Genomic DNA, 57,671 nt, shown 5'->3' with positions numbered 1-57,671 from the left:
TGGAAGGTTTGATCGGGATGTTCGTCAATACCCAGGCGCTGCGGGTGGATTTATCCGGCCAGCCGGATACCGCATCGTTGCTGTCTCAGGTCCGGGCGACTTCATTAGCTGCACAGGCGAATCAGGATTTACCGTTTGAGCAGGTGGTGGAAGCCGTTGCACCGGGACGCAGCCTCAATCACAGTCCGGTTTTTCAGGTGATGTTTGCCCTGCAAAATATGCCGGAAGAAATGCTGGAAGCCGACGGGCTCACTTTCTCTTCTTTACCTGCCGAAATGAATACGGCACAGGTGGATCTCAGCCTGCTGATGTATGAAACAGCAAACGGTCTGGAAGGCATGCTGAATTTTGCCACCGCTCTGTTTGACGAAAAGACGGTGCAGCGTTATCTCGGTTACTGGCAACAGTTACTGGCGGGCATGGTGGCGAATCCGGATGCACCGGTCAGCACTTTGTCGCTGATGGATGAAGCGGAATATCAACAGGTGACTGAGCTTTTCAATCAGACGCAGGCAGATTATCCGTCTGATACTGGCGTACATTCACTGTATACCCGTCTGGCACAGCAACAGCCGGACGCACCGGCCATTATTTATCCGGATTTGGTTACCACTCAGACACAGGCCGCAGAAGAGGTTTGCTGGCGCTATGCGGCGCTGGAAGCTGCCGCGAATGCACTGGCTGGCCGGTTACTGGCATCCGGGGTGAATCCGGGACAGTGTGTGGCAACGTTATTACCACGTTCACCGCAATTGATTGTCGCTGAGCTGGCGATTCTGAAATGTGGTGCCGTCTATGTGCCGTTAGACCCGTCTACACCACCGGACCGGCGTGATTATGTGCTCAGCGATTGTGGTGCTGAGCTGATACTGACGGAGGAAGGGTGTCATGTGGATGTTTCGGCTCAGTTACTGACAGTGACTGAAGAGATGCTCAGCCAGTCCGGAGCCCCCGTTGTTGATACACAAGTTCGTGGTGATGCACCGGCGTATGTCATGTATACCTCGGGGTCAACGGGTCAACCTAAAGGGGTGGTGGTTCCTCACCGGGCGATTGTCCGGCTGGTGATTGATAACGGTTATATGGATGTCAGCCCGTCCGATCGCGTGGCCTTTGCGGCAAACCCGGCATTTGATGCCACCACGATGGAAGTCTGGGCTCCGCTGCTCAACGGCGCTTCTGTTGTGGTCGTTCGTCAGGAAACACTTCTCAATGTTGATGCACTAGCAACCACACTGACTGACCATCAGGTCAATATCCTTTGGCTGACCGTCGGATTGTTTAACCAGTACGCAGACGGGCTTGGTCAGGCACTGAGCCGGTTGAAATATCTGCTGGTTGGCGGGGACGCGCTGGATCCGAAAGTGATTCGTCAGGTGCTCACGGACAACCCGCCGGAGAAACTGCTCAATGGCTACGGTCCGACGGAAACGACGACCTTTGCTTTGACGCATGAGATTGATTCAGTCAGCAAGGATGCGGTCAGTATTCCGCTCGGACGGCCCATTGCGAATACTCAAATTTATCTTCTGGATAGTCACCGGCAGCCTGTGCCTCGTGGAGTTATCGGTGAAATTTATATCGGCGGCGATGGTGTGGCGCTGGGATATCTTGGGCAACCTGAACTGACGCAAAACAGCTTCATGCCGGATCCGTTTTCGGCCAGCCCGGATGCCCGGATGTATAAAAGTGGTGACACCGGCTACTGGCGCGCTGACGGCACATTAGAATTTGCAGGGCGAAACGATTTTCAGGTCAAGATCCGTGGTTTCCGGATCGAGCCCGGTGAGATTGAAGCCGCGCTTCAGGCATGCGATGGCGTGCAAAAAGCACTGGTGATCGCCCGGACACAAGCTTCCGGTGAAAAACAGCTGGTTGCGTATGTCACCGGGACGGATCTGACAGCCGCTTCACTGAAAGCCCGGCTGGGAGAAAGCCTGCCGGCTTACATGATTCCTGCCGCATATGTTGTGCTTGACCAGATGCCGCTGACCAGTAATGGCAAGATCGACCGCCGGGCATTGCCCGCACCGGATGAATCCGCATTTGTGACCCGCACTTATGAGGCCCCTGAAGGCGCAATGGAAATCCGGCTGGCTGCGATCTGGGAACAGTTGCTCGGTGTCAAACAGGTCGGCCGACAGGACGATTTCTTTGAACTGGGCGGCCACTCTCTGCTGGCGGTACAGCTTATTGCTGAAGTGCGTCATCAGCTCAATCTGGAAGTGACGATTACACAACTCTTTGAAAATGCTTCGTTATCTGCATTCGCAGCAAAACTGGCTTATATCAAACTTTCTGCATTTTCTTCGCAAGATATTGAGAAGGTCATGCAACGTTTATCAAAAGGAAAAATGAATGACTGATACACGCTTTTCTCTCGATCAGTTATCCCCGGAAGAACTGATGGCCGTCCTGGAACAGTTAGAGCAGGACGACGTAAAACCAGTCCAGAGTGAACCTCTGGTACCTGAGATGATCGTTGCAGATCCGGAGCGGCGCGAATTCCCGCTGTCTCTGGCACAGAGACGCTTATGGGTGATGTCTCAAATGGAAGCAGAGACCACCGCCGCGTATGTGATCGCTGGCGGATTACGGTTGTGCGGCCAGCTGGATATGGATGCACTGACCCGTGCACTGGACCGGGTGGTTGCCCGGCACAGTGCGCTGCGGACACGCATTGAAATACGTGATGGTGAGCCGGTTCAGGTGATCTCATCACAAGACGACGGCTTTCCGCTCGAAGAAATCAACCACTCTCAGGTGACACCGGAAAACCAGCCATTTGAGCCGGAATTTGATTTGGTGAATGGTCCGCTGGTCTGTGGGCAACTGATTCATCAAAGTGAGCAGGAGCATATTCTTAAAATCGCTATGCACCACATCATTGCGGATGGCTGGTCGATGGGGATTTTTACCGCTGAACTGAGCGCACTCTACGCTGCCTTTGTTCAGGGGCTGCCGGATCCGCTGCCTGAACTGCCAATCCGGTTCGGTGATTATGCCTGCTGGCAGCAGTCTTATCTTCAGGGTGAGGTGCTGGAGAAGCAACGGGAATTCTGGGTGTCCCATCTCAGGGGTGCGCCGGAACTTTTGACGTTGCCGACAGACCGGCCACGACCGGAACTGCGTGACTATGTGGGTGATAATATTGCTGTCACGCTGGATGCTGAACTGACCGCCGGGCTGAAAGCGCTGAGTCAGCGCCATGGTTGCACGTTATATATGACATTACTGGCCGCATGGGCGGCTTTGATGAGCCGTTTGTCCGGACAGGAAGAGGTCGTGATTGGCTCGCCGGTAGCATGCCGGACCCGCAAAGAAGCCGAAGGACTGATCGGAATGTTTGTCAATACGCAGGCGCTGCGGGTTGATCTATCCGGAGATCCTGATACTGCGGCGCTGCTGGCACAGGTGAAATCGACGGCGCTGGCCGCTCAGTCTCATCAGGACATGCCGTTTGAAGATATTGTTAAAGCCGTAGCTCCCGTGCGTCATCTGTCTTATTCGCCGGTGTTCCAGGCGGTGTTTGCGTTACAAAATCTGCCCAAAAGCGAACTGTCTTTGTCGGGGATGAGCCTGTCTTCTGTTGATGTGCCGGATAAATCAGCCAAGGTCGATCTGGCGCTGATTCTGAATGAAAGCGAAGCAGAGATTACCGGAGGGCTCAATTATGCCACCGCACTGTTTGATAAGGAAACGATGGAGCGTTATGCCGGTTATTGGGTCAGGTTACTCAAAGGCATGATAGCCCAGAGTCATCAGCCGGTGCAGTCACTCCCTGTGCTTGCTGAAGCGGAACGACTTTATTTGCTGGATGGACTGAATCAGACCCGGATGGATTTTCCGGAACATGCCTGTATTCATGAAATATTCGAACAAATGGTGGCTGCGAATCCACAGGCTGTGGCATTGGTCACGGATTGTGAGTCGCTGACTTATGCGGCGTTAAATCAACGTGCCAATCAGCTCGCGCACTGGCTGATTGAGGACGGTGTGCAGCCGGACAGCCGGGTCGCAGTCGCCATTCCCCGTAGTGCTGACTTACTGGTTGCGATGCTGGCAATCATGAAAGCCGGTGGTTGCTATGTACCGATGGATCCGAATTATCCCGATGCGCGCTTGCAGTACATGCTGGCAGACAGCGATCCGGAAGTGCTGATCACCCATGCGGAGATGCTGGCTCGTTTAGGTCAGACAAATGATCGCTGTACGGTGATTGATATCCGGCGTGACCTGCATTTATGGCAGGATTATCCGGCTTCTGATCCGGATAAATTTGCGCTGCAACTGACGTCTCAGCATCTGGCTTACATCATCTACACATCCGGCTCGACCGGTCAGCCGAAAGGGGTGATGATTCCGCATCAGGGCGTGTGTAATGTCTCTGCGGCGCAGCGCCGGATGTTTTCCGTAGGGCCGGGCGACCGCGTGCTGCAATATGCCTCGATCAGCTTTGATGCCAGTATGTTTGATATCATTATGGGGATCTGTTCCGGTGCAGCGCTGCACTTTGCCGGGCCGGGACAACCGTTGGGTGAATCTCTGTATGCGGTGATGAAATCCCGCCGGATCACCCATGCGACACTGCCTCCGGCAGCCATATCCAGTATGCGTCATGATGTCGATTTGCCGGATCTGACCTTTTTGCTGACGGCCGGGGAAGCGATTACCCGCAGCGTGATTGAGCCATGGATTCAGCCAGGGCGCGATGTCTACAATGGCTACGGCCCGACGGAAACCACGATTTGGGGGACAACCTGCGCGCTGCATCAGGCTTTTGAGGGGCAGCCGCCGATCGGGTTGCCCCGGCCGAACAGCAAAGTTTACATTCTTGACCCGTCGGGTGAGCCGGTGCCGCTGGGTGTGACGGGGGAAATTTATCTCGGTGGGGTTGGTGTTGCCCGAGGCTACCTGAACCGGCCGGATTTAACACAGGCGGCTTTTCTGCCGGATCCGTTTTTTGCTGATGAGCCTTTCACCGATGACGTCTTGACCGGAGAACCGGGCCAGCGCATGTACCGCACCGGTGATTTAGGCTGCTGGGGCGCGGATGGACTGATCCATTATCAGGGGCGCTGCGACAATCAGGTGAAGATCCGTGGTTACCGGATTGAGCTGGGTGAAATTGAAACGGCTTTGCAGCAGTGTCCGGGAGTTGAAGAAGCTGTTGTGGAAGCACAGCAAAGCGCTGCTGGTCATCCGCAGCTGGTGGCTTATTATATTGCTGCATCCGGTGGTATAACTATATCTGATGGTATGACTATCTCAGGTGATGGTGAATCCGCTGTCGACGTGTCGGCCCTGAAATCTCAGCTGAGTGAAACATTGCCGGATTATATGGTCCCGGCCGCTTATGTCAGGCTGGATGAAATGCCGCTGACACCGAACGGAAAAGTGGACCGCAAAGCGCTGCCGGTCGCGGATGAATCGGCATTTGCCCGGCAGGCCTATGAAGCGCCGCAGGGAGAAACCGAACAGTTACTGGCACAGCTCTGGTGTGAACTGTTAGGGCTTTCCCGTGCCGGACGGCAGGATCATTTCTTTGAGCTGGGCGGGCACTCACTGCTGGCTGTGCAGTTGATTGAAAAACTGCGTCAGCACGGCAGACATCTCGATGCCCGCTCACTGTTTAATCATCCGACGATTGCTTCGCTGGCTGGTGTGTTATCCGCAGACCCGGCGGGTGGGATTCAGATTCCGGAGAATCTGATCCCGGCGCAGTGTGCCGCGATTACACCGGAGATGTTGCCTTTGACCACCTTGTCACAGGCAGAGATTGACTGCATTACAGCGACTGTCCCCGGTGGGGCTGCCAATGTTCAGGATATTTATCCGCTGGCCCCGTTGCAGGAAGGCATTTTGTTCCATCATCTGCTGCAACCTGACAACGATCCTTATGTGACACCCGCGATTCTGGGCTTTGACAGTAAGCCGCGTCTGGACGAATTTCTGACCGCAATGCAGGCGGTGATTCGGCGTCACGATATTTTGCGGACCGCCGTGGTGTGGGACGGGCTGAATGAAGCACAGCAGGTGGTGTGGCGGGATGCGCCGCTGCAGGTGACGGAAATCACAGCCGATGCGTTGTTGTTTGACGATGTGGATGCGGTGGATATTGCTGACGCATTGCAGCGCCGGTTTGCACCGTCAAAAGTGCGGGTTGAGATCACACGTGCGCCGATGATTGCTGCCTGGCAGGTGGCAGAACCTGCGGGTCAACGCTGGTTCCTGTGTTTGCAAATGCACCACCTGAGTATGGATCACACGACACTGGAGCTGGTACTGGCGGAAATTCAGGCGTATCTGACCGGGCAGGAGGCCTCTTTACCGGCACCGGTACCGTTCCGGAATTTTGTTGCGCAAGCCTCTCAGGAGATGGATCGTGACGCTTATCTGAGTTATTTCCGTCAACAGTTATCGGATATTGATACGCCCTGTGCACCGTTTAATCTGCTGAATACACAAAGTCACGGGCAGCAGATTGATTCCGCGCGTTATCCGCTGGATGACGCACTGGCACGACAGCTGCGTGAACAGGCCCGTGAGTTGGGTGTGAGTGCTGCCAGTCTGTTCCATCTGGCCTGGGGCATGGTTGTCCGGGCGGCAACCGGCCGGGATGATGTGGTATTCGGCACCGTATTATTTGGCCGGATGGCGGGCGGCGATGGGGCTGACCGGGCGTTGGGCATGTTCCTCAATACGCTGCCACTGCGCTTATCGCTGGGTGACATGACGGTGGCTGGTGCGGTGCAGGAAACACATACCCGGCTGGCTGAACTGCTGAATTACGAACACGCGCCCTTGTCGATGGTACAGCAGTGCAGCGGCGTGGCGGCACAAATGCCTTTATTTACGTCGTTGTTGAATTATCGTTATCAGGGCAGCCATACACCGGCATCATCCGAACAGGCCGAAACCGTCTGGCAGGGCGTGGAGATGTTATCCGGCGAAGAACGGACCAATTATCCGGTTGGCCTCTCGGTGGATGATATCGCCGGACAGGGATTCTGTCTTGACCTGAAAATTGATGCGCAGATTGGCTGTGAGCGGGTCGCGATGATGATGACTCAGGCACTGGAAGCGCTGGTTGCAGCGTTGGTACAACCGCAGCAGGGCACCTTGATCAGCCAGCTGAATCTCCTGCCTGAAAGCGAGCGCTTTCAGGTGCTGGCAGGCTTTAACCAGACGCAGACACCATTCCCTGAGCAGCAGTGTATTCACCAGCTGTTCGAACAAACCGTGGCTGCGCAGCCGCACGCCACCGCCGTGGTCTGTGAGCAGCAGTCACTGACGTATCACCAGCTCAATCAGCAGGCTAACCAGCTTGCCCGCTGGCTGGTCGCGCAGGGTGTCTGTCCCGACAGTCGTGTTGCCGTCTCGCTGGAGCGCAGCTGCGATCTGGTCGTCGCCCTGATGGCGACGCTCAAAGCCGGAGGCGCGTATGTGCCGCTGGATCCGGGTTATCCGCAGGAGCGGCTGGCGTACATGCTGGCCGACAGTCAACCGGTGGTGGTGGTGACCACGGCTGAATTACAGCCACGGCTGGGTGATATCCCTTCAGCGACCACGGTGGTTGATATCACGGCAGAGCGTCCGTGGCTGACTGAAGAGACACACAACCTGAACCGGACCGGTCTGACGCCGCGCCATCTGGCGTACATCATTTACACCTCCGGCTCGACCGGCAACCCGAAAGGCGTGATGAACGAGCACCGGGGCGTGGTCAACCGCCTGAGCTGGATGAAAGAGGATTACGGCTTCGGCCCGGCCGATGTGGTGTTGCAGAAAACACCGTTCAGCTTTGATGTGTCGGTGTGGGAATTCTTCTGTAGCTTGTGGGCCGGTTCAACGCTGGTGATGGCGAAGCCGGAAGGCCACAAAGATCCACATTATCTGAAAGCACTGATTGAGCAGCGTCAGGTGACGATTCTGCACTTTGTGCCGCCGATGCTGCAAACCTTCCTGGAAGTGACAGAGGCCGGTGACTGCCACAGCCTGCGGCTGGTGTTCTGTAGTGGCGAAGCGTTGCCTGCGGCGGCGGTGAGAAAAACCACGCAACAACTGCCGGATGTGGCGCTGCATAATTTATACGGCCCGACGGAAGCGGCGGTCGATGTGACGGCCTGGGCGTGTCCGCGGGACCTTGAAGGAGACCGGATGTCGATTGGTGCGCCGGTGGCGAACACCCGGATGTACGTGCTGGATGCACAGGGTCAGCCGGTGCCGGTCGGTGTTGCGGGTGAGTTATATATCGGTGGCGTGCAGGTGGCGCGGGGCTATCTCAACCGCCCGGAACTGACGGCAGAGAAATTTATGGCCGACCCGTTTGCCGACGATGCGGATGCGATGATGTACCGCACCGGCGATGTGGGCTGCTGGCTGGCGGATGGGACGATTGACTATCAGGGCCGCAATGATGATCAGGTCAAAATCCGCGGATTCCGGGTTGAGCTGGGTGAAATCAGCTCGGCGTTGCAAGACTGCCGGGGCGTTCAGGAAGCCGTGGTGATTGCCCGTGGCACTGGTGCGGCGAAGCAGCTGGTGGGTTATTACACCAGTGATGAGGCCGTTGGTGCGGAAGCCGTGAAAGCGGAACTGTCAGCGCGTTTACCAGAATATATGGTGCCGTCGGCCTACGTGGCGCTGGAGAGCCTGCCGCTGACGCCGAATGGTAAAGTGAACCGTAAAGCACTGCCCGAACCGGATGACAGTGCGTTAATCCGCCATGCATATGAAGCGCCGCAGGGTGAAACGGAACTGAAGCTGGCGGCGATCTGGCAGCAGTTGCTGGGTGTGGCGCAGGTGAGTCGTCACGATCACTTCTTCGAACTGGGCGGGCATTCGCTGCTGGCGATTCGTCTGGTGAGTGAAGTGCAGAAGCAGGGTTTCCGGCTGGATCTGGCGACCTTATTCACTGCGCCGGTTTTATCGTCACTGGCGAGCGTGATCACTGCCTCTTCCGCTGCATCATTGGCGGCCGATCCGGTGATTCCGTTCCGGACGACCGGGTCTCAGACACCGTTGTTTATTGTGCCGGAATTCAGTGGTGAACTGTTATACGGCCCGGCTTTAACAGCCGTCATTGACGCGGATATCCCGGTGTATGGACTGTCCGCACCAGACAGAATGCAGCCTTCCCTGAAAACCTATCAGCACATGGCAACCCGCTATGTTCAGATGATTCGCCGGACACAGCCGGAAGGTCCGTATCGTTTGCTGGGCTGGTCAACCGGTGGTGTGGTGGCGTATGAAATTGCGGCTCAGCTGCTTGGACTTGATCAGACCGTTGAATTCCTTGGCATGCTGGACAGCTGGAAGCCGGGATTGATTCAGCGACCAGCGCTGTCCGGACAGGCGATGATGCGTGAACTGAGCCGGGGTATGGTGAACTACCTGATGCAGCAAAGCGGACAGACGGTTGATCTGCCGCAAAGCGGTGACTGGCAGGATGATTACCGGATTGCCAAAGCCACCGGATGTTTGCCTGCCAGCTGGAGTGAAACCTATTTCCATAACATGCTGATTCATCAGAAAGACTTCCTCAATGCGGAGTATCACGCCCTGCCTTTACCGGTTGAGATTGATTTGTTCGCAGCGCAGGATAATCCATCTGCACTGGGTGAGTTGTATCTGGGCTGGGATCAGGTGCTGGATACGGCACAGATTCATGTGGAAAGTGTACCGGGTGAGCACTTTGAGCTGGTCACCGGGGCTTGTTTGCCTCATGTGGGACAGGCGATTTCGGCAGCGGTGGCCCGTCGCCGGAAGGCCGCTTCATCAGGCTTGTTATCCGGTCAGCAAACGGGTCAGCCTTATGAGCCGGTGGTCACGTTGCAGGCCGGGGTGCCAGGACAACCGGTGTGCATCTGTATTCCGGGCGCGGGCGATAATGTGCTGAGCTTTGTCGATCTGGTTCAGTCAATGCCGAAAACACAGACGATGCTGGCGTTGCAACCCCGTGGATTATGGGGCAATGGGGTGCCGCATGCCAGTGTTGAAGCGGCGGCGGCATTTTATCTGCAGGCATTAACACCAAGACTGCAACAGCGGGAAATCCATGTACTGGGACACTCTTTTGGTGGCTGGGTGGCGATGGCGCTGGTCAAACAGATGGAAGATAAGGGGATTCAGGTCGCTTCATTGACGATGGCAGATTCGCGTGCGCCGGTGACGCCACGTCAGGAGGAATATACCAATCTTGAAACCATGATGTGGCTGATTCGTTTGTTTGAGATGCGCGGCAAATCGCTGGGTCTGACTGAAGCCATGCTGGCACCGATGGCACCGGAAGCACGGCTTCAGCGCTTGCATCTGGCCCTGACTGAAAGTGGCCTGATGCATGCGAGAACCACACTCAAAGAAGTGACAGCGATTTACCGGTCATTTTCGGCTAATGTCCGGACCCGTTACCTGCCGGAGACGTTACCGAAGACACCCGCCCGGTTGTTACTGGCGCATGATGTGCCGGATACGCGGCAACCGGAGTGGCAGTCTTTCATGCCATCGGTGCAGATTTTCCATAGTCCGGGGAATCATGTCACATTGCTGAAATCGCCGGATGTGACGCTGTTGGCTGAGATAATTCTGGGCCAGGCGGCCATTTAACGATGATGTTCTTGCGTGTTGCCGGAAACGGCAGCGGAAGATAAATGAGGAATGAAGATGTTTAAATCTATTTTGATCCGCTTTAAATGGTCGATTGTTGGCGCGACACTGTTGAGTGTGGTCGGGGCGCTGGCCGGGATTGTGATGCTGAAAATTATTACGATGCAGGTCAGTCAGCTCGGTGCAGGCGGGTCGCCCGGACCGTATGCTTTCCCGATCTTTGTCGGCGCGGTGTCAGCGGTATTGCTGTTTAGTCTGTTGTCCCGTTATCTGCTGGCAAAACTGAGTGCGCGGATTGTCTATGAGTTTCGTGATTCACTGGCAAAGCGTCTGCTCGCAACCAGTTATGCCAGTATTGAAAAGATCGGCGGACACCGGATCATGGCAGCAATGAAAACGGATGCGTCGAAGCTGTCTGATGGGTTGCTGCTGTTGCCCGGCTTCATTTACAGCTTTGTGACGGTGCTGTTGTGTCTGGGATATATGGTGTACACCTCATGGCAGCTGTTTACCGTGGTGTTTGTACTGATCGCGCTGATTATGTTTGTCTCTAAACTGATTCTGAACCGCGGCCTGCATCATTATCTGCGGTTGAGAGAGTACGAAGATGATATGTTCAGCGGCATGAAAACCCTGGTCGATGGTGTGAAAGAGTTGACGATTAACGCCCGTCGCCGCCGGTTTACTTATGATGAAATTCTGGAGCCGAACTTCGCGGTGATTCGTGACCGTAGTGTGAAGGTGTCGCTGATTTTCACCATGCTGGGCAGTATGGCCTCAACGCTGGTCTTTTTTGTGATTGGTGTGATTGTGTTCGGCAGTCAAGTTTATTTTCCGCAGGTGCCACTGGGTGTGGTGGTGACGTTTGTGCTGACGATTCTGTATATGGTGACCCCGCTGCAAAGTGTGGTGGATTCCATGAACCGTTTCAGTGATTGTTCGGCGTCTTACCGCAATATCGAAGGGCTGGAACTGGGTGAACCGGATGAGTTCGAACGGCGGACGGATCTGACCCGTCAGGTGGATGATTCGGTGGCTGACTGGTCGACACTGGCGGTCCGTGATCTAGTGTTTGAGTATCAATCTGATCTTGAGGATGAATACACGTTTCATGTCGGCCCGGTGAATACAACGTTCCGGCGCGGCGAAGCGGTCTTTCTCACCGGCGGGAACGGCAGCGGCAAGTCAACCTTTGCCAAGTTGCTGGTTGGCTTATATCAGCCGGATCAGGGCAGTATTCAGCTGGATGATCAGGCGGTGTATGATGCGGTGGATATCAGCGATTATCAGCAGATGTTTTCCACCATTTTCTCAGACTTCCACCTGTTCGAGCATGTACTGAATGCGGCAGGAGAGCTGGAAAGTGATGAGGTGATCGGCCGGTATCTGACGGAATTGGAGCTGGGGCATAAAGTCACGTCAAAAGACGGGAAATTCTCTTCTGTGGCGATGTCGCAGGGGCAGAAGAAACGCCTGGCACTGCTGATGTCTTATATTGAGAACACGCCGGTGTGCCTGTACGACGAATGGGCCGCGGATCAGGATCCCCGTTTCCGGGAAATCTTCTACACGCAGATTATTCCGCAGCTGAAGCGTCAGAATAAACTGGTGGTGGTGATCAGCCATGATGACAGGTACTTCCATCTGGCGGATCAGCTGGTGAAGTTTGAAAACGGACAGATCGTGGTGGATGAGCGGCAGGCTCAGCCGCAGCAATATCATGTTTCTGAACAGGCTGAACTGGTGATGGCTTAAGGCGGTGAAAGAAAAACACGCCTGATGATTGTGATAAAGAAGGCCGGTTTTGACCGGCCTTTTGCATGTTGGCAGCATCAGGCCTGAGCAGTATAACTGGCAGCCGAAGCAACGCGTAGGCTGTCCAGCCCGAAGGGCCTGGTTGATTGGTTATGTTTTAAAAAACGATTAAGTGTGTTTCTCATCAAAAATAGCTCGTGCGTGTTCTAAATCAGACTTGTGCTGCTTACACCACTCCGCCAGTGATGCAACCTGATTCGAAAATGAATGTCCGAGAGCGGATAGTTCATAAGTTACGCTTGGAGGAATCGTGGGTTCAACATGTCGAAGAACATAACCATCACGTTCTAATCTTCGTAGTGTCAGTGTCATCATCCTCTGCGATATGCCAACTAATGCCTTTTCAATTTCCCGATAACGTTTCGGGCCACTGGAAAGTTCTGCCAATGTCATCACAGTCCACTGCTCGCCTAAGCGATCAAGAATCATACGCAAGCCACAATCCTCATGCTCATTGGAGCCACAGGGAGTCAAGGGTGTTGCTGTAGGACGAACATTTATGTGCGTATCAGACAAAATTGTGCCTCCTTACAAAGAAACTGGAATTTCTCTACAGTAGAGAAAACTAACAATGGAGGAAATACTATGATTCTCATAACTGGAGCTTCAGGACAACTATCATCACTTATTATTGCCAAAGCAAAAGAGCTGGGTTTAGATTTTATAACAGCGAGCCGAGCACTTAATGCTGATAGGCAGATGGACTTTGATCATATTGAAACATTAGATTTTACAGGTGTCGACACTATTTTCCTGACTTCCGCTGGTTATGCCGAAGATGATATTGTTATCCGCCGGCACAATAACGTTATTACTGCAGCCAGTACGCAAGGAGTAAAGCATATTGTTTATACAAGCCTTTCTTGTGCAAGTGATCATCTGGGTTTTGCCTTAGCTCACCGTTGGACGGAAAGAAGGTTACAAGAAAGCGGTATGGCATGGACAATATTGCGTAATGGTCTTTACGCTGGATTAATTGGCAGTCTTACTAGTTCCTGTGAAGGTCGAATAACCGCACCTTTTGGTAGCGAAGAAATTTCAGCCGTTTCACGAGAAGACCTTGCAGATGCAGCGGTGACAGTGCTCAAAGATACAGCAGCGCACAATAATAAGGTATATGAGCTATCTGGGGTAAAGTCATTTTCAGTGCCCGATATTGCCCGACGTCTTTCTGTTCATTACGAACCAACTGACTTAAGCACAGAAAGAAGTAGACTGGATACTTTACAACTACTTCCCTTTCAGGTTCCTATGCTGATGTCTATATATGCTTCGTCAATGGCAGGTTTCCTAAAAACTGACTCTAGTGATCTAACAAAACTAGTACCTAAGCCCAGAGATGCACTTGCAATCGCTTGTTCGGTGGTAACGAACGCTTAGTTGTGCCTGTCCTGCTTAGTTATATGGGCTGTGTGCAATGGGCTGCATTTACTGAGCTTAAATAAAGGTTGATTTTATGTTTTATGAAGATTTGAGTAATTATTGTTATTACTTAAAAACACCTGTTTCAACGGTGAGAAATGTTGGTTGGCTAGAGAAAGATCAGCCCTATAAGACAGGCAAAGTGTTGGATGGTTTTCTATCAAAGTTGTCCAATATTATTTTGGGAAATGACTCTGTTGATGCACAAGTAAACCGTATACGTTCAATGCATCCTTGTTCTTTATATGATTGCGGCATGTTAGAAATAGAAGTTAACGGGAAAAAATCTTCTTTAGGGACTGCGGAAATATGGGTTCCATCAAAAGATGGAAGTGTTTTTTTTGCTGCACCAACAATGGTTTATCACTATGTTGAAAAGCATAGCTATTTACCACCTGAAAAATTTGTTTCTGCGGTAATGAACTTTGACTTATCTATGCCTTACAAAGCTCAAGATATTTACTTAAAAGAAATTAAAGGGCATTTTTAGTTTTAGTGAACTTTCATAGAGAGGATCTTAGGGATAACTTTATATATTATATAGAGACTGTCCAATACACACAGCCGCCCGGAAATCCGGGCGGCAGCGCCAATAAACTCACTCCCCAATCCGGGCCAAACACACCCGTTCCACCAGTCCTTTCAGCTTCAAAACTTCGCCAGCCAGATAATCTAATTCATCTTCGGTAATTTGATAATGCTCTGAATAACGGGCCTCGATATAAGCGCGTTGCAAGCGGCGAAAGCTGCGGCGGTGAAACTTGCTGTCCAGCGGCAGAATGGTTTTAAATTCCGGGTCGATTTGTGCGCAGAGCTTGCCAAGTTTTTCAATATTGTGGGATTTTGGCAGGTAATTGGTGCAGGTGAGCAGGGTACAGGCGTAAAATTTTTCTGTCACTTGATGAAGTTGAAATGCCGCTGTTTTGTAATGGCCATTTTTGACCATCAGTTCGAAATAAATAAAAAATTCATTGGCGCTGGTAAACCACTGATCATAATGTTTTTTTGCAATGACTTTTTTTTCTTCGGGAGTTAAGCCTCCCGGCTGCGCTAACTCTTTCGGTATGGCTGAGAAAACCTCAATGCCTTCTTCGCGGATATCTTTAAAAAAATAATGACCTTGCTGGAGTCGTTCGTTGACATCATGGAGCGAATGCACAATCAGGCCAAGGGGCGCAGACGTCACTTTTCGGTCAATCTCTTCTCTTGCCCGCTGCCAGATAATGTCTTCTTCCACGGCATCATCATGATTCACCACCACCAGAATATCGTAATCCGACACATAGCCATTGTCCGGGTCATTAACCTGAGTGCCTTTGGCGTGGCTGCCAAACAGAATGATTTTTAAAATCCGGAATTCCCGCTTACTCCCTTGTTTATGTTTCACGAACTCATCCATGGTATTGCGAAAAATCACAGACATCGTCCGGAGTTCGTGCTGTTTGAGGTCGGGGAGGTGTTCAAGGCTTTTCTTCATGATACGGGTGACGGATGTATAAACAGATAATTGAGTCAGTGTGGCCGGTTATGGGGGAAATGTCTATAGGTTTCAGGGTGATTGGGGATTCAATTCGTGGTTCAGCAGGGTGATGTTGTGCCTGTCCTGTTTATTTGAGTGTTTCCGGCCATGAAGTGAATTTGTTGGCCTCAACCGATCACAGCCAGAGTTCAAGCCAGACCAAATCCGGTCATCTCGGTGCCTCGATGACGGTCTATGGGGCAACGGGTGGTGGTATCAATGTAAATGCCAGTTACAGCCGTAATGAAAACAGCGACCGCTCAGAAACCCATACTAACAGCACGCTGAATGCGGACAACATTCAGATCACTTCCGTGGGCGATACCAATGCGCAGGGCACGACGGTTCGGGCTGAAGATGAGCTGGAGATGCATGTTGGCGGCGATTTGAATGTCGCATCGGTGCAGGATCATCATTCATCCAGCAGCCACGGGAACAGCATCAGCGGCGGAGTCAGCCTGACAGGCGGGCAGGCTGCAAAAGGCAGCCATGTGATGTCTGATACCAGCAGCGCAGGGACGCTGACTGGTGTCAATGGCGGGTTCAATGTCTCCAATGGCCGCGAGCGAAGCCGTGACACTGTGTTGACCAGCCTGACCTCCGGCGGCACAGCTCATATCACGGTCGGCGGCAATACCGATATCAAAGGCGCGACGATTGCCACCACAGATGAAGACGGCAAAGACACCGGCCAGCTGACGCTGCAAACCGGGACGCTGACCTACAGTGACCTGAGTAATACCAGCTACAGCAGCAGTATGAGCGCCGGTCTGAATACCGGTGTTGGGATTGGTCAGGCGGTCAATGAAGACACCGGAGAAACCGAAACCACGGTCAGCGCGGGCTACAACACCAGCTCGGCGCAACTGAGCAATACCTCGAATTATCACAAGGGTAAAACACTGGCCACCATTGGTCAGGGCAACCTGATCATCGGTGATGAAGCAGGCAGTGACGACACCACGGCACTGAACCGGGATGTGGAGAACTCAGATACCGACCTGTTTACGGTAGAGCGCCAGCAGGGGAATTTTAATGTATCAATCGACCACCGGTTGTATAGCGAAGAAGGATGGAATTCGATTGCGGAGGATGCTTACCGGACGATGCTGGCCGGTAGCTCAGTGGCCGATGTGTTCACACAGGAATCCGTTGCTGCATCTGATACAGCAGAACATATGGATGTGGTGCAAAAAGAGCTGGATGTTGAATTGCTGGTCGCGAAGGAACATGGTGATTCGACAGTCAGTATCAACAATCTGGATACAGCAACCGCAGCACAGAAACAAAAAGCAATCAATGATTATGCCGCAGCTTATGCGCAGGTATTCGGGATCAGTATCGATAGTGCGCTGGTGATTGCCGTCAATAAAGCGATGGGCGGTGCGCATTATTCATCCGGGTCTGGTGGCAGCAACATTGTTATTAATGACGCTGCTCTGAAAAATGCGAAAGAGTACATGACCACACTGGCGCATGAAGTGACACATGGTCTGGAGTCTCAGGGGGTGATTGGCTCAAAAGGTGATCAGAGTGAAAATTATGCAGAGCTGATAGGTTCCTATGGGGCAGAAAACTATGCATTTGCACTGGAGCACGCCGGGCTGGGCAGCCTGAATACCGGCAATGTGAATCAGCATATCGGGAATAACTCCGCGTTAATTCAGAATAACTGGAACACAGTGAAAGATGTACCGGTCAGCCAGCTGGACTTTGAAATGGTTCAGGATGGCGGTTACAAGCGTTTTGCTCAGTTAGTTTCCACTGAACCCGCTTTATCTGATGTCACATTAGGTCAAATGAATCAGATTCTGGATGATGCTGTTTATCTGATGACTTATGGTGCGATGGCAAATGCGCCATCTTCATCTGATAACAAGATGGCGTATGTTGTTGATCGGTTGAAAGAGCAGGGCGTATCTCAAAATGTTTTGACATTCCTGTATAACAACCGATATCAGTTGGCAGATTATGTGATTGAAGCCGATGAGGGACAAAAAGAGGCATATAACCGGGCACTGACAAATGTGATGTCGATGGGGATTGCCGATCTGGTGCGTGATCCTTCAGGTAGTGAGCGGGTGAATGCCATTCAGGAAACATGGGATAACGCTTTCACTGCGGCTGGAGTGCCTTCAGGGGCGATGGGTTTAGCTGAGCTTGGAACGGATATAGCCAAGCTGCTGGTTCAAAAAGGCGTTCCATCTTTAAGTAAAACCGAGTTGATTGCAGCGGTGAAATCCTGGGGGATTGATATTACTCAGGCATCGAAGCAGGAAATGGACAACCTGTATCAGAATTATGTGCAGGGGAGCTCTGCTGCTCAAATAGTGAAATCTGAGCCATTGCCGAATTACACTGGTGGAAATGGGTCGTTTATTGCTGAAGGTGTGACAGCGCTGGATAGCCCAGCATATACATCTACATCAATGGTTGACTCGTTGTCTGACAATCAATTGGGACTTAGTATTGATGTTGGGGATGCGGGCAGGCTTGTTGATAATTTTGCTGATGATGCAGATTTCTCTGATGTTGGTGCCGGGACGGTGTTGGCGGAAAAATGGTCTGGGTCTGGTCTGGAGGCAGGTGTGCTTGGTGCAAACTCATTATCAAGTTCAACTCAAGCCATACAGAATTATTATCCTAAAGAAGGTAGCATTGAATTTATATTTGATACCAAATCAGAAACGTTTTTAGTTGGTAAACCTAAAAGCGGAATTGCCGGTTTATCTCCACATCAACAGTTAGCTCATACAATAGATGCTAATTCGTCTGATGTTGTTGGGGGAATGTTTAGAAGAGGAGCTAATGGTGAGATTATAACTAACGAGTTTAGTGGTCATTTTTGGGAAAATTGGAACCAAGAGAAAAGGCAGCAGTTTCAGCAAACGCTTAAAGCTCATGGAATCGTAGTCCAGCATAATGAAGGAATGTAGCTATGACAGAAGAATATGTTTCATTTTTTAAAGAATTGGGAAAATCGGCTATGATCCAGTTCTCGGCTATGAGTGGTACTGAGCAGTTAGTTGGCTGGTTTCCCGTGATACCTTTAAATGAAGAGAATTCTATTTGGTTGGGTATAAGTGACTCTGGGATATGGGTCATTAAAAAAGAGCTAAAATTAATGGCTCTAGATAACGAGGATAGATATAAATATCTGATTGTTCTTCTTGAGTATTCTTTTGATGATATAAAAGATAAAATTGATGAACTTGATTTGAATGAATTCTTAAAAGAAAAAATAATATTTTATTTTCCATTTAAAAACATTATTCAAGTTGCCTTTAAATATGGTTCTAATTATTGGATTGAATTGGCTCTGAATTGGTATGTGAATATGGATATTAAGGATAGGATTGTTTTTTTTGACTCTCTGAATGAAGTTGTTTTAAATAAATCGATTTCACAACGTACTCGTCATTATGTGTTAAGTGAGATAAAGAAAATGTCTCTATTAAAAAAGAACAAAAATGACATGGACATGTATTGAAGTACTAACAAGGACAAGCTCCCTAACAAAGGTCACACAAAAATTTCTTTACCATAGAGAAGTATGATTCGGGAACTACCTTGGATATATTATTGCAGCCTAACAAGGTGATGTTGTGCCTGTTCTGTTTATTTCATGGCGTATTTACAAGCCGGAAATAGTTCCTGAGTATATTAATTCATTTGAACCTGAAGTTAGAATTCCACAATTGCAGAAGGGAAGTTTCTAAAATGAGAGTTAGAGAATACAGTGATGAAAATACAGCGAGAAGAATTTTTCGTCAGGTAATTGGAAAGGTGTTTCGGGTTGGTTGGTATAGGGCCGACCCCAGGGCAAGATCGCGAACGTTTTTTGAACTATTAGAACGATCAGGTTGACGATCATATTTACCTGTGATCATATATGCTCCTTTGATGAAAGAGCGCTTCCTATTATGCACATTGACGAGTTTAAAGAATATTTCCATGCGGTAACAGATGAACGCCAATCTGCAAAGGTAACCTATTGCCTATTTGAGGTATTGTTTGGCTCTTTATGTGCCGTTATTGCCGGAGCAAAAGGGTGGTTTGACATTCGCGAATACATTCTTGGTCATCATGATTGGTTTAAGCGTAATGATATGTTTATTAAAGACATTCCTGCCGATGATACGATAGCCCGTATCATCTCCAGAATTGACCCAGAGTCGTTTCACGTCTGCTTTATTGACTGGATGTCAGCGGTGCATTCATTGACTGATGGTCTCAAGTCGTTGCTATCGATGGAAAGACGCTTCGAGGCTCATACAACAGAGATGATCGCGCCAGCACTATTCACATGATTAGTGCTTATGCCTCTTCAAACAAGTTGGTGCTTGGACAGCTTAAAACAGAAGAGAAAAGCAATGAAATCACAGCAATACCTGAGCTGATTAAACTTCTCGATATCAAGGGTGCTTTGGTCACTATCGATGCAATGGCGTGTCAAACCGAAATAGCGAAAACGATCGTCGACCAAGGTGCCGATTACTTACTTGCAGTCAAAAACAATCAGGGCAAATTACGTCAGGCAGTCGAAGCAGTTTTTGCGACGCAACGGGCAACGACGCCAGAACGTATCAGGGTTGAGCAAGGTCATGGTCGTATTGAATCCCGTCAGGCATACGTATTAAGCAGTGAAGCTCTCGACGGTGATTTCTCGCGTTGGAAAGGACTTAAGTCCATTGTTATGGTAGAAAATTTCCGCTATCAAAAAGGCAAAGAGGCAGAGCTCGAGTATCGTTACTACATCAGCTCAAAGCAGTTGAATGCAGAGCAAGTAGCAAGCGCAGTTAGAGAGCATTGGGGCATAGAGTCAATGCACTGGGTTTTAGATGTCACCATGGCCGAAGATGCTTGCCAGATTTACAAGGGTCACGGAGCAGAAAACCTCTCTTGCTTACGTCATATTGGTCTAAATATGTTGCGTTCAGAGCCAACCAAACTGAGCATTGTTGGAAAGCAAAAACGCTGCATGATGAATACATCCATGTTGGAAGCCGTCCTTAATGCTGGTTTGAACTCGATGAATAAAAGTTAAACACTCATGCGGTCACCCTAGGGCCGGCCCTATTCTTGAAGGTAGACATTATGACTTTTTACTTTATGTTTTTTTTCATGTACATCCAGAAGATGCAGATAGACTAAATAACTGTTCCTAAATGTAGATCACCGGAGAATAAAAAGGAAAGGAACTCGGTAGCGTTTGCGCGATCTGATTAGTCGCCAAACCCACAAATCAACAATCACTACCGAGAGCCATGATTTTAACATTACCTGACCGTGCAGAGCGACGCCGAATTATCAAAAAAATGCATAAGACAAAGGATAAAGACCATTATCGTCATTTGAATGCCATATTACTTCTGGCTGACGGACAGACTGTCACAAAAGTTTCTCTGCTACTTGCTGCCGCCCGTTCATCAGTCAACCGATGGATTCACTGGTACACCGAATATGGACTCAAAGGGTTAGAAAGTCTCAGCCGTGGCAGGACGAGCGTATTACCTTTTGTTCAGATAGCTGCCATCTTGAAGACATTGATTGAAATAAACCCACAGCACCTTGGCTACCAGCGCTCCCGCTGGAGTACAGAGTTGATGGCCATGGAAGTGAACCGAATTTTTGACCTGAAGGTCCATGCATCAACGATTCGTCGCTGGTTGCCAAAACTTGGGATCGTCTGGCGCAGAGCCGTGCCAACACTTCATATCAAAGACCCGGAGAAAGAAGCAAAACTGGCTCGTATCAAACAGGCTTTAGAACAATGTGATATTGACCATCCGGTCTTTTACGAAGATGAAGTCGATATTCATCTGAACCCGAAAATCGGTGCAGACTGGATGCATCAGGGAAAAGGTCAGCAAAAGAAAGTGGTTACGCCGGGGCAAAATGCCAAACATTATCTGGCTGGGGCGCTGCATGCGACAACAGGGAAAGTCACGTATGTTGCCAGCGCCAGTAAGAGTTCAGAGTTGTTTATTGCGATGCTGGAATGCTTGAAACGCCAATATCGGCGGGCAAAAACAATCACGTTGATTGTCGATAATTACATCATTCATAAAAGTAAAAAGATCCAGAGCTGGTTGAAGAAAAATCCAAAATTTATTCTTCTGTTTCAGCCTGTTTATTCTCCGTGGGTGAATAAAATAGAGAAGCTTTGGCACGCTTTACATGAGACGGTGACCCGGAATCATCAGTGTAAAACGATGTGGCAATTATTGCAGCGGGTGCGTTACTTTCTGGATAACGTTTCACCATTCCCCGGTGGGGGTCATGGCTCGATGAAAGTGGAGCGTAATTAGGAACAGTTATTTAGAAAAAATACTACAGGATTATATAAATAATAATAATTTTTGGATTATGGAAAGGAAAAATGTAAATCATTTTTCCTTATGCTCAAAAAAATTAAAAAAATACACTCAGGTGGACTTCATCAAACTCAGGAGTATGCTTTAGAAATAATTAATAATCATGTGGAGATTGGCATAGAAACTACAGATGAGTTACTCCTTTTGTCTGATTATCTTTATGATTTATATTTAAAAAATAATAATGATATACAGAAATAAAAGATATGTTTCAATGTTATTGATAATTGTGTTATCATTGGCATTCTATTTAAAATAATCGCCGGAATAATATATATTTGTCATTCATTGGAATAACGGAAGAATGATGGCATATTTTCAGGGCAAAAATAAACTGGCTGGTTCTGTTTTTACTCGCATAATTTAAGAGGTATGTATGCAACGTTTTTTATTGGTGTTAATTAGTGTTTTGTTTTTTTCTGGATGCGCTGGTCACAAATATTATTATTACATGGAACCAACTCCTTTGAAGAAAGAAGTGACAAAGTATTCATTAGGTGAAGTGAAAGTTAATTTAATCTTAGGTCATGGTGCAATTCCTGGGGATAATAAATTTGCTTCCGAATCTGTCTTGAATCAGGAATTTTATGATTTTATTAAAAAAAATATGGAAGAAAAAGGAATTTTAGCGTCTGAAAAAGGGGAGAATACTCCAGAAGTCAATATTGTGGTTAATTATATAAGGAAATTTAACTATGGTGGAAAAGCGTTAAATAAACCTGATGTATCACACGATGTAACTGTTTTTCAGAATGGCAATAAGTTAGCAAGATTTGGAAAAGATCACTACACAACAGCGTATGGATTCCTTGAAGATACAGCTGTAACTTTAGAAATCGCAGCATTCACATGGGATGAAGAAGATGAACCCAGAGATGTTGCTTTGATCTCCAGTTTGATTGTCAAAGATCTGGCGGGATTGGGTCAGTAGTGATTAATTTTGTTGGGGATGAACGGTCGCCCAATCCATACAACCGCCCGGAAATCCGGGCGCTAGCCGATAATAAATTCACTCCCCAATCCGGGCCAAACACACCCGTTCCACCAATATTTTCAGCTTCAAAACTTCGCCAGCCAGATAATCTAATTCATCTTCGGTAATTTGATAATGTTCTGAATAACGGGCCTCGATATAAGCACGTTGCAGGCGGCGGAAGCTGCGGCGGTGAAACTTGCTGTCCAGCGGCAGAATGGTTTTAAATTCCGGGTCGATTTGTGCGCAGAGCTTACCAAGTTTTTCAATATTGTGGGATTTGGGCAGGTAATTGGTGCAGGTGAGAAGGGCACAGGCGTATAAATGCTCCGTTGCCTGATGAAGCTCAAAAGCTGATTTTTTTAATCTTGATCGTTCTCTTGCATAAGTATAAATGTCAAAATCGTCTGCAAAATTTTCCGACCATTGCTGATAATATTTTGTTGCAATGGCTTTTTTCTCTTCTTCAGTCAGTTTTCCCGGCAGGGAGAGTTCTTTCGGTATCGCTGAGAAAACTTCAATGCCTTCTTCGCGGATATCTTTAAAAAAATAGTGACCTTGCTGGAGTCGCTCGTTGACATCATGGAGCGAATGCACAATCAGGCCAAGGGGCGCAGACGTCACTTTTCGGTCAATCTCCTCCCTTGCCCGCTGCCAGATAATATCTTCTTCCACGGCATCATCATGATTCACCACCACCAGAATATCGTAATCCGACACATAGCCATTCTCCGGGTCATTGACCTGCGTACCTTTGGCGTGGCTGCCAAAAAGGATGATTTTTAAGATCCGGAACTCCCGCTTACTCCCTTGTTTATGTTTCACGAACTCATCCATGGTATTGCGAAAAATCACAGACATCGTCCGGAGTTCGTGCTGTTTGAGTTCAGGGAGGTGTTCAAGGCTTTTCTTCATGATACGGGTGACAGATGTATAAACAGACAATTGAGTCAGTGTGGCCGGTTATGAGGAAAATGTCTATAGGTTTCAAGGTGATTGGGGTTGCAATTCGTGGTTCAGCAAGGTGATGTTGTGCCTGTCCTGTTTATTACGTTGCTGCATCTGATACAGCAGAACATATGGATGTGGTGCAAAAGAGCTGGATGTTGAATTGCAATTCTGAGGACATTTTAATCCCCCTGAAAGAGACAGACTTTTCCCGGCAACCGGCCACACTAAAGCTAACCTGCGGACATAAAAAATGGCGCGATTATCGCGCCATTCATCAAGTTTCATTTGCTTGGCAAATCAGAATTTGTAAGTGACGTCAAAGTAGTGTGATACGCCAGATGATCTAAAGCCTGAAGAATCTTTAATGCCGTAAACATCATCAAACACTTTCAGACCGTAACCGACTGCATAGCGGTTGCTGTGCCAATAGATACCGTTAAACCAAGCCAGGCCGTGATCAGATGTTGCGCCGGCTTTTTCTTGCAGGTCGAATTCGTAATCCAGGTAACCCTGATAGGCGATAAATGAACCGTTGTCAAAGTTAACAAAAGGCTTGAACCATACTGTCGAGAACTGGTAACCATTCCACTCGTTGTTTTTGATGTTGTAAGATTTGTAAAGGTTAAATTGCACTTTACCAAACCATGGTACCATGACGTCGGCACCGATACCGTTTTTGGTCGCGTAACCGCCATCGTTATTGCCATCAATCGTGGTGTAGTTAGCAACATACCATTCTTTAATTGGGCCAACAGATAAATCGGTGTTGAACAAACCATCGATAGACATACGTGGTGCAAATTTAGCGAACGTTTTAGCATTGTTGCCTTTGTTTGCGGATTTATCACTGTCATCATCGTCCGTCAGGTTGAACACATCAAGGTAACCATACAGATCAAAAATTCCTGAACGACCGCCAAACTCCATTTCGAAGTATGTGTGGTTATTGTTACCAGGCTTTTCATTAAGTACATGCATCAGGTTAAATTGCATCCACTTATAATCGTTTTTATGAGTGTTACCATCAGTGTAATCAGCGGCCAGGGCAGGAGTGGAAACTGCAGCAGCCAGACTTAGTGCTAAAAGTGATTTGCGCATTGCTGTGATTCTCTACATTGTGATTTTCAGTTTATATAATCGATTGCGTTGACGTCATCGGTTACTAATGCCGAAGATGATAGCGATTTATCTCTCAATTAAAAGTAGAAAACCAAGAAACAGTGAATATTTATTGTGATGCGAGTCACATAAATGTGTTTATTATGGAACTAAATAAAATAACAGGGACATGCACCTTAACAAAGGTCACACAACAACTGCCTTTACCACACGGAAATACAATGTTGCATTAAAAAAGGATGAGCTTTTTAGTCTTTTTCGCTAAGAAAACAGCACGTTTGAGGTAATTCAGATAAGGAAAGCTGGTTGTTGATTCATTCAGGATGCAGCGAAACCCGGATTAACAATAAATCCCGTGAATTCGCTGTTTGTTGAAAAAGGTTTTCACTATCCGGAGCTGCTCAGGTGGTCCAATCCACCCACATCGGTTTTGTTCCAGATGAGTACAGAGCTTGAGGCATTCAGTCTGGTTCAGGGAAAGACGCAAGACAATGGCAGGCTGATGCGCATCGATATAGCCCGGCTTATCTTGCCGGATTTGCCGCCCGACAAAATCAACCCATTCGAGATAATCCATGAGCCGAAACGGAATGCCTGCGGGGTTTTCCTGATGTTCATAACCTGTAAAAGGGTGCAGGCCAGCAGGCGTTGGCTGGTGATTTTCGAGACTATCCAGCCGCTTTTTCACGGAAGTATGCTGTGAGGTTTCCGGGGTGGGGCTGACCTTTGCCCGAATGGGGTTCAGGTCAACATACGTCATGGCTGCCAGTAAGGCTTTCTCATCCAGCAGTGCCTGAGATTTGAAACGGCCTTCCCAGAAATGACCCGTGCAGTGATCTTCCTGATTGGCTTGTTTGGCTATCTCCTCATTGAGTTCTTTCATCAGCCAGCTCAGAGACCAGAGGCGCTGGCGCCATGCTTCGATAATGACTTCACATTGTCTGTTTTCAGCGGGTGTTAATGGGAGATGTAAATAGCGCTGAATGATCGTCGGCAGTTGATGCTCAACAGACCAGCGTTCAATCACTTCAGCATTTGTCAGCTGTGCTGCCTTTTCCTGATTGATATGCACCACAAGGTGATAATGGTTATGCATCACCGCATACGCACAGATATCAATACAATAAACCTGAGCAAGCGCAAGAATCCGGTTTTCAACCCACAGGCGACGGTGCTCATAAGACTTGCCTGAGAACTGATCTTCCCCGCACAGAAAAGAATGCCGGACACAGCGGGAGACGCAGTGGTAATAAGGCGTGATATCAAGAGAAACTTTCTGTGCTCTGGGTGTGGTCATAACTTCGTCAGGTTGATTGTGCTTGAGTCAATCATACCGGTTGAATGACATGGTTGAAAATGCAGTAACAGGAGATGCGATGGACTTTGCGTTGTGAATGAAATCGTATGTGATATCAGTATGATGTCTTGAGTTTTGACCTACAGGTTTCTGGTGCGTGTCCCCGATAACTTCTGGTGCGTGTCCCCGATCATGGTTTCTGGTGCCTGTCCCCGATAACTCGCCGATAACTGCGCCTATAACTTGTCAGCTCTTATAAATATTCATGATATGCAGATATTTATTAAGATGATGATAAATAAATAACAGATGTATTATTAGATATGAGCCATATTTTGTTAAATATTAAACATAATATTCCCTTTTGTGATATGTCGTTTACGCTATATTTATTAAATATACAGGCTTGTTAGTATAATATTCTTTCTATTTTTGTTAATTAAGTGTTAATCGATGCGATTTGTATAAAAAATCACCACAAAAAGGTTTGTTATTCTGGATTTATTTAAAATAAAAAATATACAACTGGTTTGATAAGTTATTATCATATCTTATTCTGAGTTATGGTTTATCTGTATGCTTGATAAACTTATATACAGGTTAGTGTTTTTTGTATCATTTATATTAAATGCTAAAAATAATTAAATTATAATACTTTGTTGTATTTTTAATGATGATAGTGTTCTTTGTGTCTTTTTAACTATCTGTTTTTCTTTGTGTTTAATATATTTTATATATATTTTAAAAATATTTTAATGATATGTTTTATTGGGTTTTCCTTTGTTTTTTTGTTTATTTTGTCATTTTTTAATGATGAGATAGTTATTTGATTGAACTGTTTTGTTAAACAATTATTTAATATTTGATTCACTTGAGTATAAAAAGCTTTTTGTTATATTCGGTTTTATATGTTCGTTATGAATTAGTTGTTGTGCGTTACATAAATTGTTGTTTATTCATGATGTTTATATTTAAAAAATTATAAAAATGGGACGGATTCATCTCTATTTTACTGGCCTCAGTATTTGACGGATGACAGGCTTATTACGTCCTGAAATAAAAATATGATTAACCGTTAATAATATGGAAGTTGGTGTTATATGAATTATCAAAGTAATAACCTCTCTGAAAAAAAAAGGTCTGAAGAGCTTTTGCTGCCGCTCTCCACCGCACAATGGGGCATCTGGTTTGCTCAGGAAATTAACCAAAAAGCAAATCCCAAAGTTTATAAGGTCACTGAGTGTCTGGAAATTTTCGGCCCGGTCCGGACCGACCTTTTTGAAACAGCAGCACGTCAAACGATTGGTGAGACTGAATCTTGCCATCTGGTTTTTGAACGAACGCCGGACGGGCCACGGCAACGGCTGATTTCATTGCCATTCTGGCCATTTCCGGTACTTGATATGAGTGGTGAAGATGATCCGGATGCAGCTGCCCGTGAATGGATGACATCTGATATGGAGAGGCCTTTTGACTTACAGCAAGGGCCTCTTTTTTCATTGGCGTTACTTCGCGTTGCGCCGGAACGTTTCCTGTTTTATCTCAGCGGTCATCACATCATGATGGATGGCTTTGGCGGAGTGCTTTTTTCTTCCCGTCTGGCACAAATATACTCTGCACTGATTGCCGGAGAAACGCCGCCAGCCTGTCCGTTTTCCCGTTTATCTGATGTTATGCTGGCGGATCAAAATTATGAAGCATCCAAACAGTTTCAACGTGATCGTCAGTATTGGGGCGACCTGATGGAAAACCGGCCAGAGCCATTGAGTCTGGCCGGGAAGGAAATGGCTTGTGCTGATGTATTGCGCCGTCAGGTCTATTTACCTGATGCAACCAACCAGTCGCTGCGACAATTTGCTGTGACATGCGGGACGACGCTGCCACAACTTCTCACTGCCCTGATCGCGCTCTACTTTTACCGGGTCACGGGAGAAGAAGACTTGGTGCTTGGCTTTCCTGTGATGGCCCGAAACAGCCGGATGCTGCGGGCTTTTCCGGGGATGATGACCAATGTGTTGCCACTGCGGTTGTCACTGAACCCGGATATCCGGTTACGGGAATGCCTGGAGCAGGTGAAGCGTCAGGTCACGGCTGTTGTCCGGCATCAGCGTTACCGCGGGGAAACATTGCGTTCTGACCTGAACCTCAGCACCGAAAGTGGTACGCTTTATTCAACTTCCATCAATATCATGCCATTTGAATATGATATCCGCTTCGGAGCGTACCCGGTTGCGGTGCATAATCTTTGCCTTGGTCCTACCGATGACTTGTCGGTGAATATTTATGATCGTGGTGCTGAAAACGGGCTGGAACTGTGTATCGATGCAAACACAGCCTTGTATGATGAAGCCTGTATCGAATCCCATTTCCGCCGTCTGGTTCACTTTTTCTCCATTGCCTCTTCACAAAATCCAGATTTACCCGTCACACAGTATGATTGGCTTCTGCCTGAAGAGCGGACGCAGATTCTGGCACAGTGGAACAATACACAGGTGCCATATCCGGCTGAGTTCTGTGCGCATGAGCTATTTGAACACTATGCGGCATCCGCACCGGATTCTCTCGCCGTTGTCTGTCATCACCATCGTATGACGTATGGTGAGCTGAATGCACAGGCGAACCAGCTGGCCCGTTATCTGCGCAAATTGGGGGTTGGCCCTGAAAAACGGGTCGCTCTTTGTTTTGACCGGGGCAGTGGCTTGATTGTTGCTATGCTGGCGACGCTCAAAGCCGGCGCGGGCTATGTACCGCTGGACCCGAATTACCCACAGGAAAGGATTCAGTATATTCTCGAAGACAGCACACCGGATGCTTTGCTGACCGATGGCATTTTATCCGGTGAAGTGTGGGCCGGAGTGTTTCCGGATGAGGACATGGGCCGGTCGAAAATGCATCATATCAACTTTCGTACGGATGCTTATCTGTGGGTTGATTACTCAGAAGAAAATCTACCGCGCGGCAATCTGACACCGGATAATCTTGCTTATATCATCTATACCTCTGGCTCGACCGGAAAACCCAAAGGTGTGATGGTTGAACACAAAACGCTGACCAACCTGATCCACTGGCATCGCCAGTCATTTGATTTGCAGACAGGAGACTGTTCTTCCAGTGTTGCCGGAATGGGATTTGACGCCGCAGTGTGGGAAATCTGGCCGCCACTATGTGCCGGTGCTTATCTGGTTCTGCCGCCGCTGGCTGTCTCGCGTGATCCGGAACAGCTGCTTAACTGGTGGGTCAATCAACCGATTCAGGTTGGGTTTCTTTCCACGCCGATTGCAGAACTGGCTTTTGCCCGCAGGATCAAGCATCCGACACTGAGAACCCTGCTGGTCGGTGGTGACCGGTTGAATGTACTTCCTGAACCGGATGCCGGTTTTACACTGGTCAATAACTATGGCCCGACCGAAACAACGGTGGTTGCAACGTCCGGAGCCATTTGCGCAGACGATTCAGTGCTGCATATCGGGCGTCCGCTGAATAACATGAAGATTTATATTCTGGATGAACAACGTCAGCTGGTTCCGGTGGGTGTGGAAGGTGAAATTTATATTGGCGGCACTGGTGTGTCGCGCGGATACCTGAATCGCCCCGATTTAACCGCGGAACGTTTTCTGGCTGACCCTTTCTCTGAAGTGCAGGGCGCCCGGATGTACCGAAGCGGTGATCTGGCCCGCTGGCTGCCTGATGGCACCATTGAATACTTAGGCAGGAATGACAGCCAGGTCAAAATCCGTGGATTCAGAATCGAGCCCGGTGAAGTGGCTTCGGCGTTGCAGCGTTGTGACTGCGTGAAAAATGCCGTCGTGGTGGCAATCAGCGGGCAATCTTTACAAGGACAATCTTTACAAGGACAGGCACCGTTAACAAAAGGACAAACGTTAGAAGGACAGGCACCACTAAAAGGACAGGCATTACAGGGACAGTCGTCCACAGAGAAGCGGTTGGTTGCTTATTACACGCTTTATGACGGGTATGAAACGGTCTCAGCGGCGAACCTGAAACAGCAGTTGAGTCAGGTGTTGCCTGAGTATATGGTCCCGGCGGCTTATGTTCGCCTGGCGCACATTCCACTCACTGCGAATGGCAAAGTGAATTACAGAACCCTGCCGCAACCGGATGAAAGTTCATTTGTCCGGCAGGCGTACGAAGCGCCACGGACACCGGCAGAAAAAGTGCTGGCCGATGTATGGCAATCCCTGCTTGGTGTGGAAAAAGCAGGCCGGATGGACAATTTCTTTGAATTGGGCGGGCATTCACTGCTGGCTGTACAGATGAGTGAGTTGCTGAGAAAACAGGGGTATCAGCTCACGGTGAAGACACTGTTTGAGCAGCCGGTTCTGGCAGAGCTGGCAGCCCTGATCGCCGCAGAAAAACCACCGGCAGAAGATATTCCGCCTTCACTGATTCCGCAGGACTGCCATCAAATTACGCCGGATATGTTACCCCTGGTCAGCCTGACACAAGCACAAATCGATATGCTGGTGTCTGAAATTCCCGGTGGTGCCGCCAATGTGCAGGACATTTATCCGGCCGGGCCGCTGCAACAGGGGCTGCTGGTTCAGCATCTGTTGCAAAAACAGGGCGATTTATACACGATTCGGATGATTCAGGCATTTCCCGACCAGCAAATGCTCCTGTCATTTACGGATGCATTGCAGAAGGTGATCCGCCGTCACGACATTTTGCGAACCTCGATGGCATGGGAAGGACTGGATCAACCGGTGCAAATCGTCTGGCGAAATGCACCGCTGGATGTTGTGACGCTCAATCTCGGGGCTGAAGATGTCGCCGATGAGCTGGAACGGCGTTTTCGTCCGGAACACAGCCGGATCAATGTCAGCCATGCACCGATGATCGAAGCGTATCAGGCAGAAGATGCCGCCAATGAACGCTGGCTGCTGTGCCTGCGGATGCACCACCTGTGTACCGATCACACCAGTCTTGAACTGATGATCGAAGAGGTACAGGCGCACTGGCAGGGTAAAGCAGAACAGTTACCTGAACCGCTGCCATTTCGCAACTATATTGGCAAAGTTTCACAGCAGGACGAACAGGCCGCGCGGGCGTATTTCTCCCGTCAGCTGGGGGATTTCTCAATGCCTTCAGTCCCGTTTGGCTTAGCGCATACGCAAGGTGAAGGCGGGCAGGTGAACACATTGCATCTGGCTGTCAATGACCGGCTGGCGCAGCGATTACGCCGTCAGGCAAAACTGCATCAGGTGAGTACGGCCAGTCTGTTCCATCTGGTCTGGGGGCTGGTACTTCGTTCGGCGAGTGGACGTGACGATGTGGTTACCGGCACTATTTTACTTGGCCGGATGTCTGCCGGAGCGGGTTCAGACCGCACACTGGGGCTGTTTCTTAACACCCTGCCTTTCCGGATGCGGCTGGATAAAACGCCCACAGACGAAATGGTCCGGACCATTCATCACCAGCTGGCAGAGTTGATGGATTACGAACATACCCCCCTGTCACAGGTGCAACAATGCAGTGGTGTGCCTGCCAGTCAGCCCTTGTTCAGCAGCCTGCTGAACTATCGCTATCAGGGAGGAAATGCGCAGGTCGATGTGCTGGAGCATTTACCGGTGGATATTGTCATGGAAGAAGAACGTTCAACTTTCCCGCTGTCTTTGTCGGTCAATGATTGTCCCGGAGAAGGCTTCTCGCTTGATCTTCAGGTGGATGCCCGGGTCAGTTGCGGACTGGTGGGTACGATGGTCACCGGGACGCTGGCCCGTCTGGTCAGTGTGCTGGAACGTTCGCCGTCCCGGCCGGTCTGTGATGTGGATGCGTTTGATGAAGAGGGCTCACCGACAACCATCATGCATTCAGGCGTCGATTTCCGCGCATTGCCTGCGCCCGGAAATGATGACTATATCCGCTGTGACTATACGCCGCCTCAGGGACAAACGGAGCAGACGCTGGCCCGCTTGTGGGAATCGGTGCTGGCAGTTGATTCAGTTGGCCGGGAAGATGACTTTTTCGCCCTTGGCGGCCACTCGATGATGGCGATTCAGCTGGTCAATCAGGCCCGTCAACATGGTATTGATTTCTCATTAAAGATGCTGTTTGATGCGCCGGTTCTGAAAGACTTTTCAGCTGCGGTTGCCATTCGTCATGCCTGTTATGGGGCCAAAGTGACGCAGGAACAACCGGATGAAATGCCCGTATAAATCCAGTGCCGTCTTGTCAGCGTTCCGGGGGAGCGCTGACGGACCCATCTGATACACGCCCTGATGGATCATGTCGTCAGGGTTTTTGTGATCTTGATTCCATATTTACCGGGCAAGATCTTGCTCGCCGGGCAACTTTTTGCTCGCTTCTGAGCAAGATCTTGCCTGTATTTATAAATATATAACTACAACCCATTGATTCTTTGATGTTTGCCAAAGTGGCATAACCATTGCTGAAGTGGATGTCAGTCTAAATATATCCGGGTATGTTGAACACACCGGATACCACACTTTGATGACATCGCCCCGGCTTCGGTTGTTATGGACGATGTCTTTGTTATTTCCGGCCAATCCGGAGACGTTAGGTGATGAAGTTGTGAGTGAGTTACAGACACTGTTTGAAGTTATGACCGCGTCAGAAGGGAAAACCTTTTACCTTTTATATGACAGGTATAAATCCGACGAAGCCAGCGAATTCTGGGACACCATGAAATACCGCGACGATGTGCAGTGGTGTGAGCTGGTGCGCGGCACCGCACTTCAGTATATGGCGGAAGGTTCGCCGATCCTGATGTGTATCGCGGACGGCAATCCTGCGGAAACCCTGTTCTACTGGCTGGATGAAAACGAACCCGCCGCCGCTGGTTTTGGTCTGGCCGGGGTGTGGGACGGCGATTTTGACTCCCTTAAAGCCCACTGGCGGCCCTGGGTCGATGGCTACTTTCCCGATGGGACTTACATCATGCCCCGCTGGTACGACCCGGCGGTTTTTCACGTCTGGCACCGGATCCTCACCCCGGCGCAGCGCCTGCGCTTTTTCGGTAGTCACACGCAAATTTACCTCCCGCAGCGCGATGAAGCCGACAACAACACACTCAAACTTGCCCCGGTTGAGCCGCTGACCACTTCGGCATCCGGGCCGGACTTACTCCCGTTTGATGATTTCCCGCTGCACCTCACCCAGCCGCAATATGACGAGCTGTATTACCCGCAGCTGCTGGAAGCCTTTCTCGATGATTTATATACCCGGCTGACGGTGCGCGATGGCCGGACGCTGACCCGCGAGGCGATGGTCGCCGGTTATGAAGAAGGGATGGCGCTGGCACAGTCGCTGTTTCCGTCATCAGATTTGCTGGCCCGGCGCACCTTTGCGGTGTACCGCTTTCATTTAGGCGATGGCTATTACCGGCATCCGGAATTTGTCCGGCTGCGTAAATTTTATCCGCTGCGCGAGGCGACCGGTGAGTTTGATGATCGTTTCCGGGGCCGGGAGGATGAACTGGCCCCTTACCGCACCGCAGGCTGGCCGGATGAACTGACGGCAGAGGCTTCTCCTGCAACCAACAAGCCCTCTGCAACTGACAATACGGAGTCCCAATGAACGAGACGGCACATGAACCGGCAGCAGCGCTGATGCGCACAGCGCCGACCCAAATCCCGCTGGCGGACTGGCAGGCGATGCTCAGTGAGCCGGGCTGGTTTCTGGTGGCGGAAGCCTCGGTCAATGATGATGTGATGATGTTTGCCGAAGCGCAGGATACGCCGGATAAAAACCGGCTGTTCTGGGGCGCGATGGGGGAGCAGAACGCTGCGCTGTCGCCGCACCTGCTGCGCCCGGAGTCGTTTGAATGGTTTGAGGAATATATCGCCACTCAGCCGCCGTGGGGGATGGCGGTGCGGCTGGACCCGTCGCTGCTGTCACAGCCCCCGGCGCAGCAGCTGGAGATGGTGCTGCGTCATCTTCGGGCGTGGACGCTGGTGGATTACCCGCAGGAAGGGACGATCATTTTGCGCATCAGTGACTGGGAGATATTCACCACCCTGTGGCAGGCCAGCGGCGAATTGAGCCGCCATCAGCTGCGTGGCCCGCTGGGCGCGGTGGCTTACTGGCAGCCGGGTGCAGAGACCGTGGATTATCTGGCCTTTGAGACCCCGCCGGATATTGTGCAGGCATCGACCATTGAGCTGCCGCTGGTGCTGACAGCGCCGCAGGATAAAGCGCTGACCATCCGCACGGAGCAGCAGCGCTACCGTCAATATCAGCAGCACCTGCAAACACACCACGGCGAAGAAACCGCAGACTGGGATGAAGCCCGGTTTGATGACTATTTATACACCCATCTCAGCCAGGCCAAATCGCATGGCTTCGGTGACCGTGTTGAGCAGCTGAAATACCTGACCCTGACGATTGCGGTGGGGGAGGATTTTATCACCCGGCCGTGGGCGCAGGAAATTCTGCGGGAGAATCAGGTGAAAGGACTGAAAGACCGGATAGACCGGCTGGTCGAACGGGGACTGAAAGCATTAGGAGAAGCGCATGATGAGGAGTCAGACGTCGTATGAGTAAGAGTAACCAGCAGAAACAAGCCGACATTCTGTCCAGTGTCGAGGCGGCTGAGCAGAATTTCTCCACCGATAAGGTGCTGGACTGTGGCTGCGTAAAATGCGGCTGTGAGCTGTTTATCCGCTATCACTATGACGATGACCAACCCATCGCCGGGGCGGAAGTGGTGCTGACCGACAGTAACAAAACGGAGGTGAGCGGCACCACGGATGACAACGGGCTGCTGAAAGTCAAGGACATGGGCTGCGGCGGGTATGATTTGATGCTCGGGGAGGGCAAAGACACCTTCAAGCCGGAAGATGCGATGGAGAACAATCCGGTATTGCAGAATAACCCCAAATATGCGGTGCTGGCGGGGGAATATTTTGCCCTGTATGCGACGCTCAACCGGGCGGGTTATCTGGAATATGATGCCAGTGACAGCTCGGATGATGAGATTGATATCGACCGCCACTGGATGAAAGGCAGCATTCCTGATGAATATGCGCCGGCGTATGACCGGTTTCAGGAATTAGTCAAACAGATTAACCACGGCTCGGTGGATTTGCGCAAGGCGGTGAACAAGATTCACAGCAGTCTGGCGGGTGAAATGGCGGGTCTGGCGCATGACAACACGGCAATTCTGCTGTTTTGTGAGGTGGCGCTGGGGTTTGTGCCGGTGGTCGGTCAGGCGATGGATTTGTATGACCTGGGCTGCTGGGGCTGGGATACCTGCACCAAAGACGAGCTGGATTTCTGGCACTGGGCCGGAGGCGTGCTGGTGGTGATTGGTTTTATACCGGGGCTGGGGGATGCGACCAAAAAGACCGGTAAAACGATTATCGAAGCGCTGCAAAAGGCTGATTCGCGGGTGATTCAGAAGGCGATTAAAATCCTGCGCAGCCTGTCGAACGGCAATCTGGTGAAGTATCTGAAGAAATTCGGCAGCACGCTGGATGAGTATGCGGGCAAAGCGAAGAAGCTGTTGCAGGAAATCATCGCCGGGCTGACGGATGCGGTGAACAAGAGCAACAACTGGGCGGTGGTGCTGATGAAAGATGCCTTCATGAAGCTTGTGGAGGCGATGAAAAAGCTGGAAAACAAAATCGATGAGATGACGGGGAAAATCAAGTCCAAAGTCGATGAGTTTGTGGACAAGGTGGTGACACACAAAACCGGCACACCGTATAAGAAAAAGACCATGAAAGACCCGGTGAATACCAATGCGGGCAAAGAGAATTACCGTAAAAAAGATCTGGAAGATGCTGAGCTGAAAAAAACGCATGAAGCGCAGCAGGCTAAAGATGCGGAAACACCAACAGACAAGACCAAAGCCAAAGAAAAAGATCCGATAGTGTGTAAAGACGATCCGGTGGATGTTTCAACCGGGCAGGTGTTTGAATCCCGTCAGGACTTTGTCGTGGCGGGTTTCCAGCCGCTGATCCACAGCCGCTATTATCATTCGGTTGGCCGCCGGGAAACCGGGTTGATGGGCGCCTTATGGCGCAGCAGCTGGGATATCAGTCTGGAAGTTAACGGGACCGATGTGACCTTTACCGATGAAGATTACACCACTGCCGAATTTATTCTCCCGTATCAGGATTTGCCGACTCAGTCGGCTGAAAAGCCACAATACTGGTTGCACCGGGGAAATTGTGGTGAGCTGATTTTAAAACACAAAGACGGTCAGCAATACTGGTTTGAGCATGCGATTGGCTCACAGCTGCGCCTGACCCGCATCCGTGATGCTTACGGCAATGAAAACGCCTTTTTGTATGAGCGCGGCACACTGAAATGGGTGATGCTGAGTGATGAACGTTTAGTCAAAGTGGAAACAGAGCGTAAGCGTATCACTTGTCTGACTTTGTGCGACAAACAGAAAAATCCGCTGCGCGAGCTGGCCCGTTATACCTATGATAACAAAGGCTGGCTGATGTCTGTTCGTGGTGAGCCGGGACGTAACTTTGACTATCAGTACAGTCCGGAAGGCTATCTCACCCGCTGGCAGGATTTGGCGAAAACCTGGGCTGAGCATGATTATGATGAGCAGGGGCGGGTGACGGATAACCGCTGTGCGGAGGGCTACTGGAGCGGACAGGTCCGTTACGACGATGAAAAGCGCATCCACTATCATAAAAGTACCTTTGGCGGGATCACCGAATTTCATCTCAATGAAGCGTACCGGGCGGAAGCCATTGTTGACCCGGAAGGCCATCGTTCAGCACAACACTGGCAGGGCGATAAACTTGTCAGTGAAACCAATCCGCTGGGTGAGACGAATACTTATCAGTACGACGAATGGGGCAATGTGACCTCGGTGACCCTGCCGGACGGCACGGCGCACACTTACACCTATAACGACAAAGGCTGGCTGACCGCTTATACCAATCCCGCCGGGGCGCAGTGGCTGTATGAACATAATAAGCAGGGTGATGTGACTAAAGTGACCGACCCGGACGGGCGGCAGTGGCTTCAGACGTATACCTCACGCGGCCTGCGCGACAGTGTGACCGGGCCGGATGGCAGCGTCACCCGCTGGCAGTATAACGATCAGGGTTTGCCGCACAGGCTTGAACCGGCGACCGGATACGGGATGACGTTCTACTACGATGTACTGGACCGGTTGATCAAACGCGAGAGCGACAATAAACAGGTGCGGCGCTGGTGTTATGAAGGCAAACAGCTGACGCCCTCACAAATTATTTATGAGGACGGCACCACGGCCCGCTTCAGTTATGATATCGAAGGCAATTTAACCAGTGTGACCGACACGCTGGGTCATACCCGCCGGTTTGAATATGGGGCGTTTGATAAACTGCGTGCCGTGACGGATCCGACCGGTGCGACAACCCGTTATCACTATAATGTGGAAGCCGAATTTGCCGGAGTGACCAACAGCAAAGGCGACCAGTGGTTGTACGAGTTCGATACGCTGGGCCGCATCAGCAGCGAGCGTCATTACGACGGCCGCAAAGAGCAGTTCAGTTACGACCCGGCCGGGCGGATGGTGAAACGCACCAAACCGGACGGCCATCATTATCACTACCAGTACGATCCGTGCGGGCGTTTGCTGGAAGCCCAAAGCTTTGACCCTCACAACAATCCGACCGGCAAAAGCTGGTATGAATATGATGAAGCGGCGCGGCTGAAATATGCAGAAAACGGCGATGCCTGGGTGGAGATGCAGTACAGCCCGGCGGGACTGCTGCTGAGTGAAAACCTTAACGGCACGCCGATCACCCATGAATACGATGCGGCGGGAAGACGCACAGCCATGAACGGCACTCAAACCACCCGCGCCTATCAGTGGCAGCAGCAACAATTAATGCAGCTGCATATGGGTGAGCACGACCCGCTGAAATTCGCCTATCATGCCAGTGGTCAGGAATCGGCCCGTACCAGTGAGGCCGGTTTTGGTCTGTTCCATGACTGGAGTGCGACCGGGCTGTTAACCCATCAGCGTTTAGGGGCGGGTTACGCCCCCGCCGGGCGCGGCACGGTGCTGCGGCAATATCAGTACGACGCGCTGGACCAGCTGACGGCGATTGAGGATAAACGCCGCGGCCACACCGAATTTACCCTCAACCCGAACGGGCAAATCAGTGCGGTGCGTCAGCGAAAATCGTGGGAAACCAAAGCCAGCTTTGTGCAGCTGTTTGGTTACGACAGCGAGCTGAACCTCAATGAAACCGGCACCGGCAGTGAATACTCGGGCAATGTGGTGTCGATGGCCGATGAGCGGCTGAAACGACAAACCAAACAGTATGATAACGCCGGGCGGGTGGTTGAAACCGGGCGCTTCAAATATGTTTACGACGAATGCGGCCGGGTCACCACCAAAACCGAAAGCAAAGACGGTTTCCGGCCACAAACCACAAAATTTATCTGGAACGATGAAGACCGGCTGACGCATATCGAGCTGCCGGACGGCACCCGTTACCGCTACCGCTACGATCCGTTCGGGCGCAGAATTGCCAAAGAGTGCCTCAAAACCCAGACAGAAACGCATTATCTGTGGGATGGCAACACGGTGGTTCAGCAGAGCAAAATGACGGCGGACGGGACGCAGCTGCAAAGCACCGAATATCTTTATGAGCCGGACACCTTCCGCCCGCTGGCGCAAATTACCACCGACCATGACACCGGCCGCGAGCGTTTGCATTATATTGTCACCGACCATGCGGGCACGCCGCAGGAGCTGTGCACCCCGGACGGGGAAATTCAGTGGCAGGGTGACCAGCATTTATGGGGCAAATACCAGCAGCAGCGCACCCAGGTGAACCGGGGTTATTTAGAGCAGGTCGCCAATGATGCGATCACCTGCGACCTGCGTTATCAGGGCCAGATAGAAGACAGGGAGTCCGGTCTCTATTATAATCTCAACCGTTATTATGATGCGGAGAGCGGGCAGTATTTAAGTCCTGATCCTATTGGGTTTGCGGGGGGATTAAGGCCGCAGGCTTACGTAGATAATCCGATGGAATGGGCTGATCCGTTGGGGTTAGCAAAATGTCCAAAAGGAAGAGCTAAGCAGTATAGAGATAGCGGAAATGTCGGAAAGAAAAGAAATATTGCGACTTCTGACTATGAAATTAATGGAGAAAAGGGTATGGCCGATGCCGTAAGTGGAAAGAATACAAATGACGCACCATTTGTAAAAATTCCAGATGTAGATAATAGAAAATTCTCTACATTTGAAGTTGGCCACGATAGAGCTTTTGACTCAGAAGTCAAAATATTTGAGCATATAGCTAGTAAATATCCGACATCTGCAACAGGAAAAATTGATTTGTACTCTGAGTTGGAATGTTGTCCGTCATGTTCTGAAGTAATAAATCAATTTAAAAAGATGTATCCAAATATTGAAGTGAATGTGATATGGGGATAACCAAGTGAATAAAGATAAATTTATTAATATGATTAATGACTTTATATCAGTTTTGGAAATTAAAGATGGTGCTGTAAAAGGATGTAGTAATAATCAACTATCTGATCTAGAAAATAAATATGGGCTATTGCCAGAATATTATAAAATATATCTCTCTCTACTTGGAATATCATCGGGGGATTTTAAAAAAGGAACTGATGTACTATATGATGAATTAGATGATATAAATGAGTGTACCATTGAATTAATGGATGAAAATGGGATAAAAGTTCCTGAAGGCATGTTTGCATTCTTATTGCATCAAGGATATTCATCTTTGTTTTTTTTAGAGCGAAATGATAATCCAAGAGTTTATTGCTATACGGAAGGAGAAGAAATTAAAAAGACAGACTATTTATTTAGTGATTATATACGAGCCGAAATAGAGTTATATAATAAATATCAAAAATAATATATTCGAGATTCCGCAGCTAATTTAGGAATAAACGGTTTCATATAGATTGGACCTTAAGAATTAAGGAGACTGTTTATAATTTTATGCCGCATTCATCAAGCTAGAAAATAAATACTCAAATGAGACATCTTTAAACCAACAGCCGGGATCACCATCCCGGCTGTTTTATACTCAACTCACTGAATCCCGCCGGGGCGCAGTGGCTGTATGAACATAACCGGCAGGGCGATGTGACCCAAATCACCGACCCGGACGGGCGGCAATGGCGCTACACCTATACTTCAAACGGACTGCGCGAGTCGGTCACCGGACCGGACGGCAGTACCACCCGGTATCAGTACAACGAACGCGGCCAGCTGACCCGGCTTGAACCAGCGACCGGATACGGGATGACGTTCCACTACGACGTACTGGACCGGTTAATCAAGCGCGAGAGCGACAACAAACAGGTCCGTCGCTGGTGTTACGACGGCAAACACAGTCAGCCGTCGCAGGTGATTTATGAAGACGGCACCACGGCCAGCTTTAACTATGATATTGAAGGCAACCTGACCGAAGTCACCGACGCCCTCGGCCATCCCCAGCGCTTTGAATATGGCGCTTTTGACCGGCTGAAATCGGTCACCGATGCGCTGGGGGCCACCACGTATTATCACTACAATGCGGAAGGTGAATTCGCCGGCGTGACCAACAGCAAAGGCGACCAGTGGTTGTACGAGTTCGATACGCTGGGCCGCATCAGCAGCGAGCGTCATTACGACGGCCGCAAAGAGCAGTTCAGTTACGACCCGGCCGGGCGGATGGTGAAACGCACCAAACCGGACGGCCATCATTATCACTACCAGTACGATCCGTGCGGGCGTTTGCTGGAAGCCCAAAGCTTTGACCCTCACAACAATCCGACCGGCAAAAGCTGGTATGAATATGATGAAGCGGCGCGGCTGAAATATGCAGAAAACGGCGATGCCTGGGTGGAGATGCAGTACAGCCCGGCGGGACTGCTGCTGAGTGAAAACCTTAACGGCACGCCGATCACCCATGAATACGATGCGGCGGGAAGACGCACAGCCATGAACGGCACTCAAACCACCCGCGCCTATCAGTGGCAGCAGCAACAATTAATGCAGCTGCATATGGGTGAGCACGACCCGCTGAAATTCGCCTATCATGCCAGTGGTCAGGAATCGGCCCGTACCAGTGAGGCCGGTTTTGGTCTGTTCCATGACTGGAGTGCGACCGGGCTGTTAACCCATCAGCGTTTAGGGGCGGGTTACGCCCCCGCCGGGCGCGGCACGGTGCTGCGGCAATATCAGTACGACGCGCTGGACCAGCTGACGGCGATTGAGGATAAACGCCGCGGCCACACCGAATTTACCCTCAACCCGAACGGGCAAATCAGTGCGGTGCGTCAGCGAAAATCGTGGGAAACCAAAGCCAGCTTTGTGCAGCTGTTTGGTTACGACAGCGAGCTGAACCTCAATGAAACCGGCACCGGCAGTGAATACTCGGGCAATGTGGTGTCGATGGCCGATGAGCGGCTGAAACGACAAACCAAACAGTATGATAACGCCGGGCGGGTGGTTGAAACCGGGCGCTTCAAATATGTTTACGACGAATGCGGCCGGGTCACCACCAAAACCGAAAGCAAAGACGGTTTCCGGCCACAAACCACAAAATTTATCTGGAACGATGAAGACCGGCTGACGCATATCGAGCTGCCGGACGGCACCCGTTACCGCTACCGCTACGATCCGTTCGGGCGCAGAATTGCCAAAGAATGTGAACGCACCCAAACCCAAACGCATTATCTGTGGGATGGCAACACGGTAGTTCAGCAGAGCAAAATTACCGCTGATGGCACGCAGCTGCAAAGCACGGAATATCTGTATGAACCGGACACCTTCCGGCCGCTGGCACAAATCACCACTGACCATGACACCGGCCGGGAAAGGCTGCATTATATTGTCACCGACCATGCGGGCACGCCGCAGGAGCTATGCACCCCGGACGGGGAAATTCAGTGGCAGGGCGACCAGCATCTGTGGGGCAAATACCAGCAGCAGCGCACTCAGGTCAACCGGGGTTATTTAGAGCAGGTCGCCAATGATGCGATCACCTGTGACCTGCGTTATCAGGGGCAGATAGAAGACAGTGAGTCCGGTCTCTATTATAATCTTAACCGTTATTTTGATGCGGACAGTGGTCAGTATTTGAGTCCTGATCCTGCTGGCTTTGCGGGGGGACTGAGGCCGCAGGGGTATGTGGATAATCCAGTTGGATATATCGATCCGTTGGGATTGGCTAAATGCCCGATTGGGAAGCTGAAAGAAAGAGGCTTTTCAGGAGTAAAACGTAATGATAATGGAGGGTTAGATTACTCCGAGAGTAATGCGTTATATTCGAATCCTGAAAGATTTAAGCCAGACGGTTCTCCTGTAGAATCAATTGTCAAAATTGATTACACAGGAGATTATCATGCGGATTTTGAAGCAGCTAGTATGAAAGGGTTTGGTCAAAAATCTACACCTAGTCTTAATGGTGATAAATATGTCTGGCACCATTTGGATGATTATGATCCTGTTACAAATCAGGGCACAATGCAATTAGTAAGGGTTGATGCACATAATGGAATTCAGCATTCTGGTGGGGTCAGTCAGTATAAAAAAGCAACAGGTAAAAAGTATTTGTTTAAAAAATGGTAGAGGAGATGAATTGTGGTTGAGCTTGTTCATTATGAAAAAAAATTAACTGAAGATGAATATACAGAATTTGAGAAACTTTTTTCCGCTAAGTTACCATTATCCTTTAAAGAGCATTATATAAGAATCAATGGTGGTTTTTTAGCAGAGGAAGATGTAGAAAATGATTTATGGGGTTTACCTGTCGGTGGCTTTAACCCTATAAAATATGGGAAAGTTACAATTGAACAACTTGTATCTGACATTGAATCTATTGAGAACCCAGACACAGGTGAAGAATATCAAGAAGGAGAATATGTACCTTTCGCATATGATGATGGTGGTCATACTATTTTCATTTCGTTAAAAGAAGGTGATTATGGTCATATTTATCTTTATGACTGTGATGGTGAGAGTTTTTTCCAGATCTCAGAAAAATTCGAAAAATTCATTAGCAGGTTGTATAAAAATTAATAGGAGCTAGTTGAATTTCCGAACTAGGTGCTTATCTGAAACGGTACTACAACCAAAAGCCGGGAACACCACCCCGGCTTTTGACTCATTCAACTCACCCCAGCGCCGCTTTTAACTGTGCCAGTTGCTCGCGCAATGTAAGCGTCCGTGCAACTACACCTTATTCTTTGATATATAAAGTAATTTTATGAGTAACAAAATAGAATTAGCAATAGTGTCAATCGAGAAAAAATTGTCAGCTAAATTTCCTTTATTATATAGACGATATCTTAAAGAGAATATTAAAGATAATGAGCCGTATGAAATTGAAATATATAATGGAGATTTTGTATATTTTTATAATTGTTTTGATCTTGAAGAGAGAAATGAAACATATGAAGTTCATATATATGCTCCGGAATATTTCATGATTGGTCAGGATGGGGACTTGGGCTATTTTATCAGATTAAAAAGTAGTGATGATAAGATTTATAGCCTAGATTTAGGGGCATTAGGTAGCATCCCAATGGAGGAGGCGGCTCAAGATATATACTCATTGATTCGTACGTGATATGCCTAATTTGATAGTATTAGATATATTACTCATTTACGAGGTAATAGTGAAAACAATCGCTGAGTTGGTTAATCATTTAAATAATAATGCTGATGACGAAGTGTTTTGGTTAGGACAGGCAAGTGATGAACAGATCCACCTCTTAGAGTCGGAGTTAGGGGCGATACTTCCTGAATCATTAAATAGTTTTTTCCGCTTAGTTGGCGGGGGTGGTACTGTAGAAGAAAATATATCCGGAATCATTTCTGATGATGCATTAACAGAATCTCATGGTGGCATGCTGTTTGATACATTTTATTGCAGAAAAGAATTTGGATTACCTGATTATTTTGCCGTTATATATTTTAGGGAAGATGAGGTCTGTTGGTGTATCAATTTATTGCCGGACGAATTTGGTAAGATCGTTAGTTATAATCTGTTCAAGCAGGAACCAGATAAAACAATGTATGATTCTTTTGAACTTTTCTTAGAAGAATATGTGGAACTGAGAACAGAATAAAAATCGATATAGCCGGTGACTTGTGTGCCGGTCTCAAATCCGGTTCAAAATATATACACTCAAAGTGTTAGTAATAAGTAAGAATAATGAACATAAAATTAGAGAATACGGGAAGACAATTAGCTCTTGGTGACCTTTTGAACTTGGAGAAAATAATAGGTTTTGAGCTTCCGGAACAATTTAAAAACTTTTATTTAAAGAACAACGGTGGGGAACCTGACCCCGATCATTTTCCTGCTCATAAGGAATTCGATCCAATATGTATTTCCTCTTTTTTGCATGTGAAATATCCATGTGGCACTGAAAATAATATGGAAGATACATATCAGAAAGGAGTACAAAAAAACTACCTGCCGAGTGATTTATTACCATTCGCTGTTGATTGGGGTGGTAATTATATTTGTATAAATAAAATGAATGAAATATTTTTTTATGCAGTAGATAGATGGTGTGAAGATTTAGACAATCACGAAAATATGAATAGAAATAAGAGATTTATTTGTCAGTCATTTGAAGATTTTACTAATTCATTGGTTGATGAAGATGAAGCATATGATTAATGTTTATCTGCACTTCATTAACAGCCGGGATCACCATCCCGGCTATTGACTCACTCAACTCACCCCAGCGCCGCTTTTAACTGTGCCAGTTGCTCGCGCAATGTAAGCGTCCGGGCAACCCCACCTAACCTCTCAAAATTAACCGGGCTAAACTGTCATTTTTCACCAGAGGAATAAAATGATGGGCTTCTCACCAAAAAAGAACAAAAGCGCAGTAGTTGGCTGAACTTACCCAGCCAGATATTCACGTTCTGATTCGGTGATCAAATTATGAATAAATACCTGAATTTGCCATAAATCCCGGTATTCAATCTGGGGATGACTGGAAAGAACGGCCTGCATCAACATCAGATATTCGCGGGCTTTGAGGTGAATATTCAAGTCGGTGTCATTGACTTGTGGTTCTTGAGGATTGAAGCGCCGTTTTTCCTGCTCCGGGGTGAGTTTGGCTTGATGGAAATAGTTTGATTTAGGCATAGTGAGCCTCTCTACGTATTGTGACAATTAATAGAAATCGCTACACAAAGGTTCCTACGCTCTGGGTGGCGAGCTGAGCGAGGTTAGGAACTGAAAGTGGTACTCCTATTGGCCCTTGGATAAGTGAATAATGAGTGAAACGATTATCGGGTATATAAATTCAGTCCCAAAAAATGAATTGATAGATTTAGAGCGAGATGTGCAGCAAGTGACACCTTTCGGGTTTAAATTTACGGATGAGTTAAAATTGTATAACTATCCTGAAAGTCATTTGCAGCGAAACGATATTACTCAGTTTGTAATATCAGATTCGAATACATCTAACACTGCAACTATATTGCTTGAGGAAGAAGACTACGATCCAAATGATGTATCAGAGAGTGACTTTCAGAAGAAGTTTCCCTCGATGCTAAAGGACAGAGTTTTTGAAATCACGAAGATCATTAAATGCCTAGTGCAAAAAAATTGTGTGCGAGAACTAGGTTTTTCAATTAGTTTCTGCGATGAAATAGAGCAAATAAAACATGTTTCTATTGAGTCATTTGAAAATATTGTCGTTGCTGATTGTGTAAATAGTTGTCCTCCAAATACACTTTACTTAATAGATAAATAAGCTAGATCAGATAGCTAACAGCCGGGATCACTATCCCGGCTTTTTAGTTTGCCCAGCGAAGCTGGCAAACCCGTCAGGTTGAAAGAAACCTGAATCACCCCGACTGAGGGGTAAGCGTCCGGGCAACCCACCTAACCGCTCAAAAACAACCGGGCTAAACTGTCATTTTCCACCATAGGAATAAAATGATGGCTGCTCCCCAAAAAAGAACAAAAGCGCAATGGCTGGCTGAACTTACCCAGCCAGATATTCACGTTCTGAATCAGTAATCAAATTATGAATAAACACCTGAATCTGCCATAAATCCCGGTACTCAATCTGGGGATGACTGGAAAGAACGGCCTGCATCAACATCAGGTATTCGCGGGCTTTGAGGTGAATATTCAAGTCGGTGTCATTGACTTGTGGTTCTTGAGGATTGAAGCGCCGTTTTTCCTGCTCCGGGGTGAGTTTGGCTTGATGGAAATAGTTTGATGTCGGCATGATGTGCCTCCGTTTTGCGATTGAAAATTTATCACCAAGCAAAGGTCTCAATCAATGGGTGGTGAGCTGAACAAGGTTGAGACTACCGCTCGCAATACACGGCCAACCCGAAGGTTGCCTCATCCAGCCCACCATAATTCAGGTGCACTAAAGCAGCACATAGAAAAACCGACTCACGTCGGCATCTATGTGCATTGCGAGAACGGGGTCTCAAACCCGACACTGTTTTTTGCAGTGCCGGGGTAGAGTAATTGGACCAGATGTTTTATTCAAGACAGAAAAGTATGGTTTTAGTATGAGGGAATGTGATCTGAGTCGTGTTTTCTGCTCGGGTCTGTTTCTGGCTGTTGATGATTGCTACATACAACACTTGGAAAGCAAATTTACCTCCCGCAGCGCGATGAAGCCGACGACAATAAACTCAAACTGGCCCCGGTTGAGCCGCTGACTATTGCAGTGTCCGGTGCAGATATGAGCGACCCGGACTTACTTCCGTTTGATGACTTCCCGCTGCATCTCACCCAGCCGCAATATGACGAGCTGTATTACCCGCAGCTGCTGGAAGCCTTTCTCGATGATTTATATACCCGGCTGACGGTGCGTGATGGCCGGGCGATTTCCCGCGAGGCGATGGTCGCCGGTTATGAAGAAGGGATGGCGCTGGCAGAGTCGCTGTTTCCGTCATCAGATTTGCTGGCCCGGCGCACCTTTGCGGTGTACCGCTTTCATTTAGGCGATGGTTATTATCGGCATCCGGAATTTGTCCGGCTGCGTAAATTTTATCCGCTGCGCGAGGCCACCGGTGAGTTTGATGATCGTTTCCGGGGCCGGGAGGATGAACTGGCCCCTTACCGCACCGCAGGCTGGCCGGAGAGTCTGATGGCGGATTCCCCCTCTGCAACTGACAATACGGAGTCCCAATGAACGAGACGGCACACGAACCGGCAGCAGCGCTGATGCGCACAGCGCCGACCCAAATCCCGCTGGCGGACTGGCAGGCGATGCTCAGTGAGCCGGGCTGGTTTCTGGTGGCGGAAGCCTCGGTCAATGATGATGTGATGATGTTTGCCGAAGCGCAGGATACGCCGGATAAAAACCGGCTGTTCTGGGGCGCGATGGGGGAGAAGAACGCTGCGCTGTCGCCGCACCTGCTGCGCCCGGAGTCGTTTGAATGGTTTGAAGAATATATCGCCACTCAGCCGCCGTGGGGGATGGCGGTGCGGCTGGACCCGTCGCTGCTGTCACAGCCCCCGGCGCAGCAGCTGGAGATGGTGCTGCGTCATCTGCGGGCGTGGACGCTGGTGGATTACCCGCAGGAAGGGACGATCATTTTGCGCATCAGTGACTGGGAGATATTCACCACCCTGTGGCAGGCAAGCGGCGAATTGAGCCGCCATCAGCTGCGCGGCCCGCTGGGCGCGGTGGCTTACTGGCAGCCGGGGGCAGAGACCGTGGATTATCTGGCCTTTGAGACCCCGCCGGATATTGCGCAGGCATCGACCATTGAGCTGCCGCTGGTGCTGACAGCGCCGCAGGATAAAGCGCTGACCATCCGCACGGAGCAGCAGCGCTACCGTCAATATCAGCAGCACCTGCAAACACACCACGGCGAAGAAACCGCAGACTGGGATGAAGCCCGGTTTGATGATTATTTATACACCCATCTCAGCCAGGCCAAATCGCACGGCTTTGGTGACCGTGTTGAGCAGCTGAAATACCTGACCCTGACGATTGCGGTGGGGGAGGATTTTATCACCCGGCCGTGGGCGCAGGAAATTCTGCGGGAGAATCAGGTGAAAGGACTGAAAGACCGGATAGACCGGCTGGTCGAACGGGGACTGAAAGCATTAGGAGAAGCGCATGATGAGGAGTCAGACGTCGTATGAGTAAGAGTAACCAGCAGAAACAAGCCGACATTCTGTCCAGTGTCGAGGCGGCTGAGCAGAATTTCTCCACCGATAAGGTGCTGGACTGTGGCTGCGTAAAATGCGGCTGTGAGCTGTTTATCCGCTATCACTATGACGATGACCAACCCATCGCCGGGGCAGAAGTGGTGCTGACCGACAGTAACAAAACGGAGGTGAGCGGCACCACAGATGACAACGGGCTGCTGAAGGTCAAAGACATGGGCTGCGGCGGGTATGATTTGATGCTCGGGGAGGGCAAAGACACCTTCAAGCCGGAAGATGCGATGGAGAACAATCCGGTATTGCAGAATAACCCCAAATATGCGGTGCTGGCGGGGGAATATTTTGCCCTGTATGCGACGCTCAACCGGGCGGGTTATCTGGAATATGATGCCAGTGACAGCTCGGATGATGAGATTGATATCGACCGCCACTGGATGAAAGGCAGCATTCCTGATGAATATGCGCCGGCGTATGACCGGTTTCAGGAATTAGTCAAAGAAATCAACCACGGCTCAAAAGACCTGCGCAAGGCAGTGAACAAGATTCACAGCAGTCTGGCGGGGGAAATGGCGGGTCTGGCGCATGACAACACGGCGATTCTGCTGTTTTGTGAGGTGGCGCTGGGGTTTGTGCCGGTGGTCGGTCAGGCGATGGATTTGTATGACCTGGGCTGCTGGGGCTGGGATACCTGCACCAAAGACGAGCTGGATTTCTGGCACTGGGCCGGTGGCGTGCTGGTGGTGATTGGCTTTATACCGGGGCTGGGGGATGCGACCAAAAAGACCGGTAAAACGATTATCGAAGCGCTGCAAAAGGCTGATTCGCGGGTGATTCAGAAGGCGATTAAAATCCTGCGCAGCCTGTCGAACGGCAATCTGGTCAAGTATCTGAAGAAGTTCGGCAGCACGCTGGATGAGTATGCGGGCAAAGCGAAGAAGCTGTTGCAGGAAATCATCGCCGGGCTGACGGATGCGGTGAACAAGAGCAACAACTGGGCGGTGGTGCTGATGAAAGATGCCTTCATGAAGCTTGTGGAGGCGATGAAAAAGCTGGAAAACAAAATCGATGAGATGACGGGGAAAATCAAGTCGAAAGTCGATGAGTTTGTGGACAAGGTGGTGACACACAAAACCGGCACGCCGTATAAGAAAAAGACCATGGAAACGCCGCAGAGCACCAATGCGGGCAAAGAGAATTACCATAAACGGGATGCCGACCAGGCTGAAGTGGAACGTCAGCATAAAGCGCAGCAGGACAAAGACGCCGGGAAGAAACAGGAGCCGACCCACGAGTGTAAGGAAGGCGGTGAGCCGATTGACCTGCTGACCGGGAAAATGTTTGAGCAGCGCACCGACTTTAGCGTGGCCGGACTGCTGCCGCTGGCGCATCAGCGCTATTATCACTCGGGTGGGCGGCGCTTTACCGGGCTGACCGGCAGTCAGTGGCGCAGTGGCTGGGACCGGTGCCTGACGATTGAAGGCAAAGAAGCGACCTTCACTGATATGGACGATAACCAGACGGTGTTTGACCTGCCATATCAGGATTTGCCGACCCGCTCGCCGCTGATGCCGCAGTGGGCGCTGCACCGGGGAAATTGTGGTGAGCTGATTTTAAAACACAAAGACGGGCTGCAATACTGGTTTGAGCATGCGGTCGGCAGTCAGCTGCGCCTGACCCGCATCCGTGATGCCTATGGTAACGAAAACGCCTTTTTGTATGAGCGCGGTACCCTCAAATGGGTGATGCTCAGCGACCAGCGCTTAGTGCAGGTCGAGACAGAGCGCAACCGTATCACGCGCATGACGCTGTGTGACTCACTGAAAAATCCGCTGCGTGAGCTGGTCAGTTTTGCCTATGACAAAGAAGGCCGCCTGACGCAGGTGCGGGGGGAGCCGGGCTGTAACTTCGATTATCAGTATGACAAAGCCGGGCAACTCATCCGCTGGAATGATTTGGCGAAAACCTGGGTCGAGCATGATTTTGATGACCGGGGCCGGGTGGTGGCAACCCGCTGCGCCGATGATTTGTGGGTCGACCAGCTGCGCTACGATGATGACAATCATATTCACTACTATAAAAGCGCCTTTGGCGGGGTGACGGCTTATCATCTCGATGCGCGAAATCTGCCATCAAAAATCATGGATGCCGAAGGCCATGAAACCACCCAGCAGTGGCAGGGGGATTTGCTGGTCAGTGAGACCAATGCACTGGGCGAAACCACCGCCTATACCCATGACGAATGGGGCAATGTGACCTCGGTGACCCTGCCGGACGGCACAGCGCACACTTATACCTATAACGACAAGGGCTGGCTGACGGCTTACACGAACCCGGCCGGGGCGCAGTGGCTGTATGAACATAATAAGCAGGGTGATGTGACCCAAATCACCGACCCGGACCGGCGGCAATGGCAATACACCTATACCTCAAACGGACTGCGCGAGTCGGTCACCGGACCGGACGGCAGCACCACCCGGTATCAGTACAACGGGCGCGGCCAGCTGACCCGGCTTGAACCGGCGACGGGATACGGGATGACGTTCCACTACGACGTACTGGACCGGCTGATGAAACGCGAGAGCGACAACAAGCAGGTGCGTCGCTGGTGTTACGACGGCAAACACAGCCAGCCGTCGCAGGTGATTTATGAAGACGGCACCACGGCCAGCTTCCGTTACGATATTGAAGGTAATCTGACTGAAGTCACCGATGCCCTCGGCCATACCCAGCGCTTTGAATATGGCGCTTTTGACCGGCTGAAATCGGTCACCGATGCGCTGGGTGCCACCACGTATTATCACTACAATGCGGAAGGTGAATTTGCCGGAGTAACCAACAGCAAGGGCGACCAGTGGTTGTATGAGTTCGATACACTGGGTCGAATCAGCACCGAACGTCATTACGACGGCCGCAAAGAGCAGTTCAGTTACGATCCGGCCGGGCGGATGGTGAAACGCACCAAACCGGACGGCCATCATTATCACTACCAGTACGACCCGTGCGGGCGTTTGCTGCAAGCGCAAAGCTTTGACCCTCACAACAATCCGACCGGTAAAAGCTGGTATGAATATGATGAAGCAGCACGGCTGAAATATGCAGAAAACGGCGATGCCTGGGTGGAGATGCAGTACAGCCCGGCGGGATTGCTGCTGAGTGAAAACCTCAACGGCACGCCGATCACCCATGAATACGATGCGGCGGGACGCCGGACACAGATGCAGGGCACTCAGACGGCCCGCGCGTATCAGTGGCAGCAGCAACAATTAATGCAGCTGCATATGGGTGAACATGACCCGCTGAAATTTGCTTATCATGCCAGTGGTCAGGAATCGGCCCGCACCAGTGAGGCCGGTTTTGGCCTGTTCCATGACTGGAGTGCGACCGGGCTGCTGACTCATCAGCGGTTGGGGGCGGGTTACGCCCAGGCCGGGCGCGGCACGGTGCTGCGGCAATATCAGTACGACGCGCTGGACCAGCTGACGGCGATTGAGGATAAACGCCGCGGCCACACCGAATTTACCCTCAACCCGAACGGGCAAATCAGTGCGGTGCGCCAGCGAAAATCGTGGGAAACCAAAGCCAGCTTTGTGCAGCTGTTTGGTTACGACAGCGAGCTGAACCTCAATGAAACCGGCACCGGCAGTGAATACTCGGGCAATGTTATTTCGATGGCCGATGAGCGGCTGAAACGACAAACCAAACAGTACGACAACGCCGGGCGGGTGGTTGAAACCGGGCGCTTCAAATACGTTTACGATGAATGCGGCCGGGTCACCACCAAAACCGAAAGCAAAGACGGTTTCCGGCCACAAACGACCCGGTTTATCTGGAATGATGAAGACCGGCTGACGCATATCGAGCTGCCGGACGGCACCCGTTACCGCTACCGCTACGACCCGTTCGGGCGCCGAATCGCCAAAGAATGCCTCAAAACCCAGACAGAAACGCATTACCTGTGGGATGGCAACACGGTGGTGCAGCAGAGCAAAATCACCGCTGACGGCACGCAGCTGCAAAGTACCGAATATCTCTATGAGCCGGACACCTTCCGCCCGCTGGCGCAAATTACCACCGACCATGACACAGGCCGGGAAAGGCTGCATTATATTGTCACCGACCATGCAGGCACGCCGCAGGAGCTATGCACCCCGGACGGGGAAATTCAGTGGCAGGGTGACCAGCATTTATGGGGCAAATACCAGCAGCAGCGTACCCAGGTCAACCGGGGTTATTTAGAGCAGGCAGTCAATGATGCGATCACCTGCGACCTGCGTTATCAGGGGCAGATAGAAGACAGGGAGTCCGGTCTCTATTATAATCTCAACCGTTATTTTGATTCAGACAGTGGTCAGTATTTGAGTCCTGATCCTATTGGGTTTGCGGGGGGACTGAGGCCGCAGGGATATGTGTTTAATCCGGTGGGTTGGGTTGATCCGTTGGGGCTATCTGATACTAGTCATGAGCAGAAAGTTGTCAAAGATGGAGTGTCTGGACGCCTTGCTCCTGATGATGATGCGAGTGGACCTCATACTGTCTACAAAAGGCATGGTAAAACTAAAGAAATTACTCACTATGCAGAGTACGGTAAGCCTAGTCATCCAAAAGATCCAAGAAAATGGGTTGAACAAAAAAGGTATGATGGTGGTGAATCACCAGCTCACTTCAATAAAGTAACAAAACAAGATGTTGGTACTCCGCATGTTCATGATCCGAAAACACCAGGTGGAGTTCGGCCTGCTAACCCGGAAGAAATACCAGGGAATAAATAGCTTATGTCATTAATTAAAAAAATTCAAAATTGGTATGTAAATCAATGTGATGGGGGTTGGGAGCATGAGTTTGGAATTACAATTGAATCACTGGATAATCCGGGGTGGAAAGTTGTAATTCCATTAGAAAGAACTTCATGTGAGAAGAAAGAATTTAATATTGTTGATATAGAACGGTCAGAAAACGATTGGATTCGGTGTGAAGTTAGAGATCTAAAATTCTATGGTTATGGTGGTTCTGAGAACCTTGAGGAGATAATGAGTATATTTATTAATTATGCCTATATAGAGTGATTTCTATCTATAGTGTTCAAGAAAGAAATGCTAGGATTTTTAATGGAAAATTTAAGAAAGAACTTTTTGGACAGACTTTACACTATTTTGCAAGAGGGTTATCAGCCCTCTGTCATTGCCAAATATGCATATGAGTTTTATCTAGACTATGATATTGACGATGAAAAGCTCGCGTATGTTGTTGACTATGTAAAAGGCATGGATGCAAGCCCTGAGTTTGAATTATCCCAATCTGAGTTAATTTCTTTTATTGGGGATAACCTCTGCTAAGAAAGATACGAGTCAATTCGCCCATGCTATAAATACCAAAAATGATCGAGACAGCCGGGATCACTATCCCGGCTGTTGACTCACTCAAACTCACTCCAGCGCCGCTTTTAACTGCGCCAGTTGCTCCCGCAATGCCTGCTCCTGCGGGCTGTCCGGGATGAGCACAATACAATCCCCGGCGATATTGACGGTAACCTGCGTGCCGGTCTCAAACCCGGCCTCGCGCAGCCATTTGCCTTTAAGATGAATATCCGGGGTGCTGGTATCGCCCCCGTTTGGGACGTACCCGACGATATAACGCCGCTGCGCTTTGGAAACCATAGAATGCGTGTTAGCCGGTTGTTGTCTTTTCATTATTATCGCCTCTCCTTCCTTACCCAGCCAGATATTCACGTTCTGATTCGGTGATCAAATTATGAATAAATACCTGAATCTGCCATAAATCCCGGTATTCAATCTGGGGATGACTGGAAAGAACGGCCTGCATCAACATCAGGTATTCGCGGGCTTTGAGGTGAATATTCAAGTCGGTGTCTTCAATATCTGATTTTTTGGCACTGAAGATCCGTTTTTCCTGTTCTGGAGTGAGTTTAGCGTGCTGGAAGTAGTTTGATTTAGGCATGATGACCTCCTTATAGATATGAGTGAGATTCACCAGCCAGAGGTACCAATCAATGGGTGGTGAACTGAACAAGGTTGGTACTACCGCTCTACAAGGATGACGGCCAGCCCGAAAGCTGCCTTGTCCAGCTCACCATAATTCAGATGTAGTGAAGCAGCATAGAAAACGCTGATGAAAAAGCCAGCGTTGTATACGCCTTGTAGATAGTCGGGGTACCAAACCCGTGAAGGTTAGAGGCGTCTGTCCTCTGTTCTTCTCTTCCCGGTTTTTCTCTATAATTCCAGATAGTTAATATGGGATTCATCAGAGGAGACAGAAAAATGTATCAGGGTTCATGTCTTTGTGGGGCTGTAAAATTCAGCGTCTCAGCAGATTTTATTTCGACAGATGCCTGTCATTGTGATCAGTGCAGAAAATGGACCGGCCATTTTCTGGCAAGTGCTGATATCCCGAGGGATTCACTGACAATTTCCGGGTCAGAATATATCACCTGGTATCAGTCATCAGAAAAAGTCCGGCGTGGATTCTGTACTCAGTGTGGCTCTTCTTTATTTTTTGACCCGCTTGATAAGGTCAAACACGCCTGGACATCGATTGCTCTGGGCGCTTTTAATAAACCAACACTTACTCATCTTGAACGCCATATATTTGTCGCAGAAAAGGGAGACTATTACGACATCAATGACGGCCTGCCACAGAATGATCATTAATTAAGACGAGGAAACTGATAGTGATTAAGGTCTGCGGCCCTTTGGGTTCATCTAAAAGCATCTAGTGATGATGAACGGTAATTTCTCCGCAGGCTCAGCCGCAGGAATTTCATGTTTCTGAACATTGGTAATTGGAGAACGCGATACGTCCCGGACAATTGTTTATGTGCTTATCAGAGGGGATTTGCCGGAGGAGATGGCTGACTTCAACAGAACTCAGGCTGCGCCACACCCTTATTCTTGATGAAGTCAGCCAAAAAGGTGACATGGTAGTGGAAAATAGCCTCCGGCAGGAACGGCGATGAAAGATAAGCACGTCCCCAGGTCAACAGACCCTAAAGATCGGAATAGGCAATATAACCGATTTGATACACTTCTCCGGTGTCTGTATGTTCTTCCGGCTCCTCGCCGGTTAACCAGTCTGCACCGATGGTTTTCCACTGAAAGAAATCTGTGCCCTGAACATCGTGGCGTGCGGAGCGGCAACTAATATGTGCAGCGCAGTGATGAGCCAGTGGCATGGTGACGTGACCCTCTGTATACCAGATATTGACGGCAGGACGAGCAAATTGATCACAGAGTGCTTTGAACCCCTCACTTTCCAGAAATGACTGCATCGCTTCATGATTGCGCCAAACATAAAATGGCGCATAGCTGTTCACTTTTGCCGGGTATGTCTCTGAATCTTTTCGTGAGTATAAATACGCTTTGAAAAATAACCCCGGATAATCGTTTAATAAGTGGCCTTTATCCCTGATTCTGGACTCAATTTGTTCCATGGGATAATCAGCAGGCAAGATAATTTTGTATTGCATTGCAATCATCGTCTGTCTCCTTCGAATTACCGGATGGTTCGGTTTTTGATTCTTGTCAGCGCAGATACAGCAGCTGGCCAGCCAGCATAAAAAGCCAGATGGGTGCATAATTCGGTCAGTTCACTGGTCGTGATGCCATTGTTTTCTGCATGCTGAATATGAAAATCAAGTTGCTCAAAGCGGCCCAGAGAGAGCAGGGAAGAAATGGTCACGAGGCTTCTCTCCCGTGGTGAAAGCTCTGCCCGTTGCCAGATGTCGTCATACAGCACATGCTCAGTCAGTTCTTTAAATTTGGGTGCAAGATCAAGCATGTTGAGTTCATTTTTGATATTTTTCCCTGCCATGATGGTTCCTCTTTAAGCTGGAGTCGCTATAATGGCATGCAAATATTGTATTGAAAATCAAAACATATTGAATTGTTAGTCCTGAATTTTGGGATGGTTGAAAAATGAAAGAACCGGTTTTAGATCTTTACGCATTAAAGACTTTTGTTCTTGGTATCGAGCTTGGCAGTTTTGCGCTGGCTGCTAAACGACAGAATAAATCAACATCTGCGGTGAGTGCTCAGTTAAAAAAGCTGGAGCAGCAAACTAATGCTGTACTGGTCTGTAAAAGTGGTCGCTCTTTGCTGCCGACTGCACAGGGAGAACAGTTGCTCCAATACGCCAGAAAAATGCTGGCACTGAATGATGAAGCACTGGAAATGTTAAACCGTCTGGATTTAAAAGGGGCTGTTCGTCTTGGATTTCAGGAAGATTTTTCTGCCAATATACTGACCCGTAGTCTGAGCCGGTTTATGAAAGTGAACCCGGATGTTCAGCTTGAGACAGAGGTTAATAAATATCGGCCGCTCATCAATTCTGTTTTACAGGGACGTTTAGATGTATGTGTGACCTGGCAGGGCGGAGAGGATAGTCGGTATCAGGAAAAAATTGCAGAAACGCCGATGCACTGGATTGCCTCCCCGGATTTTCCATTGCAATCCTTTCTGGAGCATCAACAACCGCTGCCTCTGGTGGTTGTGGAGCCCAACTGCTTCTTTAAACAGCAAGCGATCAGGCAACTGGAAGCACACGGCATTCGCTGGCAGGTCGTCTGTCAGAGTCAGAGTCTGGCCGGGATCTGGCCTGCGGTTGCATCTGGTATCGGGGTGACGGTAAGAACAGAAACCGGGATGCCAGAATCGCTGATAACAATTGATGAATCCTTACCAGCACTGGATCAGATTGGTATTGTGATTCACCGGATAAAAGAGATACCGGATTCATTGTGTGAAAATATGATTGCTTTAGTGAAAGAGATTTTCTCCGGTGGTTAACATGATTAAAGTGTCTGTCCCCGCAAGCCGTTTGCCATATAATTGATGAGCTATTGTAAATAACCGGAGAAAAAATATGTATTTAGTCCCATTAAAAGTGCCTGCTGGGTGGGAAGTGAAGTGGAACCATTTCTATGATATCCGTGCTGAAGATCAGAGACTTGAAGATGGTCTGATTGATTATCCGTTTTGCGAGGACATGCTTTATATGACTCATCAGGGTCGTATGCGGGCGATTGATTTAGGCTGGTATCCAGAGTGTGACCCGGAAGGTGCATATCATCTTATTTTACTTCAGGGGCATCTTGAAATTCCGGAATTCACTCATCAGGTCAAACAGTCTGTAACCAGAAAAATCGGAGGACAGTCTCTTGTGTACCGGTTGGAAAAACAGATTATTTATGATTTTGAACACCCGGTTAAGTCGTTTCAATCCAAAGATATTTATCAGGTTCAGGCGCAGATCGATGTTTTTTTATCTTGTGAATAATCGCAGAGTTTAGTCTATATATTTCATGTCATATAAATCGTGTGTGAAATTTTATTTGAATTCACACTCAAAAATTATCGTGATAAATTAATATTTTTTATTGTTTTACTCAGATAATTTAATCTTTTGATTATCTCCTTATTTTTGATTATATACTCTAATTTATGATGTATATTTATTTTAATGTTTAAATAATGTTAAATTTATTTCAAAT

At 49.2% G+C, this 57,671-nt stretch carries 39 protein-coding genes and 1 pseudogene (1 of these 40 only partly in view); 29 read left to right on the top strand and 11 right to left on the bottom strand.

From position 1 onward, the window contains the following. The 3 genes in view from OCV29_RS22525 to OCV29_RS22515 are tightly spaced (at most 57 nt apart) and all read left to right on the top strand, a layout consistent with a single transcriptional unit that may run on beyond the window. Positions 1-2,366, top strand: partial view of a non-ribosomal peptide synthetase gene (locus tag OCV29_RS22525; protein WP_261887413.1) — the end only. Its footprint begins 10,603 nt before the window's first position; the window shows 2,366 of its 12,969 coding nt (coding positions 10,604-12,969); its start codon lies off the left edge, out of view; its stop codon occupies positions 2,364-2,366. Further along, on the top strand, positions 2,359-10,608 hold the full coding sequence (locus OCV29_RS22520; protein WP_261887412.1) for a non-ribosomal peptide synthetase: 8,250 nt from the start codon (positions 2,359-2,361) through the stop codon (positions 10,606-10,608). Before OCV29_RS22525 ends, OCV29_RS22520 begins: the two co-directional genes overlap by 8 nt. A gap of 57 nt (positions 10,609-10,665) precedes the next feature. Then, a complete protein-coding gene (locus tag OCV29_RS22515) occupies positions 10,666-12,363 on the top strand; it encodes a cyclic peptide export ABC transporter (RefSeq protein ID WP_073605434.1) in 1,698 nt (565 codons plus the stop codon). A gap of 168 nt (positions 12,364-12,531) precedes the next feature. Here the strand turns inward: OCV29_RS22515 and OCV29_RS22510 are convergent, their stop codons facing one another. Then, positions 12,532-12,897: a winged helix-turn-helix transcriptional regulator gene (locus OCV29_RS22510; RefSeq protein ID WP_261887411.1), complete on the bottom strand. Its 366-nt coding sequence runs from the start codon at positions 12,895-12,897 to the stop codon at positions 12,532-12,534. Between the two features lie 111 nt (positions 12,898-13,008). Here OCV29_RS22510 and OCV29_RS22505 point away from each other — a divergent pair, with 111 nt between their 5' ends. Then, the gene (locus OCV29_RS22505; protein WP_442478220.1) at positions 13,009-13,803 is read left to right on the top strand and encodes an NAD(P)H-binding protein; all 795 of its coding nucleotides are present in this window, start codon (positions 13,009-13,011) and stop codon (positions 13,801-13,803) included. 76 nt (positions 13,804-13,879) lie between these two features. Beyond that, positions 13,880-14,335 carry a DUF7919 family protein gene (locus OCV29_RS22500; RefSeq protein WP_073605436.1) on the top strand — a complete coding sequence of 152 codons (456 nt, stop codon included), beginning with the start codon at positions 13,880-13,882 and terminating at the stop codon, positions 14,333-14,335. A 108-nt stretch (positions 14,336-14,443) separates the two neighbouring features. On the opposite strand, the gene OCV29_RS22495 is transcribed toward OCV29_RS22500, so the two are convergent. Then, positions 14,444-15,322 (bottom strand): HEPN domain-containing protein, encoded by an 879-nt coding sequence (locus OCV29_RS22495; protein WP_073605437.1) that lies wholly within the window; start codon positions 15,320-15,322, stop codon positions 14,444-14,446. A gap of 155 nt (positions 15,323-15,477) precedes the next feature. Between OCV29_RS22495 and OCV29_RS22490 the strand changes: the two genes are divergently transcribed. From OCV29_RS22490 to OCV29_RS22470, 5 genes and pseudogenes are all read left to right on the top strand, one after another. Beyond that, a complete protein-coding gene (locus OCV29_RS22490) occupies positions 15,478-18,300 on the top strand; it encodes a hemagglutinin repeat-containing protein (protein WP_261887410.1) in 2,823 nt (940 codons plus the stop codon). 2 nt (positions 18,301-18,302) lie between these two features. Beyond that, positions 18,303-18,854: a hypothetical protein gene (locus OCV29_RS22485; RefSeq protein ID WP_073605439.1), complete on the top strand. Its 552-nt coding sequence runs from the start codon at positions 18,303-18,305 to the stop codon at positions 18,852-18,854. Positions 18,855-19,287: 433 nt separating this feature from the next. Further along, positions 19,288-20,411: pseudogene (locus tag OCV29_RS22480) on the top strand (ISAs1 family transposase). Positions 20,412-20,631: 220 nt separating this feature from the next. After that, positions 20,632-21,675 (top strand): IS630 family transposase, encoded by a 1,044-nt coding sequence (locus OCV29_RS22475; RefSeq protein ID WP_073604296.1) that lies wholly within the window; start codon positions 20,632-20,634, stop codon positions 21,673-21,675. A 442-nt stretch (positions 21,676-22,117) separates the two neighbouring features. Next, a complete protein-coding gene (locus OCV29_RS22470) occupies positions 22,118-22,672 on the top strand; it encodes a hypothetical protein (protein WP_073604295.1) in 555 nt (184 codons plus the stop codon). Between the two features lie 78 nt (positions 22,673-22,750). On the opposite strand, the gene OCV29_RS22465 is transcribed toward OCV29_RS22470, so the two are convergent. The 3 genes from OCV29_RS22465 to OCV29_RS22455 form a co-directional block, all read right to left on the bottom strand. Beyond that, positions 22,751-23,629 carry a HEPN domain-containing protein gene (locus OCV29_RS22465; RefSeq protein ID WP_073604366.1) on the bottom strand — a complete coding sequence of 293 codons (879 nt, stop codon included), beginning with the start codon at positions 23,627-23,629 and terminating at the stop codon, positions 22,751-22,753. Between the two features lie 333 nt (positions 23,630-23,962). Then, the gene (locus OCV29_RS22460; protein ID WP_073604294.1) at positions 23,963-24,763 is read right to left on the bottom strand and encodes a nucleoside-specific channel-forming Tsx family protein; all 801 of its coding nucleotides are present in this window, start codon (positions 24,761-24,763) and stop codon (positions 23,963-23,965) included. A gap of 361 nt (positions 24,764-25,124) precedes the next feature. Beyond that, positions 25,125-26,081, bottom strand: coding sequence for a transposase (locus tag OCV29_RS22455; protein WP_073604293.1), 957 nt, complete (start codon positions 26,079-26,081; stop codon positions 25,125-25,127). Between the two features lie 1,100 nt (positions 26,082-27,181). Here OCV29_RS22455 and OCV29_RS22450 point away from each other — a divergent pair. The 10 genes from OCV29_RS22450 to OCV29_RS22405 all read left to right on the top strand — a co-directional run bounded on the left by OCV29_RS22450 (position 27,182) and on the right by OCV29_RS22405 (position 44,686). After that, positions 27,182-32,257: a non-ribosomal peptide synthetase gene (locus tag OCV29_RS22450; RefSeq protein WP_261887409.1), complete on the top strand. Its 5,076-nt coding sequence runs from the start codon at positions 27,182-27,184 to the stop codon at positions 32,255-32,257. Positions 32,258-32,552: 295 nt separating this feature from the next. Continuing rightward, the gene (locus OCV29_RS22445; RefSeq protein ID WP_073604291.1) at positions 32,553-33,638 is read left to right on the top strand and encodes a DUF4123 domain-containing protein; all 1,086 of its coding nucleotides are present in this window, start codon (positions 32,553-32,555) and stop codon (positions 33,636-33,638) included. Beyond that, a complete protein-coding gene (locus OCV29_RS22440) occupies positions 33,635-34,600 on the top strand; it encodes a DUF4123 domain-containing protein (protein WP_073604290.1) in 966 nt (321 codons plus the stop codon). Before OCV29_RS22445 ends, OCV29_RS22440 begins: the two co-directional genes overlap by 4 nt. After that, positions 34,597-39,468 carry a deaminase domain-containing protein gene (locus OCV29_RS22435; RefSeq protein WP_261887408.1) on the top strand — a complete coding sequence of 1,624 codons (4,872 nt, stop codon included), beginning with the start codon at positions 34,597-34,599 and terminating at the stop codon, positions 39,466-39,468. Before OCV29_RS22440 ends, OCV29_RS22435 begins: the two co-directional genes overlap by 4 nt. Before the next feature lie 4 nt (positions 39,469-39,472). Further along, positions 39,473-39,919 (top strand): hypothetical protein, encoded by a 447-nt coding sequence (locus tag OCV29_RS22430; RefSeq protein ID WP_217653348.1) that lies wholly within the window; start codon positions 39,473-39,475, stop codon positions 39,917-39,919. 233 nt (positions 39,920-40,152) lie between these two features. After that, complete coding sequence (locus tag OCV29_RS22425) at positions 40,153-42,624, top strand: RHS repeat-associated core domain-containing protein (RefSeq protein ID WP_449364085.1); 2,472 nt, start codon at positions 40,153-40,155, stop codon at positions 42,622-42,624. A 12-nt stretch (positions 42,625-42,636) separates the two neighbouring features. Further along, positions 42,637-43,074: an SMI1/KNR4 family protein gene (locus tag OCV29_RS22420; RefSeq protein WP_073606135.1), complete on the top strand. Its 438-nt coding sequence runs from the start codon at positions 42,637-42,639 to the stop codon at positions 43,072-43,074. 187 nt (positions 43,075-43,261) lie between these two features. Then, complete coding sequence (locus OCV29_RS22415) at positions 43,262-43,624, top strand: SMI1/KNR4 family protein (RefSeq protein WP_073606134.1); 363 nt, start codon at positions 43,262-43,264, stop codon at positions 43,622-43,624. 49 nt (positions 43,625-43,673) lie between these two features. Beyond that, positions 43,674-44,126: an SMI1/KNR4 family protein gene (locus tag OCV29_RS22410; protein ID WP_073606133.1), complete on the top strand. Its 453-nt coding sequence runs from the start codon at positions 43,674-43,676 to the stop codon at positions 44,124-44,126. Between the two features lie 86 nt (positions 44,127-44,212). Beyond that, positions 44,213-44,686: an SMI1/KNR4 family protein gene (locus tag OCV29_RS22405; protein WP_073606132.1), complete on the top strand. Its 474-nt coding sequence runs from the start codon at positions 44,213-44,215 to the stop codon at positions 44,684-44,686. A gap of 228 nt (positions 44,687-44,914) precedes the next feature. On the opposite strand, the gene OCV29_RS22400 is transcribed toward OCV29_RS22405, so the two are convergent. After that, a complete protein-coding gene (locus OCV29_RS22400) occupies positions 44,915-45,163 on the bottom strand; it encodes a hypothetical protein (RefSeq protein ID WP_073606131.1) in 249 nt (82 codons plus the stop codon). 130 nt (positions 45,164-45,293) lie between these two features. Between OCV29_RS22400 and OCV29_RS22395 the strand changes: the two genes are divergently transcribed. Beyond that, complete coding sequence (locus tag OCV29_RS22395; protein ID WP_073606130.1) at positions 45,294-45,776, top strand: hypothetical protein; 483 nt, start codon at positions 45,294-45,296, stop codon at positions 45,774-45,776. 234 nt (positions 45,777-46,010) lie between these two features. On the opposite strand, the gene OCV29_RS22390 is transcribed toward OCV29_RS22395, so the two are convergent. Then, a complete protein-coding gene (locus OCV29_RS22390; protein ID WP_073606129.1) occupies positions 46,011-46,259 on the bottom strand; it encodes a hypothetical protein in 249 nt (82 codons plus the stop codon). 354 nt (positions 46,260-46,613) lie between these two features. On the opposite strand from OCV29_RS22390, the gene OCV29_RS22385 reads away from it, so the two are divergent. The 5 genes from OCV29_RS22385 to OCV29_RS22365 are packed head-to-tail and all read left to right on the top strand — an operon-like array spanning position 46,614 to position 53,502. Further along, a complete protein-coding gene (locus tag OCV29_RS22385) occupies positions 46,614-47,183 on the top strand; it encodes a hypothetical protein (RefSeq protein ID WP_073606128.1) in 570 nt (189 codons plus the stop codon). After that, entirely contained in the window at positions 47,180-48,145 is a 966-nt protein-coding gene (locus OCV29_RS22380) for a DUF4123 domain-containing protein (protein WP_073606127.1), read from the top strand. Before OCV29_RS22385 ends, OCV29_RS22380 begins: the two co-directional genes overlap by 4 nt. After that, positions 48,142-52,938: a DUF6531 domain-containing protein gene (locus OCV29_RS22375; protein WP_261887407.1), complete on the top strand. Its 4,797-nt coding sequence runs from the start codon at positions 48,142-48,144 to the stop codon at positions 52,936-52,938. The genes OCV29_RS22380 and OCV29_RS22375 overlap by 4 nt, the downstream gene beginning before the upstream one ends. Before the next feature lie 3 nt (positions 52,939-52,941). Beyond that, complete coding sequence (locus OCV29_RS22370; RefSeq protein WP_073602822.1) at positions 52,942-53,232, top strand: immunity 53 family protein; 291 nt, start codon at positions 52,942-52,944, stop codon at positions 53,230-53,232. Between the two features lie 42 nt (positions 53,233-53,274). Then, a complete protein-coding gene (locus tag OCV29_RS22365) occupies positions 53,275-53,502 on the top strand; it encodes a hypothetical protein (RefSeq protein WP_073602823.1) in 228 nt (75 codons plus the stop codon). Between the two features lie 90 nt (positions 53,503-53,592). Here the strand turns inward: OCV29_RS22365 and OCV29_RS22360 are convergent, their stop codons facing one another. After that, a complete protein-coding gene (locus OCV29_RS22360; protein ID WP_073602824.1) occupies positions 53,593-53,856 on the bottom strand; it encodes a SymE family type I addiction module toxin in 264 nt (87 codons plus the stop codon). Between the two features lie 19 nt (positions 53,857-53,875). Continuing rightward, positions 53,876-54,124 (bottom strand): hypothetical protein, encoded by a 249-nt coding sequence (locus OCV29_RS22355; protein ID WP_073602825.1) that lies wholly within the window; start codon positions 54,122-54,124, stop codon positions 53,876-53,878. 320 nt (positions 54,125-54,444) lie between these two features. Between OCV29_RS22355 and OCV29_RS22350 the strand changes: the two genes are divergently transcribed. Beyond that, positions 54,445-54,834 (top strand): GFA family protein, encoded by a 390-nt coding sequence (locus OCV29_RS22350; protein ID WP_073602826.1) that lies wholly within the window; start codon positions 54,445-54,447, stop codon positions 54,832-54,834. Positions 54,835-55,169: 335 nt separating this feature from the next. On the opposite strand, the gene OCV29_RS22345 is transcribed toward OCV29_RS22350, so the two are convergent. Beyond that, positions 55,170-55,658, bottom strand: coding sequence for a DUF4865 family protein (locus OCV29_RS22345; RefSeq protein WP_073602827.1), 489 nt, complete (start codon positions 55,656-55,658; stop codon positions 55,170-55,172). Between the two features lie 17 nt (positions 55,659-55,675). Next, a complete protein-coding gene (locus OCV29_RS22340; protein ID WP_073602828.1) occupies positions 55,676-55,993 on the bottom strand; it encodes a carboxymuconolactone decarboxylase family protein in 318 nt (105 codons plus the stop codon). 104 nt (positions 55,994-56,097) lie between these two features. Here OCV29_RS22340 and OCV29_RS22335 point away from each other — a divergent pair, with 104 nt between their 5' ends. Continuing rightward, a complete protein-coding gene (locus OCV29_RS22335) occupies positions 56,098-56,967 on the top strand; it encodes a LysR substrate-binding domain-containing protein (protein WP_073602829.1) in 870 nt (289 codons plus the stop codon). A 76-nt stretch (positions 56,968-57,043) separates the two neighbouring features. After that, positions 57,044-57,457: a hypothetical protein gene (locus OCV29_RS22330; RefSeq protein ID WP_073602830.1), complete on the top strand. Its 414-nt coding sequence runs from the start codon at positions 57,044-57,046 to the stop codon at positions 57,455-57,457. The last annotated feature ends 214 nt before the right edge of the window (positions 57,458-57,671 follow it).

Origin of the sequence: Vibrio aerogenes, from assembly GCF_024346755.1 — a bacterium.
Classification (GTDB): domain Bacteria; phylum Pseudomonadota; class Gammaproteobacteria; order Enterobacterales; family Vibrionaceae; genus Vibrio; species Vibrio aerogenes.
The sequence above is the reverse complement of the archived record's forward strand: the minus strand, read 5'-3'. Positions and strand labels throughout refer to the sequence as shown.

Coding starts and splice junctions, on each gene's coding strand:
- OCV29_RS22520 (WP_261887412.1), top strand. CDS start 2,359: ATGACTGATACACGCTTTTCTCTCGATCAGTTATCCCCGGAAGAACTG.
- OCV29_RS22515 (WP_073605434.1), top strand. CDS start 10,666: ATGTTTAAATCTATTTTGATCCGCTTTAAATGGTCGATTGTTGGCGCG.
- OCV29_RS22505 (WP_442478220.1), top strand. CDS start 13,009: ATGATTCTCATAACTGGAGCTTCAGGACAACTATCATCACTTATTATT.
- OCV29_RS22500 (WP_073605436.1), top strand. CDS start 13,880: ATGTTTTATGAAGATTTGAGTAATTATTGTTATTACTTAAAAACACCT.
- OCV29_RS22495 (WP_073605437.1), bottom strand. CDS start 15,322: ATGAAGAAAAGCCTTGAACACCTCCCCGACCTCAAACAGCACGAACTC.
- OCV29_RS22485 (WP_073605439.1), top strand. CDS start 18,303: ATGACAGAAGAATATGTTTCATTTTTTAAAGAATTGGGAAAATCGGCT.
- OCV29_RS22475 (WP_073604296.1), top strand. CDS start 20,632: ATGATTTTAACATTACCTGACCGTGCAGAGCGACGCCGAATTATCAAA.
- OCV29_RS22470 (WP_073604295.1), top strand. CDS start 22,118: ATGCAACGTTTTTTATTGGTGTTAATTAGTGTTTTGTTTTTTTCTGGA.
- OCV29_RS22465 (WP_073604366.1), bottom strand. CDS start 23,629: ATGAAGAAAAGCCTTGAACACCTCCCTGAACTCAAACAGCACGAACTC.
- OCV29_RS22460 (WP_073604294.1), bottom strand. CDS start 24,763: ATGCGCAAATCACTTTTAGCACTAAGTCTGGCTGCTGCAGTTTCCACT.
- OCV29_RS22455 (WP_073604293.1), bottom strand. CDS start 26,081: ATGACCACACCCAGAGCACAGAAAGTTTCTCTTGATATCACGCCTTAT.
- OCV29_RS22450 (WP_261887409.1), top strand. CDS start 27,182: ATGAATTATCAAAGTAATAACCTCTCTGAAAAAAAAAGGTCTGAAGAG.
- OCV29_RS22445 (WP_073604291.1), top strand. CDS start 32,553: ATGACATCGCCCCGGCTTCGGTTGTTATGGACGATGTCTTTGTTATTT.
- OCV29_RS22440 (WP_073604290.1), top strand. CDS start 33,635: ATGAACGAGACGGCACATGAACCGGCAGCAGCGCTGATGCGCACAGCG.
- OCV29_RS22435 (WP_261887408.1), top strand. CDS start 34,597: ATGAGTAAGAGTAACCAGCAGAAACAAGCCGACATTCTGTCCAGTGTC.
- OCV29_RS22415 (WP_073606134.1), top strand. CDS start 43,262: ATGAGTAACAAAATAGAATTAGCAATAGTGTCAATCGAGAAAAAATTG.
- OCV29_RS22405 (WP_073606132.1), top strand. CDS start 44,213: ATGAACATAAAATTAGAGAATACGGGAAGACAATTAGCTCTTGGTGAC.
- OCV29_RS22400 (WP_073606131.1), bottom strand. CDS start 45,163: ATGCCTAAATCAAACTATTTCCATCAAGCCAAACTCACCCCGGAGCAG.
- OCV29_RS22395 (WP_073606130.1), top strand. CDS start 45,294: ATGAGTGAAACGATTATCGGGTATATAAATTCAGTCCCAAAAAATGAA.
- OCV29_RS22390 (WP_073606129.1), bottom strand. CDS start 46,259: ATGCCGACATCAAACTATTTCCATCAAGCCAAACTCACCCCGGAGCAG.
- OCV29_RS22380 (WP_073606127.1), top strand. CDS start 47,180: ATGAACGAGACGGCACACGAACCGGCAGCAGCGCTGATGCGCACAGCG.
- OCV29_RS22375 (WP_261887407.1), top strand. CDS start 48,142: ATGAGTAAGAGTAACCAGCAGAAACAAGCCGACATTCTGTCCAGTGTC.
- OCV29_RS22370 (WP_073602822.1), top strand. CDS start 52,942: ATGTCATTAATTAAAAAAATTCAAAATTGGTATGTAAATCAATGTGAT.
- OCV29_RS22365 (WP_073602823.1), top strand. CDS start 53,275: ATGGAAAATTTAAGAAAGAACTTTTTGGACAGACTTTACACTATTTTG.
- OCV29_RS22360 (WP_073602824.1), bottom strand. CDS start 53,856: ATGAAAAGACAACAACCGGCTAACACGCATTCTATGGTTTCCAAAGCG.
- OCV29_RS22355 (WP_073602825.1), bottom strand. CDS start 54,124: ATGCCTAAATCAAACTACTTCCAGCACGCTAAACTCACTCCAGAACAG.
- OCV29_RS22350 (WP_073602826.1), top strand. CDS start 54,445: ATGTATCAGGGTTCATGTCTTTGTGGGGCTGTAAAATTCAGCGTCTCA.
- OCV29_RS22345 (WP_073602827.1), bottom strand. CDS start 55,658: ATGATTGCAATGCAATACAAAATTATCTTGCCTGCTGATTATCCCATG.
- OCV29_RS22340 (WP_073602828.1), bottom strand. CDS start 55,993: ATGGCAGGGAAAAATATCAAAAATGAACTCAACATGCTTGATCTTGCA.
- OCV29_RS22335 (WP_073602829.1), top strand. CDS start 56,098: ATGAAAGAACCGGTTTTAGATCTTTACGCATTAAAGACTTTTGTTCTT.
- OCV29_RS22330 (WP_073602830.1), top strand. CDS start 57,044: ATGTATTTAGTCCCATTAAAAGTGCCTGCTGGGTGGGAAGTGAAGTGG.